Here is a 55,074-nt window from a genome sequence, read left to right on the forward strand (position 1 = left end):
CCACCTGCGCTGCGCCGCGGCTGCAGACGCCCGCCTCGGTGCCGACGCCAATCCGTTCCCACGAGGCGGCGAGGATGCGGTCCTGCGCCGCTTCGACCTCGGCGCCGCCGAGGACGCCGTCGCCGTCCCGGTCGAAGGAGCCCAGCTCCTCGGCGTGGAAGGCCACGGCGACGTCGACGTCGTTGCCGCGGGCCACCACCTCGACGAGGGAGGCGCCGCGGTTGTGCGCCGAGGCGAGCCCCGGCACTGCCAGCAGGATGAGCAGCGGTAGGAAGCGAAGCACGTGCGCAGGGTAGGCAGAAGCCTGCCCGTGCGCCAGTCCCGCTACTTCGCGGGGTGACCGCGCTGGATGTCGTGCTCCACCCCGCAAAACGGGCAATGGATCGTGCCGGTCCAGGAATCGCGCACCTTCACGTCCTCGCCGCAGCAGACGAGCGGGATCACGCGCATGTCGTCGGGCTCGGCGCGCACGCCGGCGCGGAACGGCGCGGGCGGCACCGGCAGGAAGGTCAGGTTGGGATTCTGGCCGATGGTGCGCTCGACGTGGCGGAGCTGCTCGAAGCGGATCTCCTCGCCGAGGGCCGCGGCCTTGCGGGAGAGGTAGAGCCGCTGCTCCTCGGTCCACCACGCGTCGGCATGGGCGGACGCGCTGCAGTACGGGCAGGTGCGGGAGACCGGGTGGGTCACGACCTCGTGCTCGTTCTCGTGGCGCAGCTCGTTGCCGAGCCGCCGCAGGAGCAGGACCGCGTCCTGCTCGCTCCAGCGCAGCTTGAACTGCCGGTGGCAGGTGCTGCACTCGCGGCGGAGGAAGCCGCGGCGATCGAGGGGAAGCTTGAGCTGCTCTTCGAAGTGGTCGATTGCGATCATCGCGCCTCTTGCTCCGACGGCTACGCGAGCCGGTCGCGCCGCATCACGCTGCTGGCCAGGGAGATCAAGCCGAAGAGGAGCGTGGCGTGCAGCCAGGAGACCAGGTGCTGTGCTGCAACCAGCCCCAGAATCCAGAGCGCGAACACCCAAGTGAAGGTTTCCACCTCGCCCTCCTCCGCCCGGCGAGCGACGACTCGCGCCGCCGCCCGCACAGCAAGTTAGGAAGCGAGCGCGGTGTCGACAACGCTGGGCGCGCAGCACGAACGAGAGGGAATCCAATTTCTCCGAATGAGAAGGCGGCTGCCCCCGACTTGCATCCGCGGCCCGCCCTGCAGGAGCGCTCCGTCCGCCTTCCGAGCGGGCTCTCGCCCCTTCGGCACGATCCCTGCCACGCAGCCTTGCCCGAACGAAAGGGAGGCGGCGATGGCGAGGGTTCTCTTCACGGTGGGAGCAACGGCGACGGCGGCGCTGCTGCTGAGCGCGGCAGCGCCCGTCCACGGATCGGAGACGGGCGACGTCGACGATCTGCGCGAGCAGGTGGCCCAGCTCTCCACGGCACTCGATTCCCTGCGGGAGGAGCTCTCGGAGCGCCCCAGCCGCGAGGAGCTCGCGGCGCTGCAGCAGCGCGTCGAGGCGATCGACGACGGCGCGTGGGAGGAGGCGGTGGAGCTCGGGATCGTGCGGCGCTTCGCCCAGGCGAAGACGGGGCTGACGCCGGAGGCGGAGCAGCGCGCTGCGGCGGCGGTGGTTCGCGAGGCCCGGGCCGCGGGCCTCGATCCGCTCCTGGTCGCAGCGGTGATCGAGGTGGAATCCACCTACCGGAACTACGCGGTCTCGCCGGTGGGTGCCGTGGGCCTGATGCAGGTGATGCCGGCGACCGGCGCCTGGTTCGGCGAGAAGCTCGGCAAGCCGCGCACCGGACGCGAGGAGCTCTTCGATCCGGAGCGGAACATCGAGCTCGGCGTGCACTACCTCGCCGATCTCAAGCGGCGCTTCGGTCGGATGGACATCGCCCTGCTCGCCTACAATGCGGGACCGGCCCGCGCCCAGACCATCAAGAAGGGCTCGCGGGAGGAGCTCGAGCGCTGGCTCGACAGCTACGCGCGGAAGGTCCTCGCCGCGCAGCGCCGCCTGCAACGGCAGCTCGCCCAGCGCTGACCGGAAGAAGTTACAGGGCGACGCATCGGGCGACCGGTAAATATGGGAGCCCGCTACCTCCGTAGGACCACCATGGAGGCGACCCCACAGGGTTTGGAACTGGCAGGTTTCTTGCTCGTCTGCCCTCCAGATCCGCAGGAGGGCGCGAATGAGCCAGGTGATTCCTCTCGGGCGCGGCACGTGGCCGGCCGTCTGTCCCCAGTGCAACAGCGAGATGGACCTGCTCGCTGCGCCGTGGTGCGGCTGCCTCGCCGGGCATCCGTCGAAGCTCTGCCCGACCTGCGATCTCTGCGCGTGCAGCCACCCGGACTACGGGAACCCGATCTGTTGGAGCGAGGCGCCGCCCCTGCTGCGGCGCTTCGGCTTCAGCCGGCTCTTCGACGTCTACGAGAGCGGCAGCGCGGCCCGGGAGCCCCGCACCAGCAGACGGGGGGCCTGACGCAGCGCGGGTGATCGATCTACGCCTCGTTCGCGGGGAACGCGCCGAGCGCCGCGCGAACGGCTGCAGGATCGAGCGGCAGCTCGAGCGAGCGGAAAGAATCGTCCGGCGCTTCGCCGAGGAAGAGGAGCGGCACCTCGCCGAGCCCCGCCTCGGACCGCAACGCCGCTGCGGCGCCGTCGATCCCCGCCTCGACGAAGATCGCCTCGGGCAGGAGCAGCGCCGCCTGCTGCAATCCCTCGCGCAGCGAACGCGCCACCACCAGCGCGCCCCTGCCCTCCACCGATCGCACGAGCTGGTCGCCGAGGTCGGGGTCGGCGCAGATGCCGAGGAGCCGCAGCCCCTCCCTGCCTTCGCGCCGCAGCGGCAGGGTGAAGACGAAGCGGGTGCCGCCGCCCTCGCGGGCAGCGGCCCAGATCGATCCGCCGTGCTGCTCGACGATCTCGCGGCAGATGGCCAGGCCGAGGCCGAGCCCCCGGCTCTCGCCGCTCTTGCGGTAGCGCTCGAAGACGAGCGGCAGCTCGTCTTCCGGGATGCCCGGCCCGCGATCGAGCACCTCGATGCGAACCTGATCCGCCGCGCCGGCGAGGCGCACGTCGATCTCCACCTCGGCGCCTTCGGGCGAGTGGGCGATGGCATTGGCGACGAGATTCTCGAGGACCTGGCGCAGGGCGCTGGCGTCGACCTCGGCGGTGACCGCCGCATCGCCCACCGCCCGGACGCGGATCCCCCGCTCGCCGACCGCGTCGTCCGCGAGGGCGCGGGCGATCGCAGCGAGATCCACGGGCTCGATCTCGCGGGTCACGGCGCGGTGCCGGCCCCGCTCGAGGATCTGCTGCACCAGCTGCAGCAGGCGCAGCCCCTGCCGCTCCACCGCCTGCACCGAGCGGAGCTGCGCCGCTGGCAGCTCGGCGCCGAGGAGCAGGCGCGCGTGGCCGAGCAGCGTGTTGAGCGGCGCGCGGAGATCGTGCGAGCACATCGCGAGGAGGTCATCCTTCAGGCGGTTGATCTCGCGCAGCTGCTCGTTCAGCCCGGCGAGCTCCTCGTAGCGCTGGTGGTAGGCGGCCTCGAGCTCGTCGCGCTTCTGCCGCACGCTGGTGTGGAGCTTCGCGTTGCGCACCGAGTTCGCCACCGCGGAGGCGGCGGCGCGGACGAAGGCCTTCTCGTGCTCGCCGAAGGCGCGGTTGCGCGCGAGGCGGAGGAAGAGCGCGCCGTAGGCGTCGCCCTGCGCCACCAGGGGCGCGACCACCAGCGACGAGACCGGCAGCGTGGAGACGAGCGGGCGCACGTTCTCCATCAGCGGATGGGTGTGGAGGTCGTCGATCACCACCGGCGCCAGCGATTGCACCGCCGCCCGGACCTCCGGGTAGCGATCGACCTCGATGCGGAGGCGGCGGAGGTGGGGCACGTCGTGCGAGGCCATCACCGTGGCGTAGTCGGCGTCGTCGAGGAGGATCGCCGAGCAGCGATCGGAGGGCACCACCTCGGCGATCCTGGCGACCACCACCCGCAGCAGCTCCTCGAGCTCGAGGTGGCTGGTGGCGGCCTCGGTGATCTGGAGCAGCGCCTCGAGCTCGCCGCGGCTGAGCTGCGAGCGACTCTGGCTGCCGTACCGATCGGTGGCGCAGCGAATCCGCGCGGCGAGCTCCGCGGCCCCCGCGCCTCGGGCGACCACCTCGTCGGCGCCGCGCTCGATCGCAGCGCCGAGCCACTCGGCCTGGAGATCGACGACGATCAGCGGCTGCTCGCCACCCAGGGCGGCGGCGACGCGATCGATAGAATCGAGCGACGCCTCGCTGCCACACGAGAGGAGGACGGGGCAGCCGGGAACGGCGGCGGGCGCCTCCCGGGTGGTGGAGACACGGAAGCCCATCCGCCGCAGGCTCGCTGCGAGCGAGCGCGACCGCGCCGTCTCGCTGGCGACGACCAGGATCTCGTCTCGTTCGGGCGATGGAGCTGGGTGCATCCGGGTGCCTCCGGTGCGGGCGAACACGTGGCCACCCTAGGGCCATCCCTTTCCTAGCACAAACGGGCGTTCATCAGACGATACATGAGCGATGCGTCGCCCGCCTGCTCCTTTGCCACCCAAACCGGATGCCGTATGCTCGGACCGCCCGGAACCACTCAACTTTTCGAAAATCGGACAAAACATGGCGATTCTTTGCATCGACGACGATCCGCAGTTCTGCGATGCCATCGCCGGCGTCCTCGCCGACGCAGGCTACCGGGCCGTTGCAGCCCGGACCGCTGGCGAGGGTCTGCAGCACGCCCGTGAAATCGATCTCGCCATCGTCGACCTGCACCTGCGCGGTCTCTCGGGTGACGAGTTGGTCCGCGCGATCCGGGAGGTGCGACCCATCCCCGTGATCCTCACCTCGGGCGTCCCGCCCGAGGACGGGAGGCTGATCGCCCGCCGCTGCGGTGCGCAGCACTTCCTCGCCAAGCCCTTCGACCTCGACGAGCTCCTCCGCGTGGTCGACACCCTCCTCGGCGAGGCGAAGGATGCAGCCCGCGAGGCAGCGTCGGGTGCGGCCCCGACGAAGCTCCGGGCCTGATCGATTCCTCCGCTGCCGCACCCTGAACCGCCCTGCGGGGCCGGTCGGATCCGCGGGCCGCTCCTACTTCTTCCGGCTTCTGGAGGCGCTGCGCTTGCGGGCGGGCTTCTCCTCGGGAGTCGCTTCCTTCTCCTTCCGCCGCGCCGATCGGGCGGCCTGCGCCGCGGCAGCGGCGCGGCGCTGGCCCTTCGCCGGCCGCTCCTCCGCCTCACCACCGCCCGGCCGCGCCTGCTCGAGGCTGCGCCGCAGGATCTCCGCCAGATCGATCACCTCTCCGGTGGCAGGTGCCGGCGCCGCAGCAGGCAGCGGCAGCCCCTCGAGCTTGCGATCGATCATCCGCTGCACCGCCTCCTGGTAGCGGTCCGCATATTTGTCCGGATCCCAGGGTGCGGTGAGCTGTTCGACCAGCATCAGCGCCAGATCGATCTGCTTCTCGGGTAGCTCGGTGGCGGCGCCGGCGGGAAGGTGGAGTTCCCCCTGGTCCCGCAGCTCGGTGGCGAAGCGCATCGTGTCGAGCGCGAGCGCCTCGCCGCGGGGGCGCACCGCCGCCAGGTATTCGCGCTCGCGGAAGACGACCCGCGCGATCCCCACCTTGCCACTGCGGACGAGGGCCTCGCGGAGCAGCGCGTAGGCCCGCTCCGCCCCCTTGGTGGGCTCGAGGAAGTAGGGCTTGTCGTAGAAGACCGGATCGATCTCCTCCTGATCGACGAATTGCACGATGTCGACGGTCCGCGCGAGACCGATGTCGATCGACTCGAGATCCTCGTCGGTGATCTCGACGTAGCGGCCCTTCGCGTACTCGTAGCCCTTGACGATCTCCTCCCAGGGGACCTCCTCGCCATCCACCTCGCAGACCCGCTTGTAGTGGATCCTTCCCTGGTCGGGGGCGTGGAGCATCTTGAAGCCCACCCGCTCGCTCCTGGCGGCGAGGTAGATGCTCACCGGGATGTTCACGAGACCGAAGCTGATCGATCCCTTCCAGATCGGCCGCATCGCCATGCCTGCACCCCTTCGGACGGGATCGGACCGCCCTCCTCCGGAAAATTAGGGCCGCCGTGCAGGAAGCACACGCGCCCCCTGGGGGCAGCGGGCGGCAGCGCCGGCTCCATGGCGGGCGGGGGCCCGTTCCACGCACGTCCCGTGCGGGCCCTGTGCAGCGACACGCCGCCGTCCCCCGTCGAAACGGGCAAAGCAGCGCCATGGCGCCTGGGCAACAGCCGAAGCCTCCCGAATTGCGGGGCTTTTTCCTTCGATCCCTCGGCACGGCACCTGCTTTGGGCGGGCCCGAGCCCATGGAGGATCGAATGGCAGACGAACAGCACGGCAGCGGTGGTTGGGGAAGGCTCTTCGGTCGAGCGCGCCGGCGGCGCAGGGCGGCGCGGGAGCGGGAGGAGCGCGAGGCGAGGATGCGTGCCGCCAGGCCCTCCGGGGAGCAGCGGGCCTACGAGACCCTCCACGAGCGGCGGGCGCTGCAGGAGGAGCGGGCGCTGGTCGAGGAGCGGGCCCGGCAGGAGGCTGCCCGGCGCTTCACCTACCGGGAGACGGGCGGCGGCTACGGCGGCTACGGCGGCAGGGCCGACCGCGGCACCTACCGCCCCGAGGAGGGGCGCTTCGGCGCGGGCTACTCCGAATACGGCGCCGCGCGGCCCTGGGAGCGCGGCGGCGAATGGCAGGCCGGCGAAGGCGCACGGGGGGGCGAGACCTGGCGCGGCGGCGAGTTCCGCGGCGGCAGGGAGCATTGGCGCGGCGCCGAGTTCCGCGGTGGCGGCGCGGAGACCTGGCGGCGGCGCGGGGAGCGTTCCCACCCGCGGGGCCTCGGCGCCACCGAGGGTGGCAGGCGGATGGAGCGTGGCGCGGGTGGCAGTGCGGGAAGCATCGAGCGTCCCTACCCCACCGACAAACCCCACGGTCTCGGTGCCTACGGCGAGGATCGGATCCCGGCGATGGAGGTCGGCACGCACCCGGGCCACCCGGGGGCCGACACGGTACAGGCCATCGGCGCCGGCATGGGCGGCCTCGGCGGCATGCTCCACGGTGGCGCCAGCGGTCGCGGCGGCAGGGATTTCGAGGCGGAGGAGCTCGAGGCGCGGCGGGTGGGTCCCGGCGCCTTCCGGCGCGAGGGCGGCGCCGGCGGTAGGCGCAGGGGCGCCGCACCCTCGCCCGATCGGTCGGCAGGGCCGCTCGAGGGGATGCATGGCAGGGGCTACGCCACCTGGCCCGGCGGCGACACGCCCTTCGAGCGTGGCAGGCCCCGGGACGCGGGGGCACGCAGCCCCGGCTACGTGGGCGAGCACCGCGGCACCAATTGGGAGGGCCGCACCGACGCGGAGCGGATGGGGACGTGGTTCGGCGGTGGTGGGGAACGGCGCGGCTGGACGGGCAGCGGCCCGGGCAGCGAGCGCACCTCCGATTGGTATGGCGGCAGCGCCGGCAGGGAGCAGACGTCCACCTGGTACGGCGGCGGCGTGCACGAGGCCCGCGAGGACCGTATCTCGCAGGACTTCGGCGGCCTCGGCGGCCCGGAACACGGCCGCTTCGGCAGGGAGGAGACCGCCGATCGCGGAGGCGGCAGGGGCTTCGGAGGGCCGCTGGGCCGGTGGCGGGAGCGGGATCGCGGGGAGCAGGGCCCGCTCTACGGCGGCCAGTACCGCGGCAGGGAAGACGAGTACCCGATGAGCGGCGAGGCCTATGCAGGACGGGGGCACGTCGGCAGCGAGGACTACCGGGATCTCACCCGCTACGGCGAGGGCGGCGCGGACCGCGGCAGCAGGGAGCGCTACGTCGAACGCCACGAAGAGGGGGAGCACTACCGCGGCCGGTAGCGCTCCCTAGCTTCGACGTTCCCAATCCAGCTTCACAGAGAGAGGCAGCAGACCATGGCGACCTACGAGCAGGGCAAGCGGGGCAACGGCCGCGGTGCCGAGCACGACAGGGAGGAAATGATGCGCGATCCGGAGACGATGGGGTGGCGCGGCAGCGGCCGGGACGTGCGTGAGGACCTCGACCGGCGTACGCACCGCGACGAGATCGATCGCCGCCACGACTGGCACGCCCGTGGCGAGGGCGGCATGCGCGAAGGCGGCTTCCGCGGCGGCGGCATGCGCGCCGGGATGCGGGAGGCAGGCTACCGGGAGGACCTGGACCACCGCACGATGCGGGACGAGATCGATCGCCGCCACGACTGGCACCCGCATCGCGAGGGACGGGGCGCCGGGTGGCTGGAGCGGGGCGGCACGCCCGGTGAGCGCTTCATGCGCGGCGAGGCCGGCGACGTGCCCTCCGGCGGCAGGCTCCAGGTCACCAACTACCGGCCCGAGCGCTCCTACGGTGGTGGCGCGCCCAGCGGCTACGGCAGCGCCCAGTACGGTTCGGACTACTACGGAAGCTCGGGCGGCTACGGTGGTTACGGCGGCAACGTGGGCTACGGCGGCTACGGTGGTGACGCCGGCGGCGCCTACGGGGGCTACGAGACCGGGCAGACGATGGGCCCGTCGTACAGCGGCGCCGGCGGCGGATACGGAGGATACGCAGGCGACGAATACAGCGGGAGCTACGGCGGCATGGGCCCGGGCCCCGACGGCCGTGGCCGTCCCGCCGCCAGCTTCGGCGGGCCCAGCGGCGCCGGCTCCCTCGCGGGCACGTTCGGCGAGACCGCCGGATGGGTCCCCGAGCGCCAGGGGATGCGCCCCAGCTCCTTCGCACTGCACAGCATGATGATGGAGGGCCGGGAGCCTCGCCGCGAGGAATGGATGGGCCCGGAGCAGCGCCGCGGTCGCTGGGAGCGCGAGGGCGCACTCGTCCGCGACGTGATGACCCGCAATCCGAAAACCGTCCATCCGGACAGCCCGATCCACGAAGCGGCCCGGCTCATGCGGGACGAGGACACGGGCTTCATCCCGGTGGTCGAGGATGGCAGGGTGATCGGCATGGTCACCGACCGCGACATCGCGCTCCGGATCGTCGCCGATCGAAAGGATCAGAATACCCAGGTGCGCCACGTGATGAGCTCCGACGTGCACGTCTGCACGCCGGACGATCGGCTCACCGACGCGGTACGGGTCATGGGCGAGGAGAACGTGCGCCGGCTGCCGGTGGTCGACCGGGACGATCACCTCAAGGGCGTGATCTCGATGAGCGACGTGGCCCGCGAGGCCGATCTCGACTACGCGCTCCAGGAGGCGCTCGAGCAGGTCGCCGCCCGCCGCTCGTTCTGGTCGCGCTGGTAGCAGCAGAGCTTCCGCTCGAGTGAAGGGGCCTTCCGGCGACGGAGGGCCCCTTCTTCGATCCGTCCTGCCCCTGCTCGAGGTCCGGTTGTAAGAAGTGCAGGGGTGGCTGCAAGCCCGCACCTTGCCCTCCGGCCACCGTGCCGGAGCGATTGTCCCTGCAGGGAGGAGCCGGCGTGCCCTTGCCGGCCTGCCGGCGGCGTCGCAGGTGCGCACGACCTTCCGAAAGATCAACGGGCCTCCGACGGCGCCCCCAGCGCCTCCCGGTAAGACTTACCGGCGCCAAGCCCTCGAAAACCCACCGCAGGGGCCTGCCCTGTATTTCTTACCGACCCTCTTGCCGACATGTATGCCAATGGACACTGCATGTAGGCATTTTTCTTGGGGTTTGCTCGGTTGGAAGAGTGGCACCCCATTCGCACAGGGACCCAGCACCGTGCCGCGGTCCCTCGGGACCCGTACCACCCGGAACTTGGAGGCTACCTGGCCATGCAGCTCTCGACCCTGCCGGCATCTTCGGGCTCGCTTGCGATGTACCTGTCGGAGATCAACCAGTACCCGCTTCTCACCCAGGAGGAGGAGCAGGAGCTCGCCCGCCGCTACCGGAAGAACGAGGACGAGGTCGCCGCCAGCAGGCTGGTGACGGCGAACCTCCGCTTCGTGGTGAAGGTCTCGTACGAGTACCGCTCCTACGGCATCAAGATGGCCGACCTCATCCAGGAGGGGAACATCGGCCTGATGAAGGCGGTGCAGAAGTTCGATCCCGACAAGGGGATCCGCCTCATCTCCTACGCCGTGTGGTGGATCCGCGCCTACATCCAGAACTACATCCTCAAGTCGTGGTCGCTGGTGAAGCTCGGCACCACCCAGGCCCAGCGGAAACTCTTCTTCTCCCTCGCCCGCACCAAGCGCGAGCTGGAGAAGCTAGGCGGTGCGGAGGAGTCCCAGGACGCCAGGCGCATCGCCAAGAAGCTCCGGGTGAAGCCGGGCGAGGTGGTGGAGATGACCCAGCGCATGGAGGGCCGCGACCTCTCCCTCGACGCGCCGATGGGTGACGACGGCGGCAACAGCCACGTCGACTTCGTCGCCGACGGTGGCGAGGGCCAGGACGCCCGCCTCGCCGACGCCGAGGAGCGGGAGATCGTCACCAGCCGCGTCGAGCAGGCGCTGATGCGACTGGATCCCCGCGAGCGCTTCATCATCGAGAAGCGCGTGATGAGCGACAAGCCGATGACCCTCAAGGAGCTCGGCCAGCACTTCGGCTTCTCCCGTGAGCGCGCCCGGCAGCTGGAGATCCGCGCCAAGGACAAGCTGAAGCACGAGCTGGTGGCCCTGATGGAGGACATCGAGCCGGAAGGCGTTGGGCCGATCGCCGCCTCGATGGGCTGAGCGACCGGGTCATCGCCCAGGGCGAAGAGGCGTGGGAGCTCCCGCGCCTCTTCGCGTTCCTGCCCTGCTCCTCGAAAAAAACGGCCGGTCCCCGTGGAGCGGCCGGCCGTCTTTCCTCGGGCGTGCAGCCCGCCGCAGCTACCGGCGGGGGAAGCAGGCGCGGCCAGCGTAGCGGGCGGCGCTCCCCAGCTCCTCCTCGATGCGGAGCAGCTGGTTGTACTTGGCCACGCGGTCCGAGCGGCTCGCCGAGCCGGTCTTGATCATCCCGCAGTCGAGGGCGACGGCGAGGTCGGCGATGGTGGTGTCCTCGGTCTCGCCGGAGCGGTGGCTCATCACCGCGGTGTAGCCGGCCTTCTGGGCCATGCGGACCGCCTCGATCGTCTCGCTCAGCGAGCCGATCTGGTTCACCTTCACCAGCAGCGAGTTGGCGATCCCCTGCTCGATCCCGCGGGAGAGGCGCTCCACGTTGGTGACGAAGAGGTCGTCGCCGACCAGCTGCACCCGGTCGCCGAGGCGCTCGGTGCCCATCTTCCAGCCCTCCCAGTCGTCTTCGGCGAAGCCGTCCTCGATCGAGGCGATGGGGTAGCGCTGGCAGAGCTCGTCGTACCAGCCGACGAGGCCGGCCCGGTCGAACTCCTTGCCCTCGCCTTTGAGGACGTAGGTGCCCTTCGCCTTGTCGAAGAACTCGCTGGAGGCGACGTCGAGGGCGAGCACGACCTGGTCGCCGAGGCTGTAGCCCGCCTGCGTCACCGCCTCCGCCACGACCGCGAGCGCCTCCTCGTTGGAGCCGAGGTCGGGGGCGTAGCCGCCCTCGTCGCCGACGCCGGTGGCGAGCTTGCGGCCCTTCAGCACCTTCTTGAGGGCGTGGAAGATCTCGGCGCCCCAGCGCAGGCCCTCCCGGAAGGAAGAGGCGCCCACCGGCATCACCATGAACTCCTGCACGTCGACGCGGGTGTCGGCGTGGGCGCCGCCGTTGAGGATGTTCATCAGCGGCACGGGCAGGGTCCGGGCCTGCGCGCCGCCGACCCAACGGTAGAGCGGCACACCGTGGGCGAGGGCGGCGGCGCGGGCTGCCGCCAGCGAGACGCCGAGGATGGCGTTGGCGCCCAGGTTGCTCTTGGTGGGGGTGCCGTCCAGGTCGATCATCCGCCGGTCGAGGGCGTACTGATCGTCGGCGTCCATACCCACCACTGCCGGGGCGAGCTTCTCGTTCACGTTCTCGACGGCCTTGAGCACGCCCTTGCCCAGATAGCGGGCCTTGTCGCCGTCCCGAAGTTCGAGGGCCTCGTGCTCGCCCGTGGAGGCACCGGAGGGAACGGCGGCGCGCCCCGTGTCGCCGGTGGAAACGGTCACCTCCACCTCGACGGTGGGATTGCCGCGGCTGTCGAGAATCTCGCGCGCGTGGACGTCGACGATATCGATCATGGACTGAGCTCCCTTCCTCGAAAAGGGCGGCAAGATAGAAGCGGTGAAGCGGCCAGGCAAGCGCTCCTGCGCCCCGCTGCCCACGGTTCGAGTGGCCTGCCGACACCTCGCGGCGCAGAAACGAGCGAACCCCCTCTCCTGGGTGGGAAAGGGGGTTCGGCAGATCGGAACGCTCCGGGACCCTTCGGTCAGACGGAGTAGTCGATGATGACCACGCCGCGCTCCGGCTTCTCCTCGCCGCTCGGACGGACCGGCTCCTCCGGCGCGATCGGGATCTCGATCCGGGGCCGCTCGTCGTCCCTGCGGCGCTCTTCGTCGCGTTCCCGGCGCTTGATCTCCTCGATGATGAAGGCATCGAGCATGGCGACCTCCTCGTCGAGCCGGCGCGGATCGTTCCGCCAACCCGCCCATCCATTTCTGCAAGCCCAAGGCCAGCCCGCAGCACGACCCGGACAACATCGGAACCTCCTCCGGGAAGTCCCTTCGCTGCCCCGACCCGCTCCCGCCTTCGGGGCCCGGGATCCGCAAGTCGCGGATCGCGGATTTCTCCAGCGAGGACGGCGCCCTTCTTCGATCTCCTAACAGTGGGCGACGCAATGTCAAGCAAGGCACGTTGAGCTTGCAGGCAGGCGGCCCTCGCCTCGTCCGGGACCGGGCGCGCTCCCAGCCCGCGCATATGCGTCCACAGCGTGGCGCCCCACCGCCGCACGAGGCGCCCTGCGCTCGCTTGCTCCCCCCGGGGGGCGCCTCCTATACTCGCGCCGCTTCAGGAGTGCCCCAACACCTGACCGAGGATCCCCATGAACCGCCGCATTCTCACCGCCGTGGGCGCCGCCGCCCTGCTGGCAGCCTGCAGCGACAACAAGCCCGCCGCCGAACCGGAGAAGGCCGCCCCCGCGCCGGCGCCGAAGGCCGCGGCCCCCGCCGCCCCGGCGAGCGACGCCTCGGTGGCCAGCGTGCCCGGCAAGAGCGACCCCGAGTGCGTCGGTCCGATCGACACGGCGGTCCCCGAGACCCGCACCATCGGCGATCGCACCGTCGAGGTGAACGGCTACCGGCTCACCGTCAAGAGCGCCGAGGATGCGGACGAGAAGGCGGTCGTCGGCGTCCTCGCCAACCTGAACGAGGCCTCCGGCGAGAACCTCTTCAACCTGGAGCGCTACCTCGGCTTCTTCCGCGAAAACGGCGCCGAGATGATCGTGGTCGCCGGCGACAGCGGCCAGGATCGCGCCAACATCGAGGCCGTGCTCCGCAAGGTCGCCGCCTCGGGACTCCCGGTCCTCGCCATCGCCGGCAACCGCGAGGCGCGCGCCGACTACGTCGACGCCGTCGCCGCGGTGCAGAAGGATCAGCCGAACCTGATCAACGGCAACCGGGTGCGCTACGTCGACTGGGACGACGCCGACTTCGTCACCCTCCCCGGCTACCACGATCCCCGTTACATCCACGCATCCGGCGCGGGCTGCCAGTACTCGAAGGAGGACGTCGGCGCCCTGAAGAAGCTCACCGCTGCGGCGAACGACGCGGTGGTCCTCGTGGCCCACGGCCAGCCACTCGGCACCGCTCCCACCGCCCTCGACGTGATCGCGCCGGACAAGAAGCACGTTGGCGATCCCAACCTGACCACGGTGCTCGAGACCGCCGGGATCCCCTTCGGGATCTTCCCGAACATCAAGGAGGCCGGCGGCATTGCCGTCGCCGACCTCGCCGGGGAGAAGGTACTTGCGGACGGCACCGCCAGTGAGAAGCTCTTCCTCAACCCCGGCGCAGCCGACAGCATCGAGTGGACGATGAACGACGGGACCACCTCGGTGGGCACCGCCGCCATCCTCGCCATCGAGGGGAAGCAGGCAACGCACCGGATCTACCGGGCGGCGAAGCTCTCCGATGCGGAGAAGGCACAGGCGGCCAAGCTCGCGCCGGCCCTCGAGCAGCCCGCGACCGCGCAGACGGAGTAAGGGTCCACCGCCGCCGGGGGGCCGAGAAGGTGGTGCAGACGTGAGTGGTGAGTCGTCGGTAGCGGACCGTCGCAAGCTGGGTGAATTGCTCGTCGCCGCCGGCGTTCTCGACGAGGGCAAGCTGCAGGCTGCCCTCGTCGAGCAGCAGCGCTGGGGCGAACCCCTGGGGCGCACGCTCGTCAACATGGGCGTGCTCTCGGAGGAGCTGCTGGTGCGGGCCCTCTCCCGGCAGCTGGGGATCCCCGCCTGCGACCCCGCGACGATGGAGCTCGACCGGAGCATGGCAGGCTACATCGGCCTGCACCTGGTCGAGCAATTCGGCGTGATGCCGGTGGCGGTCGAAGCGAGCCGCAAGGTCCTCTTCGTCGCCACCGCCGATCCCACCGACAAGCGTGCCCTCGCCGAGCTGGGCGATCACATCGGCTGGTCGATCCAGCCGGTGGTGGCAGCCTCCAGCCGGATCGAGAAGGCGATCCGCAAGCACTACTACGGCGAGCTCGGCGCCGCGGCAGAACCCGCTGCCCCGGTGCAGGCGGAGGAGCCGGGACGCGAGCAGCCGACGCCCCCCGCCCCGCCGACCGAAGCCCCGCCGCCTGCAGACTTCGCCGATCTTCGAGCCTCGATCGCGGAGCTGGAGCGCCTGGCTGGAGGGCAGCTCCGCGCACTCCGGGTGTTGGTGGAGATGCTCGTGGAGAAGGGCGTCGTCCGTCACGAGGACTACCTCGCCAGGGTGCGCGGCGAGGACAAGACGAGCTGACGGGTTCGTGGGTCCCGCCCCAGGGGACCCATTGCTTCCCTTGCGTCAGACGAGGAGGGATCCGCCGCCGCGGATGCCGCCCGCGCGCTGGCGCTCCAGATCGAGCCGGCCCAGGGTCTCGCGGATCGAGGGGTGGCGGTCCAGCAAGGCCGAGAACGCCTCCCGCGGCAGCCGCAGCACCATGCCGCGGCTCCGGGCCCTGCAGCTCGCGCTGGCCTGGCCGCCGTGCAGCAGCGACTGCTCGCCGAAGAGCTCCCCCTCGCGCAGAATCGCCAGGGGCTTCTCGGCACCGTCCTGCCTTCGCACCACGTCGAAGGTGCCGTGGAGCACCACGAAGAGCCCCTCGACCGGCACGCCCTCCTCCACCACCGTTTCGCCTGCCGCCACCTCCCGCGTCCGGAACTGGCGGATGAGCTCGGCCCCGGTGGCACGATCGAAGGGACGAAAGATCGGCGAGGTGGCGAGGACGTTGGCGAGGAGGCGCTGCCGGTAGAAGCGGCGCAGCGCGGTGGCGACGGAGGTGTGGTCGCGCACCAATTGGCGCAGATCGGCGCTGGTGAACTGGAGCACCTCGCTCTCGCGCAGCGCCACGACGCTCGCCGTGCGGGCCGAGGCGGTGAGCAGCGCCATCTCACCGAAAAAGGCGCCGTCCTCCAGCACCGCCAGCCGCACGTGCTGCGCGCCCATCTCGCGGACGACCTCGAGCGATCCGTCGACGACGACGTAGAAGGCGTCGCCGCGCTCACCCTGGCGAACGGCGATCTCCCCGGGGGCGAGGCGCTGGTGCCGCGAACGATCGATGAGCTTGCGAAAGGCCGCCGGGGCGAGATCCGCGAAGAGCGGGATCTCGGGCAGCGCCGGCGGAAGCGTCGCTTCCCGGTCGAGCTCCCGGGCGTCGACGATGTCGATCTGGAAGAGCATCTCGTCGAGCCGCTCAACGTCGGGTGGCGCGGGCGGCTGCGAGAAGCGCACCACCTGCACCGGCTGGCTCGGCGTGTAGGGGCCCGGCGTGGAGGCGGGCGCCCCGGCTGGCTTCGGCAGGGGCGTACCGCGTGCCGGCGTCGGCGGCGGTGGCGGCCTTCCCAGCCTGCGGGCGTGGAGCTCGGCGAGAAGTGCTTCCGCCTCTTCGTGGCCCGGCGCGATCTCGAGGACGAGCTTCAAGGCGGCGATGGCCCGCAGGAGCAGGCCATCGGCGGCGAAGCGCCGGCCCGCAGCCAGGAAGGCGAGGATCGACTCGGCATCCTTCCCGCGCTTGCGCTGCACCTCGCCCAGGCGGACCAGCAGCTGCGGGTCCCTGGGGTTTTCTTTGGCGAGGGCTACGTAGAGGGCGGCGGCGCGGGCGAATTTGCCTTTCGCCAGCGCAGCCGCCGCCTCGTCCTTCCGCTTGCGAGCGTTCATGCCTCTCCGGCAGCGACGTGGGGGGTCGCAAAGATCCAAATTCTACATCCCCACAAGGGGGAGGTAGCAACCCCCTTCTGCCGGATTGCTTCAGCGTCCGCGGCGCTGGCCGCCGCGCCCCCCCTCGCGAGAGGGCCCGCGGGCGGGTCCCCGGGGCCTGCCGCCGGACGAGCGGGGACCGCCGCCGGTCTGTGCGCCCCGAGCGCCGCGGGAGCCGCCGCCGGCGGCGCGGGCGCCACCCTGGGGACGACCGGCGCCGGGGCCGCGCTGCTTGCGCGGCGTTGCCGGTGCCTCGTACGAAGGCTCCTCGGCGAAGCCCTCCTCGTCGGCCCAGCGGGCGAAGCCCAGGCGCTCGCCACCAGCAGGCGTCTCGCCCCTGCTGCTGCGGGTGCCGGCCCCGCGATCGGCACCAAAGCCGCCACGGCCGCCGGCGCCGCGATCGGCAGCGAAGCCGCCACGGCCACTCGCGCCGCGCTCGCCACCGGCGCCACGGCCACTCGCGCCGCGCTCGGCACCGAAACCACCACGACCACCGGCACCGCGCTCGCCACCGGCACCACGGCCACCCGCACCGCGCTCGGCACCGAAGCCACCACGACCACCGGCACCGCGCTCGCCACCGGCGCCACGGCCACCCGCACCACGCTCGGCACCGAAGCCACCAGCGCCGCGCTCGGCGCCGAAGCCACTCCGGCCGCCGGTAACGTTGCGCCTGGGCGCCGTGCCGAGGATCGGGTTGCGAACCGCGCCCGCTCCTGCCCGGGGCCGCTTCCGCCGAATCCCACCAGGCGGCGGCGGTGCTTCCTTCTCCACCGCCTTGCGGAGCGCCTGCACCTCGAGGCGGCTCAGTGGCCGCACGTCGCCGGGCCGCAGCCCCGCGAAGCCGATCCCCGCGTAGTCGCTGCGGAAGAGCCGCACCACCGGGTGGCCCACCGCCTCGCAGAGCCGCTTCACCAGGTGGTGACGCCCCTCGGCGACCACCAGCCGGATCCACGTATTCTTCGGCGTGCGCTTCTCCCAGGTGGCCTCGATGGCCCGGGCCATGCCGTCCTCGAGGCGCACGCCCTCCCGCATCCGCTCCAGCACCGCGTCGGCAGGATCGCCCTTCACCTTGGCCAGGTAGGTGCGACGGACGCCCCAGCGCGGATGGGTGAGCTTGTGGGCCAGCTCGCCGTCGTTGGTGAGGAGGAGGACGCCCTCGGCGTCGTAGTCGAGGCGGCCCACCGGGTAGACCCGCTCGTTGACCCGGCGGAGGAGGTCGCCGACCGCCTGCCGGCCCTCGGGATCGGAGAGCGTGGTGACGACCCGCTCCGGCTTGTAGAGCACGTAGTAGGCGAGTTCCTCGGGCTCGGCGATGACCTGCTCGTCGACGCGGATCAGGTCGCGTCGCGGGTCGGCCCTGCTTCCCAGCTCGAGGACCTTCTTGCCGTTCACCTCGACCCGGCCGGCGAGGATGAGCTCCTCGGCAGCCCGCCGCGACGCGATACCGGAGCGGGAGAGGATTTTCTGCAGCCGTTCTTCGGCCATTTTCGGACTTCCTGTGCGGGCGCCTTCTCGGCGGCCGCGGTACGGGACCGGCCAGCCCTTGTCAGCTGGCGGCGCCCTCCGCCTCGGGAGGTGTTTCGGGCTCCTTCGGCGGGTTGATGGTCTGGGCGACGTCGCTCGCCTTCTGCTCGGCGTCGGCGAGGGCCTGCTCCAGCTCTGCCAGCGCCTGCTCGCTCTTGGCGACGCGCTCCTTCTCTGCCTCGAGGTAGGCCGGGTCGGTGAGCTCCGCCACGGTGCCGGCGATGCCCGCTGCCGCCTCGGGCCCCAGCTCCTCCTCGACGATCTGCACGCTCTCTTCGTTGAGCTCGTGGAACTCCCGCAGCGTCGGCAACGACGCGAGGTCCTTCAGCTGGAAGAACTCCAGGAACTCCCGGGACGTTCCGTAGAGCAGCGGACGGCCCACCTCGTCCTTCTTTCCGAGGATCTTGATCAGCTTCCAATCGAGGAGCGCCTTCACCACCGCGCCGCAATCGACGCCGCGGATGTCCTCGATCTCCGGCCGGGTCACCGGCTGGCGGTAGGCGATGATCGCCAGGGTCTCGAGAGCGGCGCGCGTGAGCCGGCGGGGCTTCACGTGGAGGAAGCGACGCACGAACTCCGCCGACTCCGGCGCGGTGCGGAGCTGCCAGGCTCCCGACACCTCGGAGAGCACGACGCCGGAGATCCCTTCGCGCAGCTCGCCGGCGAGGCGCTCCAGGGCGTCCTTGATCCGATGGGCCTCGAGGCCGCTCGCTGCGCGCATCTGCTCCACGGTGAGCGGCTTGTCGGAGACGAAGAGGAGCGAGTGGACCACGTGCCGCGCCTGGTCCTCGGTGAGCTTGCGGGCCTTGGCGGCGATCTTGTCGAACGAGCCCTGGAGATCCTCCTCGAGCTCGGCGATCTCGGCGGGGGTCTCCTCGTCCTCCCGCTCCTCCGCTGCCTGGGCGAGGGCCTCCTCCTCAGCGGTGGGGGCGTCCTCGGAGAGCTCGCGGGCCATCTCGGCCTGGAGCGCCGCGTCCTCCTCGGCACCGGCCTCGAAGGCAGCGACGTTGGCGTCCTCCACGGCGATCGGGTCGACCGCGGCAACGGCAACCTCCTCGACCTCGGCTTCCACCGCATCGAGGGCCTCGGCAGCAGCCTCGAGGGCGCCGTCCGCGTCGGCTTCGTCCGGCGCCTCGTGCGCCACCTCGTCGGCAGCGGCGACCTCGTCGGCGGCAGGCTCCTCCGCAGGCGCGTCTTCGGGCGCTTCCGCATGCACCGGGAGCGCATCCTCCGGCGCCGCCGCCTCGTCCAGCTCCGTCGCGAGCGCCTCCGCCTCGAGCGCCGCAGCCGCAGCGGCCTCGGCCGCCTCCTGGAGGAACGCTGCCGCGTCCTCGTCCACCGCGGCGGGGGTCCGCTCCTCCACGGCCTCCACCACCCGCCCACCCCGGCGGTTTTCGGCGTTGCGACGCGTCGTCTCGTTGCTCACGAATGCTCTCCCGGAAGGCACGAGGGTGTCGGCTTGCGAACGGGCCGCAAACTAGCAGAAGGGGCCGACACTGGGCACCCGATCAGCGGAAATCGTCCCGGATGTCGACGTCGTCGTCGCCGAGGCGCTCGGTCCGGCTGATCACGATGTCGCCGCCCCGCTCCTCCTGGAGGACCCGCACCAGCTTGAGCCGGGTCATCTCCAGCAGGCCGAGGAAGGTGGCGATCACGCGGTGGCGCTCGGTCATCCCCTCGAAGAGCTCGAAGAAGGTGACGTGATCCTTGCCCCGGAGCAGGTCGGCGATCCGGCTGATCGCGTCGGAGATCGAGACCCGCTCGAGCACCACCTGGTGCTGCTTCTCGGGCTTGAGGTTCTTGAGGACCTTGTCGAGCGCCTCGATCAGCTTGAAGACCGAGACCTCCTTGATCCCCAGCTCCCCCTCGGCGAAGGGCACCGCCTCCGCCCGCACCTGCCTGGTGAAGACGTCGCGCCCGAGGAGGTCCTGCCGGGCCAGGTCCTCCGCCGCGGCCTTGTACTTCTGGTACTCGAGGAGCCGCCGCACCAGCTCGGCGCGCGGATCGCCCTGCTCCTCCTCGCTCTCCTCCGGCGGGGTCTCGGGCCTGGGCAGCAGGAGTCGGCTCTTGATGTGGGCCAGCGTCGCCGCCATCACCAGAAACTCGCCGGCGATGTCGAGGTTGAGCTCCTTCATCCGCTCCAGGTACGCGAGGTACTCCTGGGTGACGAAGGCGATGGGGATGTCGAAGATGTCGAGCTTGTGCTCGCGGATGAGGTGGAGGAGGAGGTCCAGCGGACCTTCGAAGGTGGGCAGCGTGAGCGTGAAGGCCCGCGCCGCCACCACGAACTCGTGGGAGGGCTGCTCGCCGGCCTCGTCGACCTGCGCGGCCTTGCCGCGCCGACCCTTCACCACCTCGCCCACGGTCGTCCCCGCTCCTAGCCCGCGATCGCCGCGCTGAGGTGCATCAGCCACCCGCCCAGCCACATCATCGGCCTGTGGATCAGCCTTCCGCCGAAGAGGAAGACGCCGATGAGGAGCACCGGAGCGTACGGGAAGATCTTCTCGTAGGCCAGCGCCGTCCGCCGGGGGAGTAGGCCGAGGAGCACCTTGCTGCCGTCCAGGGGCGGGAGCGGGATCATGTTGAAGATCGCCAGCGCCAGGTTGAGCACCAGCATCGACTGGGCGAAGGCGTAGATCGCCTCGTTGGTCTGCCCGGCCCGCATGGCGAGGCCCATGCTGAGCGCCGCCCCCAGGGCGAGGAGCAGGTTGGAGACGGGCCCCGCCGCCGAGACGATCATCATCCCGGTCGACATCGTGACCTTGCGGGTGAAGCGGGTGGGCGTCACCGGCACCGGCTTGGCCCAGGCGAAGAAGACGCCCCCGGAGAAGATCACCTGCATCACCGGCAGCAGCACCGTACCGACCGGATCGATGTGGGGGATGGGGTTGAGCGTGAGCCGGCCCAGCCGCGCCGCCGTGTCGTCACCCAGGGCGTGGGCGGAGGCGGCGTGCGCCCACTCGTGCACCGTCAACGAGAGGAGCACGGGGATGAACCAGAGGACGAGGCTCTGCAGATCGGAGGCGTTCACCGGGAAGAGAACCGTTCTCGCGGCGGGAACCATCCCACCGCCGGAAAAGCGGGCTAGGTAGCAAGCGCCACGCAGGCAGTCAAACCGGCCTGGGTCAGGGCAGGAAGTCGAGCGGATCGTGGGGTTCGGTGCCCCGACGGACCTCGAAATGGCAATGGGGACCGGTCGCCCTGCCGGTGCGGCCCACCAGCGCCAGCGGCTGCCCCGCCTTCACCTCGGCGCCCTCCTGCACCAGGTTGCGCTGGTTGTGGGCGTAGATGGTGATCAGATCGCCCTGGTGGCGGAGGATCACGATGTTGCCGTAGCCGCGCTGGGTTCCGGCGAAGAGCACCACCCCGTCCGCCGCGGCGACGATCTTCGTCCCCTCGGGGGCGGCGATGTCGATGCCGTCGTGGCGGGTGGCGCCGCGGGGGCCGAAGCGGCTGTAGAGCACGCCCTGCACCGGCCAGCCGAGGATCGCGTTCTCCCGCTTGCCCCTGGCGGGTTCGCGGCGGGAGACGCTCGGCCGCACCTTCGGCCGGGACGTGGTGCGCCCCGGCGCCGCCGCGGCGCTCCCCTTGCGCTGCGGGATGACGAGTTCACGCCCCACTGCCAGCTGGGTGGGATCGGTGATCTCGTTGGCGTCTGCCACCTCGTCCGCCGAGAGGCCGTAGTGCAGAGCGATCCGGTAGAGGTTCTCCCCGCGCTGCACCACGTGGACGAGGCCGTCGCTGCCGTGGCCGCCGCCGCCCGTCGTCGACACCGGCGCCTTGCGCTCCGCCCCCGCGGAAGCGGATCCCGCACCGGCAGCGGTGGCGGCAGGCGCGGTGCCGGTATCCCGGGCCCAGGTCGCACGGGGCGGAACACAGCCGGTGATCGCCACCGCCGCGAGCGCGAGAAGGGAAAGCTGGCGCAGGCGGCCGTTCACCCTTCGGACCATGGATGCGGTGCTGTCGAGCGTCAAAGAAAGCGCTCCCGCCGCTTGTGGAAACCGCCTCCCCCTACCGCGTTCCGAAGGCCTCGGGCCAGCGGCTCGGATGTACAGGTGCCCCCCTTCACCACCCGAACGCCGCTGGTTCAGGTCGCCCGCTCGTCCGCGTCGAAGCCCGGCACGCTCCAGGCCCGCAGCTCGTCGAGGAGCTTGTACTCGGTGAGGTCGAGGTGGAGTGGCGTCACGCTGATCAGGCGCTCGCCGAAGACGGCGTTGCAGTCGGATCCCGGGATGTCGACGTGCTTCGATTCCGAGCCGCCGATCCAGTAGTACTTGCGGCCGCGGGGGTCGACGTTCTCCACCACCGCCGAGCCGTAGCTCCGCTTGCCCAGCTTGGTGAAGCGGTAGCCGCCTGCAGGATCCCGCGGCACGTTCACGTTGAGCAGCATGCCGCGGGGCAGCTTCCGCTCCGCCACCTCTGCGGCGAGCCCCGCTGCGAATTTCGCCGCGAAGGCGAAATCGAAGGTCTCCCTCGAGACCAGCGAAACGGCGATGGCCGGCACGCCGAGGAGCGCGCCCTCCATCGCCGCGGCGACGGTGCCCGAGTAGGTCACGTCGTCGGCGAGGTTGGCGCCGTAGTTGATCCCGGAGACCACCACGTCCGGCCGCCGGTCCTTGAGCAGATGGTGCAGGGCCAGGTAGACGCAATCGGTGGGGGTGCCGTCCACCGACCACCAATCGTCGGCCACCTCGTGGATCCGCAGGGGGCGGTGGAGGCTGATCGCGTGGCTGGCGGCGCTCTGCTCGCGGTCGGGCGCCACCACGCAGACCTCGCCGACCTCGGAGAGCGCCCGGGCCAGGGTGCGCAGGCCGTCGGACTGGATGCCGTCGTCGTTGGAGATGAGAAATCGCATCGGCGGCAAGGTAGGGCCTGCCCGCCGATCGGTCATGCCCTTTTCGCACGCCGGCCGCTCCGGGGGGCCGTGTTCGAACGATGAACGGCAGCGCCCTCTGCGGGAGGAGCGGCAGCGCTTCCCTGCCGGCCCGATCGTCCCTTTCCTCGTGGCGAGGCCGTCGTCGCCCGGGGGGGAAGGATGGAGCTGCTCACGCTGGGAGGAGTCCGGCGCACACCGGTGCGCTGCAGGAGGGTCGCCTCGAGCCCGCGCGATCCCGTATCGAGCTGGCTCGCGGGCTGCGGGCTGCATCCCGACGAGATCCCCGCGCCAGCGGTCGTCCTGGAGCGCGGCAGGCACTGCCTGCTGCCCCGGGAGCTCGAGCGCTTCGGATGCAGGCTGCTGCACACCCCTTCGCTCCCCACCTACAAGCGCTGGATCGGCGTCCCCGACCAGGCCTGCAGCAGCACGGCGCCGCAGCCGCCCGCCGGTCCCCCGGATGCCTCGGGTCCGGCGGCATTGCTCCAGGCGGCGCGGGCCTTCGTCTTCGGCGATTCGGTTGCCGCCTCAGCCTGGAAGCGGCCGATCGAGGAGCGGCTCGGGCCCTTTCCGCTCCTCGTGGTGCGGGCCTCCCGCCTCGAGATCGAGGCGGGCGCCACGCTCGTCGTCACCGGCACGCCAACGGCCCTCGCTGTCGACGAGGTGCTCCTCCACGCCGGCGGCCGGATCACGCTCCACGTCCCGGGGCACCTCGAGTTCGGCAGGCTCGTGAAGCAGGAGGCCGCCTGAAGATGGCCGCGCACAACGAACGTCGACGCTTCCTCCTCGGCGCAGCAGCGGCCCTCGGCGCCGCTGCCCTGCCCCGGCTCCCCACGCGCTCGGGAACGGCACCGCCCTCTGCTCCCGCGCCTGCTCCTGCTCCTGCTCCTGCCCCCGCGGGGGCGATGCCGGCGCGCGACCCCTCCAGCCCAGCGGCACCGCGTCCAAAACCCGCGCCCTGGCACGACGCGACGCCGATCGACACGGGAACCCGGCGGGTCGGCGCAGACGAGGCGATCCGCGTGGACGACGGCGCGGCGATCGACCGCCTCGAGCTGGCTGGCGGCGCGATCTTCCTCACCGGCGGCGCGGTCCGCATGGGCACGGTCGGCAGGACGTCCTGAGGGGAACGATCATGGCGGAGTGCACCGATCTCAATTGGCTGGGCGTGGACGGCAGCGACGGCGCCCATGGCGTCGCCGGCGCGGACGGAACGGCAGGGGCGGACGGCGCCCCGGGCTCGTGCAATTGGGCGTCGGGCTGCATCGCGAGCGGCACCGGCGGCGACGGAACGCCCGGCAGGCCCGGCGCGCCGGGCGGCATGGGCGGGGACGGCGAGGCCGCCCCCGACGCCACCTGCACCATCACCGAGCTGGTCGGCGAGGTGACCGTGCTCACCCGGGGCGGCTTCGGCGGCACCGGCGGCGACGGGGGCACCGGGGGGGACGGCGGCGCCGGCGGCAGGGGTGGAAACGGCGCGCGGCGGGGCCCCGACAGCGTGCCCGGCGCGCCCGGCGGAAGTGGCGGCCCGGGCGGCGACGGAGGAGACGGCGGCGCCGGCGGCGACGGAGGCCCCGGCGGCTTCATCGCGATCAGCTACGGCGGCACCGGCAGGATCCGGCCGCTCAACCCGACCTCCCGGGCGGGAACCGGCGGTGCCTTCGGCAGGCCCGGCGAGGGTGGAGCTGCTGGCCCCGGCGGCACGGAGGGTGGCGAACCGGGCCGCGAAGGCGCCGAGGGAACGCCGGGCGCGCAGGGGCAGGATGGACAGCCGGGCGCGCGGGGTGCTTTCGAGCTCACCCCGCTGCAGCAGGGATAGGAGGGGTGATGTGGTGGCGTGCCCTGTGGTCGGGACTGGTGGTGGTCGCTGGCGTCGCGGGCTGTTCGGAGGAGAAGGTGCAGGAGGAGGAGCCCTTCGTCCTCGAGGGCGCCTGGGTCACCTGGCACGACGAGCACGAGATCCGCGAGATCCGTGACGGCGCCGATCGGATCACGGCGGAGCTCTTCCGCCTCGAGATGATGGAGGACCTGCGCGGCGTGGCTCCCTGCGACCTCGACACCACTGGCCAGCTGCCCGAGGAGGTGCTCGCCTCCTTCGCCGGGACGTCCGAGGCCCTGGAGGCGGCGGCGGTGACGAGCTACCTCGCGTTCGATGAGCGGCAGGTGCTCATCACCACCCTCTACGACTTCACGCCCGTCCCCTTCGAGTGCGTGGTCGAGAAGAGCCGCCGCTACCTGCTCGAAGGGAAGGTCTTCACCCTCGACAGCGGCGAGACGCTGCTCTTCGAGAGCTCCGCCGCCGAGTCCTTCCGGCTCACCTACCTGGCGGACGGGGACACGGGACCCCTGCCGGAGCCGGAGAATCTCTTCGAGAGCTCCAGCGATTTCGACTGGATGTTCGTCCGCTGGATCGCCGACCGCAATCCGGAAGAGAGCTTCAGCATCCACCCGCTGAGCAAGCGGCTGCTCTTCGACACCATCCGGCAGGTCGCCACCACGGGAGACGAGGCCATTCCCTACCCGACCGTCTGCCGCACGAGCTGGACGGTTCCCGAGGCGCGGTTGCTCTGGCTCGACACCGGGGACCACAACGCCGGCACGCGGCTGCAGGGCGAAGTGATCCGCATGGATCTCGTGGAGGATCCGCGCAACGGCGAGGCCTGCAACGCCTGGCTCGCGACCTTCGAGGCGCAGCCGACCCTCGACTGGCGGGTCAGCGCCGGGGCCGATGGCACCCTGATCGTGAACGGGCACCTCTACCGCAGGGCTACCGGGCCGTGAGGGCGGGCGCCCTGCGCCGCCTGCTCGCCGCTTGCGGCGTGGAGGCGCCGGCGGAGGACTGGCTTCGCGAGACGCTCGGCACGGAGGAGCCGTCGCCGGGCTGCTCCACCCTGAACCACGATGGCGCGCCGGTGCAGGTCTGCTGCAGCGTCGGCGCCGGCGGCGAGCGGCGCCGCCTCGTCGTCGATCCGGGCTACGCTTGCGCGGATCGCTGGTCCCGCTACCACTTCGGCGCCGCCACCCTGCTCCGCCTCGCGCCCCCGTCGCTCCGGGATGCGCTCACGCAGCTGCTCGAGCGGGCAGGCCCCGCGGCGCCGGCTGAGCTGCGCCGCTCGCCGGGGGGGACGCTCTGGCTCGCCGGCCTGCCCGGGCAGGCGGGCATCGCCGCCTATCTCGATCTCGGCCGGGCGCAGGATCCCTGGTCGATCGCCGCGCGCTGGCTCGAGGAGGCCCTGCCCGATCCCGCTCCCGCGCAGGAGGCGATCGCCGCCCTGCGGCCGGTCGGCGTCCCTGCCAGCGTGGCCCTCGAGGGCAGCACGCCGGACGATCTACGGGCGAAGATCTACTGGCGGCTCGGGGCACCGGCGCTGCTGGGTCGTCTCGGGGGCGGGTGGTACGAGGACGCGATCTTCGCCCCCTTCCTCCGCGTGCTCCTCGGCGGCCGCGCCGTGCGGCTGCAGGGGCTGGTGCTCGGCCTGGGCTTCTCGGTGGCGACAGGCGCGCTGGCGGATCGGAAGATCGACGTCTGCTGCTGCCCGGCGTGCAGGCCGGGGGACGGGAAGGATCGACTGGCGGCCCTGGAGGAGGCGGTGGGCTTCGATCTGCTGCCGCTCGCCGAGCGGCTGGCCCGGCCCGGCGTCGAGCCGGCCTTCGTTGGCCTCGGCGCTTCCCGCGAGGGCGCCACGAGGCTCAACCTCTACCTCGCGCCAGCCCCGGGGCCGCGCTGGCGGAGCGATCCGGCCCCCGGAAAGTCGAAGGGCCCGAAGCTCGAAAGCTCCGGGCCCTTCGTTGGTCGGGGCGACTGGATTTGAACCAGCGACCACTTGCACCCCAAGCAAGTGCGCTACCAGGCTGCGCTACGCCCCGCCATCTACTGCACTGGGGTTCGAACGGCGGCGGTTGTAGGCGAGAGGCCCTCCCCGCGTCAAGGAAACAACGACGTGGCGCGCGGTTTTTGCCCGAGCGCTGCAGCCGCCAGGAACGGCAAAGGCCGGCCCGAAAGCCAGCCTCCGATCCCGTCGTTCCGCTTGCGCGCGCCTACTGCGCCCGCTCGACCTCGGCGCCGTCCTCGGACTCGCCGATCGTGCCGTTGAGGGCGTTCTTGAGGACCTGCGACGGCCGGAAGGTGAGCACCCGCCGCGCGGAGATCTCGATCTCCTCGCCGGTCTGGGGATTGCGCCCGACCCGCGAGTTCTTCTCGCGGACGATGAAGTTGCCGAAGCCCGAGACCTTGATCTTCTCGCCCCGCTCCAGCGTCTCTTTGACTGTGTCGAAGACGAGCTCCACGATCTCCGCCGACTCCTTCTTGGAGAAGCCGACCTTCTCGTAGACGCCCTCGATGATGTCCGCCTTGGTCATGGCTGCGAGCAACCCTCCGGAGCATGCCGGAATAAACAGCGATGCCGTCGTGTGAGGGCTGCGAGCGTGGCTTACCTGGCGGCTGGCTGTCAAGCGTGGGTGACGGCTTTCTCCAGCAGCAGCGCCCGTTTACGCGCCGCGCGGCCCTCGCCGAAACCCTTCTGCGAGGCCCCTGCACGGCGTTCAGGGGCCCGGCTGCCCGCCTGCGCCGCCCGGCGCCACCGGGCTCCCTTCCGGCTCGGAGAAGAGCCGGTCGAAGGCCTCCCAGGTCTCCCGCTCCTCGGGAGTCTCTCGCGCCGGGGCGAGGAAGACGTAGAGCCCGGTGAAGGTCCCGCCGAGGAGGATCCCCACCACCGCAAAGGCCACCGCCCACGACGAGGAGCGCGGCCGCGCGTGGTGGCGCAACCCCCAGATCCCCATCCCCAGCGCGGCGAGGGAGAGGAGCAGGCCGAGCCCCGGCACCCAGGCGAGGAGCACCGCGAGCAGCGCTACCGCGAGGGTGAAGCCGTGCCGCCAGTGGGGCCTCGCCTCCGCCCCGATCGCCGGATCCGTCTGCGCCATGGCGGGCAAGCTAAGCCGCCCGCCCGCCGTCGGCACGTATCAGCCTCGGAGCTCGGCGCCGACCTCGCGGGCCAGGGCCTGCACCAGCGCCCCGTGAACCCGGGTGATCTCCTCGTCGGTGAGGGTGCGCTCCGGCGCCCGGTAGCGGATGGCGAAGGCGAGGTTCTTGCGGCCTTCGCCGAGCTGCGGCCCCTGGTAGACGTCGAAGAGCTCCACGCCCTCGACCAGCCCCTCGCCTGCGGGGCCGCGGAGCACCGCCTCGATCCGCGCCGCGGAGACCTCCACCGGCACCACGACTGCCAGGTCCCGGAGCACCGCCGGGAAGCGGGGCACGCCGGTGAACCGGGGCAGCAGGTGGGCCGCCTCGACCAGCGCGTCGAATTCGAGCTCGAAGACGAAGACGCCGCGGGGCAGATCGAAGGACTCGGCCACCACCGGGTGGAGCTCGCCGAGCTGCCCCACCGCCCGCTCGCCCGCCATCACCACGCAGGCCGAGCGCGGGTGGAGCCACGTCGCGTCGCCAGCCTCCCAGCGCACGCCGACGACGCCCAGCGAGGCGAGCATCGTCTCGAGGATCCCCTTGGCATCGAAGAAATCGACGGGCTGCGCGCCTTCCGCCCAATTGGCGGGGCGGCGGTTCCCGGCGAGGAGGCCCGCCACGCGCACCGGCTCCCGAACCGGCGCGTCGCGGGTGCCCTCGGGAAGGAAGGCGGGCCCGATCTCGTAGAGGCGCAGATCCTCCACCTGCCGGTTCCGGTTGAAGGCGGCGTTGCGCAGCAGCCCGGCGACGAGTCCGGTCCGCATCACGCTCTGGGTCTCGGTGAGCGGGTTGCGCAGCGGCAGCGCGGCAGGCGCCTTGCCCCCGGGCACCAGCGCCGCGAGGTCCTTCGGATCGACGAAGGCGTAGTTGAGCACCTCGTCGAGGCCGGCCCCCGCGAAGATCTCCCGTAGCGCTGCCTGGACCCGCTGCGCCTTCGTCGGCTGCGCTGCCTCCGCCGCGGCGGAGGGCAGCGCCGTCGGTACCGTGGCGTAGCCGCGGATCCGGGCGACCTCCTCGATCAGATCGGCCTCGCGGCCCACGTCGGTGCGGAAGGTCGGGACGGCGAAGCGCGCGCCCTGCCCGTCCTCGGCGACCAGCCCGAAGCCGAGGTCGAGGAGGATCCGGCGCGATTCCTCCGCGGGAACCTCGACGCCGAGGAGCTCGCCCACCCGCTTCCACCGCAGCGCCACCTGCGCCGGCTCCCGACTGCCCGGGAACTCGTCGACGACGCCGGGCCGCACCTCGCCGCCGGCGAGCTGCTGGATCAACGCCGCCGCCCGATCGATGGCGAAGCGGACCGCCTCGATGTCGGCCCCGCGCTCGAAGCGATGCGAGGACTCGGTGTGGAGGCCGTGCCGCTTGGAGGAGCGGCGCACGCCCGTGGGCTGGAACCACGCGCTCTCGATCAGCACCCGCGTGGTGCCCTCGCCCACTTCGGCGTCGGCGCCGCCCATCACGCCGGCGAGGACCAGGGCCCGCTCGCCGTCGGCGATGACCAGATCCTCGGGGACGAGCGTGCGCTCCTTCTCGTCGAGGGTGACCAGCTTCTCGCCGGCCTCGGCGGTGCGAACCACGATCCTCCCGCCGCGGACCTTGTCGAGGTCGAAGGCATGGAGGGGATGGCCCGTCTCGAGGAGCACGTAGTTGGTGACGTCGATCACGTTGCCGAGGGCGCGCACGCCGCACGCGGTGAGCCGCTGCTGCATCCACTGCGGCGAGGCGCCGAAGCGCACGCCCTCCACCACGCGGGCGGCGTATCGGCCGCAGCGGGCGGGATCGCGGATCTCCACCGCAACGAGATCGCTGGCGGGGGTTCCGCTCTCCTGCGGCGCCGCAGCGGGCATCCGCAGCTTCGTGCCGGTGAGGGCCACCAGCTCCCTGGCGACGCCCAGGTGCGAGAGCCAGTCGGGGCGGTTGGGCGTGGCGTTCAGGGTGAGCACGACGTCGTCGAGGCCGAGGTGCTCGGTGATCGCCTGCCCCACCGGCGCGTTCTCCTCGAGGAGCAGGAGACCGGCGCTCTCCTCGGAGACGCCCAGCTCCTTCGCGGAGCAGAGCATGCCGGCGGACTCGACCCCGCGGAGCTTGCGCCGCTCGATCCGCATCCCGTTGGGAAGCTCCGCGCCGAGGAGCGCGGTGGGCACCTTGGCGCCGACACCGTAGTTGGCCGCGCCGCAGACGATGGAGAGGAGCTCGCCCTGCCCCGCGTCCACCTTGCAGAGGTTGAGCTTGTCGGAGCCTTCCACCGGCTCCTTGGAGACCACCTGCCCGACCACGACGTGGCCGAGGCCCTCGCCACGGCGCTCGATCGCCTCGACCTCGAGGCCTGCGTGGGTGAGGAGCTCCGCCAGCCGGTCCACCGGCGGCATCTGCTCCACGAGATCGGACAGCCATTTGTAGGAAATCTGCATGTTCGCTCCGCGCGCCGCTCGAAGGCGCAGCGTGGGCTTTCGGATCAGAACTGGGCGAGGAAACGGGCGTCGTTCTCGAAGAGCAGGCGCAAATCGTCGATGCCGTAGCGCAGCATCGCGATCCGCTCGACACCGAGGCCGAAGGCGAAGCCGCTGAATTCGTCGGGATCGTAACCGGCGCTCTCGAAGACGTTGGGATGGACCATGCCGGCGCCGAGCACCTCGAGCCAGCCGGTGCCCTTGCAGACCCGGCACATCTGGCCCTCGGCGCCCTTGCCCGCGGCCTCGCCAGCAGGCGGCACGCCGATCGATTCGGTGGGCCGCAGCGGATCCGGCGCCGGGACCGCGAGCTTCATCCGCTCCGCCCGCTGCGCAGGCGCGCGGCCGGTGCCGCCGCAGATCACGCAGGAGATGTCCACCTCGGCGGAAGGCTCGGTGAAGGGGAAGTAGCTCGGCCGGAAGCGCGTCTTCATGTCGCCGCCGAAGAAGCCCTTCACGAAGGCGTCGAGGGTCCCCTTGAGCTCCGCGAAGGTGACGCCGCGATCGACGTAGAGGCACTCGATCTGGTGGAACATCGGCGAGTGGGTCTGGTCGCTGTCGCAGCGGTAGACGCGCCCCGGGGCGATCACCCGCACCGGCGGCTGCTTGCCGAGCATGGTCCGGACCTGCACCGGCGAGGTATGGGTGCGCAGCAGCACCTCGCCAGGCGGCACCGTCCCCGGCGGCAGCACCGAGTCGTCCACGAAGAAGGTGTCCTGCATGTCGCGCGCAGGGTGGTCCTTCGGGAAGTTGAGCGCCTCGAAGTTGTAGTAGTCGAGCTCGACCTCGGGACCGCTCGCCACCGAGAAGCCCATCCGCGTGAAGACCGCGATCATGTCCTCGAGGGTCTGCGAGAGCGGGTGGCGCCTGCCGCGCCGCACCGCGCGCCCGGGGAGGGTCACGTCGATGCGCGGGCCCGCGAGCTCCGCCTCGAGCTTCGCCCTGCCGAGGGCGTCCTTGCGTGCGGTGAGGGCGCCCTCCACCGCAGCGACCGCGTCGTTCACGGCCTCGCCGAAGGGCTTCTTCAGCTGCGGCGGGAGCTTGCCGATGCTCTTGCGCAGCGCGGAAACGCTGCCGCTCTTGCCCAGGTACTCGACCCGCGCCGCTTCCAGCGCCTTCTCGTCCTCGGCCCGCTCGATGGCGGCGAGGGCGGCGTCGCGCGCCGCAGCGATCTCGGAGAGCTGTTCGCTCGTAAGTTCCATGGTGCCCTGCACTACCGCTTCCGCTTGGGCGGACGCCAGCGGAAAGCTGCACGGCCCTGCACGACGCAGGGCCCGTTTGAACCGCAACCTTCAGGCCCGAAAGACGAAAGGCGGCCCCCGGTCTCCCGGAAGCCGCCTTCGAGTCCCTTCATGAAAGAAGGATGCGCTCGATTACGCCCGGGCAGCCGCGACGACGGCGGCAAAACCCTTGGGGTCGAAGAGCGCGATGTCGGCGAGGACCTTGCGGTCGAGGCCGCTGCCCGCCTTCGCCAGGCCGGCGATCAGGCGCGAGTAGCTCAGGCCGTTCTGCCGAGCAGCCGCGTTGATACGGACGATCCAGAGGCGGCGGAAGTCCCGCTTCTTCTGCCGGCGATCCCGGGTCGCGTAGTCGAGTGCGCGCTCGACCGACTCGTTCGCGCGCTTGTAGGTATTCTTCCGCCGACCGCGGAAGCCCTTCGCAAGCTTGAGAACCCGATTGCGGCGACGACGCGCCTTGAAGCCTCTTTTGACTCGCATGACTCACTCCTGGTGCCAACCGGCACCGAGCCGCGACGGCGTGGCCCGCAGGCCTCCGGCACGGGGAACCCGCTCACCAGAGCAGGTCCGCTTGTTTACCCCACCCGCCAGCTCAGATGTTCGAGCCGTAGGGGAAGAGCTCCTTGATGACCTTCTTCGCGTCCTGCGACACGAGGGTCGAGGTGCCGCGGTTCTGGCGCTTCTGCGTGGGCGACTTGTTGGTGAAGTTGTGCCGGGCGTTCGCCTGGCGGTACTTCACGGTGCCCTTCGAGTTGACGCGGAACCGCTTCTTGGCGCCGCTGTTCGTCTTCAGCTTCGGCATGTCTTCCTCTGACTGGCTTTACGCCTTGGGCGCGGGAGCCTCTTCGGCCTCCGCGGGAGCGGCTGCGGGCGCGCGCTCCTCGGGCGCCTTCTGGCCGCCCTTGTCCTTCTTCTCGGCAACGTCCGCCTGCCGGGCCTTCTCACGGAGCTGCGCGAGGTACTTCGGATTCGGCGCGAGGATCATGAACATCTGCCGGCCTTCCTGGCGCGGCGCCTGCTCGATGATCCCGACCTCCTTCACGTCGTTGGCGACTTCCTGGAGGATCTTCTGGCCGATCTCCTTGTGGGTGATCTCACGGCCGCGGAACATGATGGTCACGCGAGCCTTGTTCCCCTCTTCGAGGAAGCGCCGTACGTTCTTCACCTTGAAGTCGTAGTCGTGCTCGTCGGTCTTCGGCCGGAGTTTGACCTCCTTCAGCTGTACGACGACCTGCTTCTTCTTGGCCTCGCCGGCCTTCTTCTTGGTCTCGTACTTGAACTTGCCGTAGTCCATGATCTTGCAGACCGGCGGGCGGGCCATCGGCGAGATCTCGACCAGATCGAGCCCTTCTTCACCAGCTCTGGCGAGCGCCGCCTCGAGGGCCACGACCCCGAGCTGCGAGCCGTCCGAGCCGATCAAGCGAACTTCACGGGCGCGAATGCGCCGATTCGTACGTGCGTCCCGAATGGGAGATACCTCCTGAGGTTGCGGGGGTGCGACACCCCCGCAGGGAAATCAAAGAAGCGCGCAGGATATTCAAGGAAGCCGGTCTGTCAACCGGGACCGGCTTTCCCGCCCCTGCTTAGTTGAGGAAGGGAACCTTCCCCTCCTCGACCAGGCGGTCGATCGCCGCCTGGAGATCCATGAACTTGAGGTCCTCGCCGCCATAGCGCCGCGGAGAGACCCCCTTCTTCTCCACCTCCTGATCACCGATCACGAAGGTGTAGGGGATCTTCTCGAGCTGGGCGTCGCGGATCTTGGCGCCGAGCTTCTCGTTGCGCTGATCGAGCTCCACCCGCAGGCCCGCAGCGAGCATGCGCTCGTGTGCGGCCTTCGCCCAGTCGAGCTGCCGATCGCTGACGGTGATGATCCGGCCCTGCACCGGCGCGAGCCAGGTGGGAAAGGCGCCGGCGAAGTGCTCGATCAGGATGGCGACGAAGCGCTCGAAGGAGCCGAAGATCGCCCGGTGGATGATCACCGGCCGGTGCTCGGCGTTGTCCTCGCCCACGTAGGTGAGGTCGAAGCGCTCGGGCGCTGCGTAGTCGAGCTGGATGGTGCCCAGCTGCCAGCGGCGGCCGATCGAGTCGGAGACGTCGAAGTCGATCTTCGGGCCGTAGAAGGCGCCGTCGCCGGGCTTGTCCTCGTAGGGCAGGCCCGTGGCCTCGAGGGCCGCCTTGAGCGAGGCTTCCGCCCGATCCCACATCGCGTCGTCGCCGAGGCGCTGCTCCGGGCGCGTGGCGAATTTGGCCACGAACTGCAGGCCGAACGCCTCGTAGACCTTGCCGATCATCGCGGCCAGATCCTTCACCTCGGCGGCGATCTGGCTCTCGGCGAGGTAGATGTGCGCGTCGTCCTGCGCGAACTGGCGCACGCGGGTCAGGCCACCGAGGGCGCCGGAGGCCTCGTTGCGGTGGAGCACGTCCTGCGTGTGGAAGCGAAGGGGCAGCTCGCGGTACGAGTGCTTCTTCGTCGCGTAGTAGAGGTGGTGCGACGGGCAGTTCATCGGCTTCATGGAGAAATCGTGCTCGCCGGTCTCGTTGTCGAGGACCAGGAACATGTTCTCCTTGTACTTGCCCCAGTGGCCGGAGATCTCCCAGAGGCCCTTGTTGAACATCAGGGGCGTCTTGATCTCCTGGTAGCCGTGCCGCCTCGTGAGCGTGCGCATCGCGTTGCCGAGCAGGTGGTAGAGCGTGGTGCCCTTGTCCGTCCAGAAGGCGGCGCCCGGTGCGAAGGGGTGGAAGAGGAAGAGGTCGAGTTCGCGGCCCAGCTTGCGGTGGTCGCGCTTCTTCGCCTCCTCGAGGCGGTGCAGGTACTCGTCGAGCTCCTTCTTGTTCCGCCACGAGGTGCCGTAGATGCGCTGCAGCTGCGGCTTGCTCGAGTCGCCGCGCCAGTAGGCGCCCGCCACGCTGAGGAGCTTGATCGCCGGGGCCTTCCCGGTCGTGGGCAGGTGCGGGCCGCGGCAGAGATCGACCCAGCCTGCGTGCTTGTAGAGGCCGACCGTGGTCTCGCCCTTCGCGGCGAGGTCCCGGATGATCTCCACCTTGAACTGCTCGCCCATCTTCTCGAAGAGCGCGATCGCCTCGTCGATGGGGACGTCGACGCGCTCGAAGAGGGAATCCTCCGCCACGATCTTCGCGATCTCCTCCTCGAACTTCTGGAGGTCGTCGGGGGTGAAGCCGCGGGGGAAGTAGAAGTCGTAGTAGAAGCCGTCCTCGATCACCGGGCCGATGGTGACCTGCGCCTCGGGATAGACCCGCTGCACCGCCGACGCCACGATGTGGGCGGACGAGTGCCGGATCACGTCGAGTCCCGCGTCGGTCTTCGCGGTGATCACCTCGAGCTTCGCGTCGCTCCGGATCGGGCGGGAGAGGTCGACCTCGGCGCCGTCGAGCTTCGCTGCGAGGGCGGCCTTGGCGAGGCCCGGGCCGATCTGCTCGCGGACGAAGTCGGCCACGGTGGTGCCGGCGGTCACCGTCTTGACCGATCCATCGGGCAACGTGACCTGAACCATTCCGTCCATGGCGACCTCCGCGGGCGGCTGACCGGCCCGGCAAACGGGCCCGCTGGATGCAGAGCCCGAAAACACCACGCGGGGTCACCGTAACGAACGATGACCCCGCGTGTTTTTCTTCGATTTGGTAGGCCCGGCTGGACTCGAACCAGTGACCCCCACCGTGTCAAGGTGGTGCTCTACCAACTGAGCTACGGGCCTGCAACGCGAGGAGGTTTCTACGGAAACCCCCGTCTGGGATCAAGGGGAAAAATCACCGGCCGCTGCTTTTTCTTCCCCGGGCACGGGCGCCGCCGCGACGTACCAATCGCTCGCCCGATACCGCGCCACGAGCACGCGCAAGACGACCTTGAGGAGCGCCGCGAGCGGCACCGCGAGCAGCAGCCCGGCGAAGCCGAGGAGCTCGCCGAAAGCGAGGACCGCGAGCATCACCACCACCGCCGGCAGGCCCACCTTCTCGCCCACCACCCGCGGGGTGATTACGCTGCCTTCCAGCGCCTGCCCCACCGCGAAGGTCGCGGCGGCACCTGCTGCCACCCAGAGCGAGCCCTCGTGCCAGTCGACGAGGACCGCCACCGCTGCGAGGACGGCGCCGATCGCCACGCCGGCGAAGGGGACCAACGAGGCGATGCCGGCGACGAGGCCGATGACGAGGCCGAGCTTCACGCCGGCGAGGGTGAGCCCCGCTGCGTAGATCGCCCCGAGGATCGCCGCGACCGTGGCCTGTCCCCGGACGAACGCGGCGAGGACCTCGTCGATCTCGCGGAAGCGGCCGACGATCTGCGCGCGGTGCCTGGGCGGCAGGAGCGCGGTGGCCCTGCCCTTCATCTCGTCGAAGTCCCGCAGAAAGTAGAAGAGGAAGAGCGGCACCAGCGCGAGGCCGAGGATCTGGGAGACGGCGGTGGCGGTGCCGCCGGCAGCCTGGAGGAGCAGGCGTCCCGCAGCGGGGCCGATCTTCGCCGCCACCGCGGAGGCCCGCCCGGAGAATTCGGTGGCCAGCTGGTGCCAATCGGCTGGAAGCGGCTCGCCGAGGAGCTCCTCTGCCAGCGGCAGCGCCCGACCGGCGAGGGCCTGGAGATAGCCGGGCAGCCTGGTGGCCTGATCGATCAGCGCGGGAACGAGGAAGGCCAGCGCCGCGCCGATCGCCACGCCGAGGACGCCGCCGAGGGCGACGATGGCGAGGGTCCGGGACCAGCCGCGGGCCTCGAAGAGGTCGACGAGCGGATCGAGGGCCCAGGCGAGACCGAGCGAGAGCAGCACCGGCAGCGCCACGCCGGGCACGAAGCGGAGGAGGAGGAAGGCGAGGCAGGTGAGGCCGAGCACCGCCGCTGCCCAGGCGAGATCGACGCGGACCTCCTGCGGGAGGAGCCTCGCCGAGAGGCGCAGCGGCGCGACGGCCGCCGGGATCGCCCGGGCCTCGTTGGTCGCCGGCGCCGCCTCGTGCTGCTGCGCCCTTCCCCGCTTCGCCTTCCGCCGCTGCTGCATCGTGTCCTCGCTCAAGGGGTGTCCAGCCTCCGGCCCCGCAGAACCGACCACCAGAGCATGCCGTATTGTACCGTCGCCACCAGCAGGCATTCTGCCGCCACCGCCCCCACCGCCGCGAGATAGGGCACGACAGCGGCGCCGTAATCGGGCGAGCGGGAGAAGAGCGCCAGGGTCACCGTCGCCATCAGGAGGAAGGTGGCGTATTTCGAGATCCGGGTGGGCGCTGCACGAACGCTGCGATGGCTCGCCTTGGAGGTTATGCCGACGGCGGCGACCACGGCGTCGCGCAGCAGCGAGACCCCGAGGAACCAGACCGGCAGAACCGCGCTCCAGACGAGCAGCACGAGGGCGGTGAGGCCGAGGAGCTTGTCGGCGATCGGATCGAGGATCGCCCCCAGGGCCGTCCTCTGGTCGAGCGCCCTGGCGAGGAAGCCGTCGATCCCGTCGGAGATCGCCGCAGCCACGAAGACCACCAGCGCCGCAAGCGGCTCGCCCCGCAGGTGCAGCCACGCGAAGACCGGCACCAGGAGCAAGCGCACGAGGCTGATCGCGTTGGGCAGGTTCACCTTGGCACCGCTGGCGAGAGGGGAGAGGAGCCTAGCAGACGACGCGCAACGTGTTAGCTTCGCCCGCGATGACCACCTGGATCGCGGGCGACATCCACGGCTGCGCCGCGGAATTGCGCGACCTGCTCGACACCATCGGATTCGCGCGGGACGACCGCCTCCTCCTCTGCGGCGACCTCTTCGACAAGGGCCCCGATCCCGTCGGCGTCCTCCGCCTCGTACAGGAGACCGGCGCGCTGGCCGCGCTGGGCAACCACGACGTCGCCGTCCGGGAGCACGGCGGCGCCCAGCTCCGCGGCGCGCCGCCGCCGACGAAGCGGCCGGACTATCTCGTCGCGTGTCTGGAGCAGCTTGCAGCGGCCGGCGCCCTCGAGGAGGCGGTGGCGCTCTGCAGATCCCTGCCCCTCTGGCTGGAGGGCGCGGGCTACGTGGTGGTCCACGCCGGCCTCCATCCCACCGGCGGCAGGGCCGCCACCGACGAACGGCTCGCCACCCTGGTGCGGGAGTTCCCGCCGCGTGCGCCGCAGGCCCGGAAGTGGTGGGAGCAGTGGCAGGGAGAGGAGATCGTTGTCTTCGGCCACGACGCGCGGCAGGGCCTCGTCGATCGCCGCGAGGCGGGAAGGATCCGGGCCATCGGGCTCGACACCGGCTGCGTCTACGGCGGCAGGCTCACGGCGTGGTCGCCGGAGCTGGACCGCTTCGTGCAGGTCCCGGCGCGGCGGGTGTGGCACGCGGGCCGCGCTTGAGGCGGCCCCGGGCGAGCCTCAGGCATTGCCGGCGGTCCGCGAGACGTAGACCTCGATCATCCGGCGGTAGCGGTCGGCCATCGCGGTGAACTTGACCGCCGTTCCTTCCACCGGGCCGGTGGCCGCCTCGCGGGTCTCGTCGCGGACGACCTCGCCGGCAGCCCAGATCACCTCGGAGCTCCCGGGGAGCTGGAACTCGAGGCCGACCTGCTGCTGCCCCGCCGCAGGCTCGAGGACCTTCGAGATCCAGATGCCGTCCGGCGAGATGTCGCGGGCCCGGGCCAGGTGCCGGGCCTCGTCGACGATCTTGTTGAGATAGATATCGCAAGGGGCCCGCTGGGACTTCCGCTGGTTGGCCATGATCGCCTCCGCGCCGGCATGTGGGCAGCCGGCCTACACGAACGATCATCGGACCGATGCGGGAGCCGGTCGAGTTTGCCGCCTGTGGGAAAGTCGGCGGCTATTTCTCGCCGGCGTATCCCTCCTCGCCGGGAAGCGGCGGCCCCGCCTCGCGGCCCCGCTGCGGATCCTTGACGCCGGTGGAGCCGACCCGGGCCAGCGCCCGCCCCAGCTCCTCCGGCGTCCGCGCCGCCCGTGGCAGCGAGCGGCGCAGCATCGCCTCCTCGTCGCGCCGCAGGGCGAGATCGTGGTCGTGCCTGGCAGGCTGGCGCTGCGCCAGCTTCACCGGGCGCCTGGCGCCGGGCTGCAGACCCCGCTCCAGGTCGTAGGGCGAGCCGGTCTCCGGCGGGAGCTTCTCCCCCTTCGATTCGCGGACCGACCGCGGGACCGGTAGGGAGCCGACGTCCTCCGCCGTGGCCCTGGCGCCCTCGAGGTCGGGCCGCTCGGCCCCCATGTCCGTGCCGAGCGGGCTGCGCGCCGTGCCCGCGATGCTGCCTCCCACGGGGCCCGGGCCCTGGAGCTTCTCTGCCATCGCACCCTCCGAGGTTTCGGGTCGTTGGAATGAACGTAGGCACGTCCCCGGCGCGGGGCGTGGCGCAATCAACAATTCAGGATTTCATCCGTGAAAAAGCGAGCGGCCGTCGCGGGTTTGTGCCGACAAGGGCCCGGGGGACGACGATTCCACCGCCGGATTCCCTTGACGACCGGGGGCCTGCTTCACAAGATGAGGCCCATTCTCAGGCGGTTTTCGACGTCGGGGCTGCCTTCGCAGCCGACGCCGGGTCCCGTCGGTACCGAGTTCACAAAAACATTCTCTGGCGAGGTTGTCGTGTCCATCGACCATACCGCTGCGGCGCTCCATGCAGCTTTGCGTGCGTTCGGCGAGACGCTCGGCCGCGCGCTCTCCGAGGGGATCACCCAGGGCCTGCAGGAAGGGCTCTCCGAGTCGCTCGACATCGAGCAGCTGGTCGACCGCGTCCCGGCCCGTACGGCACAGGGCGTGGCCAGCGGCCTGACCGGCGGAGCCGCAGCGCGCCGTGGGGGCAGGCCCCGTGGCGAGGCCCGGCCCTGCCGCGTCGGCGGCTGCGCCGATCCGGCCCGTTCCCGTGGCCTCTGCTCCCGGCACTACCAGCAGGAGCTCCGCCGCGAGAAGGCGGCGCAGCCCGAGGAGCCCGTGCGCCGCGAGCCCGCCGCTGCCAACGTCGAGGCCCGGCCGCCGATCGTTCGCAAGCGCCCCGAGCCCGGCGAGCAGGTGGAGCCCCAGCCTGCGCCCGCGCCGGTGGTGCAGGCCGCTCCCGCGACGGCCCACGAGCCGGCGAACGCCTTCCTCGAGGCGAGGCGCGAGGAGATCCGCAGCCCCACCGACGCAGCGAAGCGGATCTTCGGCTGACGCTGCCGGATGTCCGAACCGAAAGGGCCGGTGCCTTCGATGGCGCCGGCTCTTCTCCGTTCAGCGCTCGGGGTGATGCGAGAGGCCGATCCGGTTCCCCTCGGGGTCCCGCACGTAGAAGGTGAAGGCGGTCTCCGCCACCTTCGGATGGCCTGCTGCAGCGAGCCGCTCCTCCCAGGCCGCCCGCTCCGAACGCTCGATGCGCAGCGCGAAGAGGAAGAACCCCGGCGCCTGGTCGCGGAACGGCCGCTCCTCCACCGGGCCGCCGCATCGTTCGAGAGCGAGGAAGCCCTCCCCCGCCCCGACCCAGATCGCCCGCTCCGCTCCCGCCTCGTCCCGGTGGCGCGCGATCACCGGCAGGCCGAGGATCCCGGCGTAGAAGCGCTCCGCCGCTGCGAGATCGCGGCATTGGACGGCGAGGTGGTGGAAGGCGAGCATCCAGGCCCTTGTAGCACGGGGCTCGTGGCGGGCGGCGGCTGCGGGCGCTGCCGCCGATGCGGAATCTTCCTCCCATGGCACGGACTTCCTGGCTGAAGTGGGCCCCCGTGGCCCTGGGGGCGGGGCTTCTCCTCCGCCGCCGTGGCGGCGGAGAATTCGACGGCAGCACGGTGCTGATTACGGGCGGTTCGCGGGGGCTGGGGCTCCTGCTGGCCCGGGAGTTCGCGAGGCGCGGCGCCCGCCTCGTGATCTGCGCGCGGGACGCGAACGAGCTCGAGACCGCGCGGCGCGAGCTCGAGGAGACCTTCGGCGCCGAGGTCCTCGCCAGGCGCTGCGACGTCACCGACCGCGATCAGGTCGAGGCGCTGGTGGAGCAGGCGAACCTTCGCTTCGGCGGCGTCGACGTGCTCGTGAACAACGCCGGCATCATCCAGGTCGGCCCCTTCTCGACCATGAGCGAGCGGGATTTCCGTGACGCCCTCGAGGCCAACCTCTGGGGGATGATCCATTGCAGCCGGGCGGTGCTCCCCTCGATGCGCCAGCGCAGGAGCGGCAGGATCCTCGACGTCACCTCGATCGGCGGCGTCGTCGCCGTGCCCCACCTCCTGCCCTACTCGGTGGCGAAATTCGCCGCGGTGGGCTTCTCCAGCGGCCTCGCTGCCGAGGTGGAGGTGGAGGGGATCCGGGTCACCACCGTGGTCCCGGGGCTGATGCGCACCGGCTCCTTCCTCAACGCGCTCTTCAAGGGCCGGCGGGAGGAGGAGATGCAGTGGTTCTCGCTGGGCGCCTCGCTTCCCCTCGTCTCCCTCGACGCGGAGCGGGCGGCCCGGAAGATGGTCGATGCCAGCGCCAGGGGCGACCGCTGGATCACGGTGGGCGTGCCGGCGAAGGTGGCGCGCCTCGCTGCAGTCCTCACCCCGGGGCTGGTGGCGGCGGCGAGCGCGCGGGTCGCCAGGCTGCTCCCGCGGGCCCCCGGGATCCCCACGAGCCAGCGGCCGGAACCGGGCTGGCGGCACCGGACCGGCGCCGCCCGATCCTTCGCCACGCGCCTCGGAGACCGGGCTGCCCGGAACAACAACGAGGTCCCCCGGGCTTACCACTAGGGGGACGCGTCGAACAGCCGCAGCTTGCGAGGGTGCGGGGCGCGGAATATAAGGCCCCGCCCCGCCCGTCTTGGAGGGGACAATTTCTTTTCCCCTCCTTCGAGGTAGCGCTTGAATCGCGAGCAGCTTCGCAACATCGCCATCGTCGCCCACGTCGACCATGGCAAGACCACGCTGGTCGACCACATGCTCAGGCAGGCCGGCACCTTCCGCGCCAACGAGCACGTGGCCGAGCGCGTGATGGACTCCAACGATCTGGAGCGCGAGAAAGGCATCACCATTCTCGCGAAGAACACGGCCGTCACCTACGAGGGCGTGAAGATCAACATCCTCGACACCCCGGGCCACGCCGACTTCGGCGGCGAGGTGGAGCGCGCGCTCCGCATGGTCGACGGCGTGATCCTGCTGGTGGACGCAGCCGAAGGGCCGCTGCCGCAGACCCGCTTCGTGATGAGCAAGGCGCTCGCCCTCGGCCTGCCGGCGATGGTGGTGATCAACAAGATCGACCGCCAGGACGCACGCCCGCAGGAGGTGTTGGACGAGGTCTACTCGCTCCTCATCGACCTCGGCGGCGACGAGAAGCTCCTCGAGCTCCCGGTGATCTACGCCGTCGGCCGCGAGGGCAAGGCGTCGCTCTCCCTCGACGTCCCCGGCGAGACGCTGAAGCCGCTCTTCGACGCGATCCTCGAGCACGTGCCCGCGCCGAAGGTGAACGCCGAGGCGCCCTTCCAGATGCTCGTCAACAACCTCGACTACGACGACTTCGTCGGTCGCCTCATCGTCGGCCGCATCTACGCCGGCAAGGTTCGTCTCAACGAGCAGATCGCGGTGATGCGCGAGGGCGGCAAGGTCGAGCAGGGCCGCGTGGTCAAGCTCTACGGCTTCCACGGCCTCAAGCGCGTCGAGATCGAGCAGGCCGAGGCAGGCGAGGTGATCATGCTCGCCGGCATCGAGGACATCTCCATCGGCGACACCCTCGCCTCGCTGGAGAAGCCCGCGGCCCTCGAGCGCCTCCACGTCGACGAGCCGACCATGATGATGGTCTTCCGCGTCAACGACGGTCCCTTCGCAGGCAAGGAAGGCAAGTACGTCACCTCGCGCAACCTGCGCGACCGCCTCTACCGCGAGGCGTACCGGAACCCGGCGATCAAGGTCCGCGACACCGACAAGCCGGAGGCCTTCGAGGTGATCGGCCGCGGCGAGCTCCAGCTCGCGGTGATCATCGAGACCATGCGCCGCGAGGGCTACGAGCTCACCGCCTCGAACCCCGTCCCCCTCACCAAGGTCGAGGACGAGCAGGTCTTCGAGCCGATGGAGATGCTCTACTGCGACGTCCCCGACACCTCGGTCGGCGCCGTCACCGAGCGCCTCGGCACCCGCAAGGGCCGGATGATGGACATGCAGCCGATGGGCTCGGGCCGCACCCGCGTGAAGTTCCGCATCCCCGCCCGCGGCCTCATCGGCTTCCGCAACGAGTTCCTCACCGTGACCCGCGGCGAAGGCATCATGTCGAGCGAGTCGGACGGCTGGGAGCCGTGGCAGGGCGCGATCCCGAAGCGCCAGAGCGGCTCGATCGTCTCCGATCGCGACGGCGAGACCGTGGCCTACTCGCTCTTCTCGCTGCAGGAGCGCGGCACCCTCTTCTTCGGTCCCGGCGTGCCCGTCTACGGCGGCATGGTGGTCGGCGAGAACGCCCACCCGCACGATCTCGAGGTGAACGTCACCCGCGAGAAGAAGCTCACCAACATCCGCGCTTCCGGCCGCGACGAGAACGTGATGCTCACGCCGCCCCGCGAGATGGGCCTCGAGAAGGCCCTCGAGTGGATCGCCGAAGACGAGCTCGTCGAGGTGACCCCGAAGAGCATCCGAATCCGCAAGCGGGAGCTCGATCCGCATGCGCGCTCGCGCGCGGAGCGCGATCGCAAGCGCGGCACCGCGTAAGGCAGACGCTCTTCGAGCACGAGACGGCCTCCCGGTTCTTCCCGGGGGGCCGTTCGTGTTCCTGCGCTTTCAGCGCTGGGCGGCGTCGACGAGGCGCGAGCCGAGGGCGACGAGACCCACCAGGCAGAGCGCTTCGGCAGCTGCCACCAGCACGGCGGCTGCGCCGTGGATCGGCCGCAGGCCACCTGCCACCAGCGTCGAGACGATGGCGAAGGAGACGACGGCGAGGAGGGCCGAGAGCCCCGCCGCCCACGCGGCGGCCCGGCCCCAGCTCCAGCTCCGCAGCCGGGCGAGGAGGAGCACCGGCGCGGTGGCGAAGAGCACCGCCGGGATCGTCGCCGCGAAGACGGCGAAGAGGAGCTGCAGGCTCATCTAGAAGTCCGCGATCCGGCCGACGAAGTCGGGCCTGTCGACGAAGGGGTTGCGGTTCTGCTGCAGCAGCTCGATGCCATCGTTGCGCGCGCGCTCCCGGGCGCCCGGCGGATCCTCGTCGTGCCAGCGCCGCAGCACCGCCTCCTCGGCCTGGCCGATGGAGAGGCGGTACCGAACCGAGAAGTAGAAATGGGCCCGGGCGATCTCGCCGCGGTACGCGGGACGCACCTCGAAGATGGTGCCGCCCCCCGCGAGCGAGGGGCCCACCTCCGAGCCGCCGCCGGTCCAGCTGCAGCTCGACCGGGCGCAGTCGGTCTCCCCGAACTCCAGCGAGCCGCGCCTGCTGTTGGCGTCCATGTCGGTGGGGAAGAGGTGGTGGAGATCGCTGCGCGCCGGCACCGTGTCCGCCCCCTCCGACTGCGGCCAGCTGTGCTCGGTGTTCATGTCGCCAGGGGTGCGGGTGCCGTCCGGCCGCGTCTTCCTGCCGGTGTAGATGCACTCGATCTGGCCATCGACCACGTCGAGGGAGCCGAAGATCTCGTCCCGGGCGCCGTCGTAGGAGAGGGCGCGGTGGCCCGCCACGCGATCGTGGAGCCCCTCCACCAGCGCCGCCCCGCGCAGCGCCTCCACCTCGGCCCAGGGATCCGCCGGGCAGCGCCAGGCGGTGGTGCAGCCGGTGGCGGGATCGACCACCTCCGTGGGCGCCTCGCATCCCGGCGGATCGACGGGCGGGCAGCCTTCGCAGCCCCACGCGGTGGTGCAGCCCGTCGCAGGATCGACCTGCGCCACCGGCGATCCGCCCGGGCAGCTCGGCACCGGCGGCTCCTCGCAGCGCACGCACCGCCAGCTCGTGGCGCAGCCGGTGGCCTCGTCGCTGGTCGCCTCGAGGCTGCCGTCGTCGCAGGCCGGCACCTCCACCTTCGGGCAGGCGCCGCAGACCAGGATCGGACAGCCGTTGGTGAGGTCGATGGTCTCGGCCACCCGCTCCGCCGGGCAGTCCGCCGGCGGCACGGGCGTGGCACAGCCTCCGCCGCCGCCCCCGCAGCCTTCCGCGCAGCCGGCATCCGGCGGGTCCTCGCCCGGTGCACAGGCGACGACGAGGAGGGCGAGGAGAAGCAGCGGGAGCGTGCGCACGGCGCCTTCGTAGCACCGTCCGCCCCCAGAGCCAATCGGGGGAAGGCCGGTCGGCCGCCCGCGGTTCCAGCGCTCCAGCCTCGATCGTTCGCCCCCGCTCCCGGGCTTTTCGCTTAGGCTGCCGATCGATTGCCGAAAGCAAAGCGAGGTTCCCCATGAAGCGCCTGATCACCTGGACCCTGGCCGCAGCAGCGGCGCTGGCGGTCCTCTTCGTCGGCGCCAGCGCGCTGGCCTTCTGGCTCCTCGACGTCGACGCCCTCGTCCGGGCGCAGGTGGCGAAATACGAGCCCGAGGTCGAGAAGCAGCTCGGCCGCGACGTGGAGCTGGGCGCGATCTCCACCCGCTTCTTCCCCACCCTCGGCGCGCGGATCGACGGCATCACGATCGCCGCTGCGCCGGGGGCGACCGACGACGCGCCGCTGCTGCAGGTGGCGTCCGCCGGCTTCGACCTCGACCTTTTCGGCGCCCTCCTCTCGGGCGGCAGCGAGGTGGCCCTGGACGCGATCTACCTCGACGGCGTCGAGATCGAGCTGGTCCGCAGGGCGGACGGCAGCCTCTCCATCGAAGACATCCTCGCCCGCCATCCGGCGGAGCCCGCCGCGGAGAAGAAGCGCGACGAGGGGATCGATCCCGGCCTGCTCGCGCTGCTCCAGCGGCTCTCGATCGACGAGGTCCGCCTCGGCGGCGCCACCATCCGCCTCGTCGACCGTGCGGCCCCGGGCGGCGCGCCGGTGGAGTCGACGGTCCGCGACCTCGACCTGCGCCTGCGCGACGTGGCGCTCGGCGGCCCCCTCACCGTGGAGCTGCAGGCTGCGGCCTTCGCCGAGAAGCGCAACGTCGACCTCGCCGCCACCGTGGAGATCCCCGCGGACCTCCGCTTCGAGGGGATCCCGGCGATGCGCGGCATCCGCGCCAGGGTCGACGGCCTCGACCTCGCCCCTGCCCGCCCCTACCTGCCGATCCCGCTGCAGGCCGGCGTGCTGGAGGCCGACTTCGCCGTCCCCGAGCTGCAGGCGGCGCGGCCCCTCGAGCTGGCGGGCTTCGTCGCCGTGAAGGGGCTCCACATCGACGGCGGCGTGCCCACGGACGTGCGCCTCGCAGCGGAGCTCGACGCCGACCTGCGCACCCTCTCGGCCCGCGTCGAGCAGATCCGCCTGCAGCTGGGCAGCGTCGACGTCACCGCCTCCGGTGCGGTCCACGATCTCGGCGCCGCGCCGCGATTCGAGAACTTCCTCGTCCGCAGCAGCACCCTCGATCCCCAGGTGCTCCTCGGCGCCCTGCCGATGCTCCGGGCCTCGCTGCCAGAAGGCGCCACCTTCGAAGGTGCTGCGACCCTCGATCTGCGGGCCAGCGGCACCGCTGCCCAGCAGAGCCTCAACCTCACCTTCGACGCGGGGCAGGTCGACGTCCTGCTCCCCGGCACCTTCGCCAAGCCGAAGGGGACGCCCTTCGCCCTGCGGGTCGAGGGGGACTTCACCCCGTCCAGCGCGGCGCTCCGCAAGGCGAACCTGCGCCTCGACGAGCTCGACCTGGACCTCACCGGCAAGGTCCGCGACTTCGCCGCCCCCACCTACGACTTCGACCTGGCGGCGAAGCCCTTCTCCGTGGACCGGCTGGTGCGCCTGCTCCCGCAGGCTGCGGAGCAGCTCGCGGCGCAGCAGACGAAGGCTGCGGGCAGGGGTTCGCTCTCGGGCCACCTCGAGGGCGCGCCGGGCAAGCTCGCCGCGAACTTCGATTTCGGACTCCAGGACGTCGATCTGCAGCTCCCCGACACCACCGTGCGGGGCGCGGTGCGGGCGCGGGTCTACGCCAACGGCGACCCGGCGGGCTCGATCAAGGGCGGGCTCCTCCTCGACGCAGGCGAGTCGGTGATCCGGATCCCCGGCACCCTGCAGAAGGCGGCAGCGACCCCGCTCGTCGTCGACCTCGCCGCAGCGCGAAAGGGCGAGACCCTCTCCTTCGAGAAATTCGACGTGCGCCTCGCCGAGCTGCAGATGCGCGCCACCGGCGCCCTCGGCCCTGGCGGCGCCGCCCTCGACGTGGTGCTGCTCCCCCTCGACCTGGAGAAGTTCGCCCGCACCGTCCCGGCGATCCCGATCGAGCGCGTCCGCGGCGGCATGGTGGAGGCAGCGGTGCAGGTGAAGGGCAACCCCGCCGACATCTCCACGCTCTCGGTCGATCTGCAGCGCTTCGCCCTCGCGATCGGCAGGAGCGATCTGCAGGCGACCGCCACGGTCCGCAACCTGGCCGCACCCGCCGTCACCGCCCAGCTCCAGTCGCGCTTTCTCGATCTCGACGAGTTCTTCCCGCCGGAGGAGCCCGCCGACGAGGGTGGCGAGGTGGCGGTCCGCGAGGACGATCCCTCCCTCCGATCGATCGCTCTCACCGCGTCCTTCGCCGTCGACAAGGCCCGGGTCCAGCAGCGCGACCTCGAGAACCTGCGGGGCAACATCGTCCTCGAGGACGGCGTGCTCCGGATCGAGAAGGCGAGCTTCGGACTCTACGGCGGCACCGTGCGCGCCACCGGCACCGAGGCGGAGATCTGGCGGGGGCAGATCCCCTTCAAGGCCCGCCTCGTCGCCGAGAACGTCGATGTGGCCCGCCTCCTCGCCGGCGAGTTCGAGAGCGAGGGCGTCCTTGGTGGCAAGGGGGACCTCGACCTGCAGCTCGACGGCGTCGGCTTCGATCGCGAGGCGCTGGAAGAGCACCTCACCGGCGGCTGGAACCTCCAGCTCGCCCAGGGCCGGATCTCGGCGGCGGCGATCACCTCGTCGGTCCTCGGCGGCCTCGCCGAGGTCCCCGGCGTCGGCCAGCAGCAGCTCGCTTCCGAGGGAGAGATCCGGAACCTCCTCGCCTCCTTCGCGGTGGAGAAGGGCCGGATGAACCTGACGAAGCCGGTGAAGCTGCAGCTCGACGGCAACCGGGTGGAGCTCGGCGGCGCGGTGGGGATCGGCGGCGACCTCTTCCTCGACGGCACCTACTTCGTCTCGCCGCAGCTGGTGGCGAAGGTCACCGGCAACCGCTGCACCCTCGAGAAGGAGGCGGCGGTGCCGCTCCGGATCACCGGCCCCGCGAAGAAGCCGGCGGTCCAGCCGGATGCGAAGGCCCTCGGCCTCGTCGTCGCGAAGGGCTGCCTCGCCGGCAAGGCGCAGCAGGCGGTGGAGAAGCTCGCGGGTCCTGCCGCGAGCGAGGCGGTCGGGAAGGCGCAGGAGGCGGCGGCGCGGGCCCGGGAGGAGGCCGACGCTGCGAAGGCGAAGGCCGAGGCCGAGGCGCGGCGCCGCAAGCAGGAGGCGGAGGATCGCGCCAGGCAGAAGGCCCGGCAGGAAGCCGAGAAGCTGAAGAACCGCTTCGGCTTCTGATCCGGCGCCGCAACGCCCCGGGGAACGCCCCGGGGCGGGCTGGATCCACTCCCCGGATGGAAGGGGTATGCTCCGGCCATGACCGGGCCCTCCGACAAGGACGCGCGCAACCGCCGGAGCGAGGTGGGCAAGCGCTTCGCGTCCCGCTACGACGAGCTCGGCCCCGAGGAGCTCGCCGCCGGCGCGGAGTGGTCGATCGACGAGCCGCAGAGCGCGCTCTTCCTCGGCACCTACTCGGAGGCGGGGATCCGCCGGGTCGCGGAGATCTACGGGCTCATCGAGCTGGTGAAGGTCCACGGGATCGAGACGATCGACGTGGAGATCGACACCCGCGATCCCTTCCTCCACGTGCTCAAGCTCAAGGAGGAGGACGGCGCCGTCTTCTTCGAGCTCCGCGCCCGCACCGCCCTCGGCCGTGACCTGGGCCTGCCCGGCAAGCTCGCGGATCTGCCCTTCTACGTGGTCGAGTGGCTCTCGATCGAGAACCCCCACGGCGCCTTCTCCCGGGCCCGGCCCCCGCTGCCGGGCCAGCGCCACCCGGGTCTCGGCATCGGCCCGGAGGTCGAGGAGATCCTCGTCCTCGGCGCCCGCCGGCAGGGAAGCGCGGCGCTGGTCTCGTGGCCGCAGTGGTACCACAACGCCTTCCTCTACCATCCCCGGTGGATGTTCGTGGATCCGCGCGAGGAGGGGCGCTTCGCCGCCCTGCGCCGCGACCTCGCCGGCTACAGCCTGCCGCGGGTCGCCTGGGCGGTGCACCTGGGCTGCGTGCGCGACGCACAGGGCCGGGCCTTCGAGTGGCAGCCGGGGCCGCTCGTCCTCCCCCGCACCCGCGAGGCCTTCCGCTACTTCGAGACGCCGATCTACCGGGCCACCCGCTTCGCCACCAAGGCGCGCAGCGGCTTCGAGCTCGACGAGGCGGCGCTGGATCGGGCGCTGGCCGAACGCGACCTCGATCTGCCCTGACCACCGGAAGGCCTGCAGCAGGGCAGGCGCGCTTGCGGCTGGCGGCTCCGGTGCGCAGCCTCGGGATGGAGCCGATGCAGCGCCCGCCCCGCACCAGCCGCCGCCCCGTGCGGCGCCAGACGAGACGAACGCGCCCGGGACGAGGCCGCGGCGCCTCCCGTGCGCTCGGCACCGCGCAGCTCTCCCTGCGCTCCTTCAAGCAGGCGACCATCGTCGCGGTGGCGATGACGGGGCTCGTCCTCGCGCTGCTCGGCGAGGAGGCGGTGGCGCAGCCGGAGGCCGCGGCCCCCGCCGCCGAGCAGACGGCGGCAGGTGGCGCAGGTGGAGCCGCTGGCGGCGCCCCGATCTTCGAGGCGGTGGAGCCGCAGGCCGCCGAGGCGCGCGAGGTGGCCCGGGCCACCGGCGAGCAGGCCCGCGGGGTGGCCGCCGGCCTCGCGGAGCGCTTCGTCCGCGGGCTGCCCCGGCTGCTGGTGGCGCTGGCGGCGCTCATCGCCGCGTGGATCGTCTTCCGCCTCACCCGGTTGGTGCTCCGCCGCGTGGTGCCGGGCTGGGCCCGGGCCACCGCCCTCACCGCGGTGGTCGGCTTCGCGGTGTGGGTCCTCGCCGGTGGCATCGCGGTCAGCGTCATCGCCGGCGACATCCGCGGGCTGCTCGGCTCGGTGGGCCTCGTGGGCCTCGCCCTCTCCTGGGCGTTGCAGACGCCGATCGAGAGCTTCACGGGTTGGTTGCTCAACTCGTTCCGCGGCTACTACCGGGTCGGCGATCGGATCGCGGTGGGCGAGACCTACGGCGACGTCTTCCGGATCGACGTGCTCACCACCACGATCTGGGAGATCGGCGGGCGGGAGCGGCCGGGGCCCGTGCAGGCCGAGCAGCCCACCGGCAGGCTGATCACCATTCCCAACCACGAGATCCTCACTGGATCGGTGGTGAACTACACCCGGGATTTTCCCTGGGTCTGGGACGAGATCGCGGTGACGGTCGCCAACGAGTCGGACCTGCCCTTCGCCGCCGAGGTGGCGCGGCAGGCGGTGGCGGCGGAGATCGGCGAGGCGATGGCGGAGCCGGCGCGGCGGTACGCCGACGTGCTGCGGCAGCAGGGGCTCGAGATCCCCATCGCCACCGAGCCGGAGGTCTTCCTCACGCCGGTGGAGTCGTGGACGGAGATCGCGGTGCGCTACCTCGTGCCGGCCCGGGGGCGGCGGGTCTGGAAGTCCCGGCTCACCCTGGCGGTCCTCGGCGCCTACCGCCGGCCGGACTACGCCGATCGGATCTTCCCCGGCTACCCGCGCGAGCAGCAGCAGCGGGTGGACGCGGCGGGTAAGCCGATCGACTAAGGGCGCGTTTCCGCCGCCGCCTGCACGAAGACGCCGAGGCGCGCCAGGGCGAGGAGCGCAGTCGCCCCGGCGGTGGCGAGTTCCACGAAGGCGCGCAGGGCGAAGCCTGCGGCGCCCGGGGGCGAGAGCGCAGCGGGGATGCCGAAGGCCAGTCCCGCCAGCGCGCCGGCCACCGCCACCAGGTAGACCGCGCCGAGGAGCACCGCGGGCTTGCGGAGCACCAGGGCAAAGCCCTCGTAGATTCCGGCAAGCGGCCCGCCGCCGAAGGCGCCGACCCGCACCAGCGCCGCCTCCGCCGCGAGGCGGAAGAGGAGCGATCCGCCGAGGGTGATGCTCCCCACCAGCGCGAGGCCCACCGACGCCAGCAGCGCGCCGGCGCCGCTCGCCTGGCGGGAGGCGAGCCAGGTCTGCGCCGCCACCGCGAGGAGCGGCACCACCGCCGCTGCCCAGACGCAGGCGGCGAGCAGCAACAGGGCGCCGGTCTGCAGAAGCGCGGCGAGGCGTGGCCCGAAGGTCGCTGCCTGCGGTGACGGGGCTGGCGCCGTGCCGAGGCGGGCGGCCAGGGCGGGCAGCCCGAGGGCGAGGCCGGCGAGCTCCACCAGCGCCCCGGCGAGGAGCGCGCTGGCGCCGAGGCCGAAGGCGGGGAGGAGCACGGCGGGATCGGCGATCACGTGCACCGCGGCGGCGAAGGGATCCCCCAGCCGCGCGAGGGCGGCGCGGAAACCGCCGACGAGGACGACCAGCGGCGCCGACCAGCCCGCAGCCCGGAGGAGGCGGGCCGCCCCGAGCAGGAGCCAGGGGAGCCGGAGGTGGCGGGCCTGTGCGAGCGCCGCGCCGACGAGGCGCAGGGCGCGCTGCCGGGGCGGCCGCACGAGGCGCGCCTGCACCGGCGGCGGCGCCACCAGGCGGGCGGAGACGGCCTCGTGCTCCCCTGGGGTCAAGGCCTACTCCTTCTTGCCGTACTGCTCGATCTCGTCGCTCTGCGAGATGGAGTAGCGCACCAGCTCGCGGAGGATGCGGTTGCGCTTCACGTTGCCGAGGATCCCCTTGAGGTCCTCGTAGACCGTCGGGTCGTTGATCAGCGCGCCGAGGGAGCCGTCGCCTTCCTTGATCTTCGCCACCACGAGCCGCATGTCGCGGGCCGCGGCCGCGAGCTCCTCGCCCATGTTCGGCTGGCCATCCTCGCCGCCGTAGACGAGCTGGTGGAGCAGGCCCGCCTTCTCGGTGCGCACGGCGGTGGCGAGGGCGCCGATCTCGTTGGCGACGTTGGAGAGGTCCTGCACCGCCGCCTTGCCTGCCGGGTCGTAGAGCATCGCGCCGACGAGGCCGTTGCCGCTCTGCACCTGGGCGAGGATCCGATCGACCCGACCCACGGCTGCGTCGGTGCGGGCGGCGATCGCCGCGGCGTCGCCGACCATCCGCTTCACCTCGGCGCCGGTCTTCGCGTCGTAGATCAGCGTGTGGAGCGCGCCCTTGCCGCTCTTCACCTGCTCGACCACGTCGCGGCTGGAGGAGATGAGGCCGACGAGGTCGTCCTTCACCTCCGGGGTGTTGTAGGCGGCGATGATCTCCTTGAGGTCGTTGGTCATCGTCACCGCGTTGTCGAGGACCGCCCCGCCCTTCTTGAGCATCTCGGTGTAGTCGGCCGCCGGCGCCGCGAGGAGCTCGCCGCCCTCGGCCACCACCTGCTGCGTCGCCGAGCCCAGGGTGATGTCGATCACCTTGTCGCCGAGGAGGCCGCGGGACCCGACCGACGCCTGGCTGTCGCCGCGGATCCGGTCCCCGTATTTGGCGAGGACGCGGAAGCGCACCTGCACGCGCTTGTCGTTCGGATCGTCGTAGAAGGTGATCGCGGTGACCTGGCCCACCTCGACGCCTGCGAGGCGCACGGGCGAGCCCGCCTTCAGCCCCTCGATCGAGGTGAAGGAGGCGGTGTACTCGGTGTAGCGGCTGAAGACGCCGCGCTCGGCGCCGAGCAGGAAGACTGCAGCGGCGAAGAGCACGAGCCCCACCATCACGAAGAGGCCGACGCGGGCGGTGACGCGCTTCTCGGTTTCCATCAATCTTCTCCGCCCACCATGCCGCGGACGAAATTGCGCACCTCGGGCAGATCCGAGTGCCGCATCTCCTCGACGGTGCCCCTGGCGAGGATCCGGTGGTTGTAGAGCATCGCCATGCGATGCGAGACCATGTAGGCGGAGTCCATGTCGTGGGTCACCACGATCGAGGTCACGTGGAGCTGCTCGTTGAGCTTCACGATCAGCTCGTTGATCCGCCGGGTGTTGATCGGGTCGAGGCCGGTGGTGGGCTCGTCGTAGAGCACCACCTCGGGATCCACGGCGATGGCGCGGGCGAGGCCCACGCGCTTCTTCATGCCGCCGGAGAGGTCCGCCGGGCGCATCTTCTCGATGCCGGGCAGGCCCACCATCTCGAGCTTCTCCGCCACCCGGTCGGCGACCTCCGCCGGCGGGCATTTCGGGAAGTGCTCGAGGATCGGGTAGGCCACGTTCTCGCCGACCGAGAGGGAGTCGAAGAGCGCGGCGCCCTGGAAGAGCATCGCGATCTTGCGGCGCACCGGGATGAAGCCGTCCTCGGAGAGGCCGGTGAGCTCACGTCCGTCGAAGGTGATCGTGCCGGCGTCGGGACGGAGCAGGCCGATCAGGCATTTGAGCAGCACGCTCTTGCCGGTGCCGGATCCGCCGATGACGGTGAGGGTCTCGCCGCGGCGCACGTCCAGGTCGAGCCCCTCGTAGATCTTCTTGGGACCGAAGGCCTTGAAGAGCCCGTCGAAGCGGATCAGCTCCTCGCCGGGCTGCGCCAGGAGGTCGTGGGCGGAGAGCGGCGGCAGCTGCGGTCTGGTGGACGGTGCGTTCACAGGGCGAGGAGGAGTTTGGTGACGAGGAAGTCGGAGACGAGCACGCCGATGCCGGAGATGGCGACGGTCTCGGTGGTGGAGCGGCCGACGCCCTCGGTGCCGCCGGTGGTGGTGAAGCCCTTGTAACAACCGACGATGGCGATCAGCAGCCCGAAGATCATCGCCTTGAAGATCCCGGAGGTGAAGTCGTTCAGGAAGACCGCGTCCATCGCCTGCCGGTAGAACTCGACGTAGGAGATGCCGTAGATCGACTTCGACATCACCGCGCCGGCGACGAGCGCCACCACGTCGGCGAAGACGGTGATGAGCGGCAGGCAGATCATCGCTGCCAGCACCCGCGGGACCACCAGCTTCTTCACCGGATCGGCGCCGAGGGCGCGGATGGCGTCGATCTGCTCGGTGACCTGCATCGAGCCGAGCTCCGCGGCGATGCCCGAGCCGACCCGGCCCCCCACGGTGAGGGCGGTGAGCACGGGCCCGAGCTCGCGGAGCACCGAGAGCGCGAGCACGCGGCCGATGGCGTAGGCGATGCCGAACTTCGCCATGAAGAAGCCGAACTGCACCGCGAGCACCATCCCCGCGAAGAGCGCGGTGAGGGTGCCGATCGAGGTGGAGCGGACGCCGATGTGCTCGATCTGCTGGAGCAGCGCGCGCCACTCCCAGGGCCTGCGCAGGCCGCTGGTGAAGACCTTGAACAGAAGCTGGGAGGCGCCGCCCAGCTGCAGCGCCGCTGCGTGCACCGCCGGCAGCAGCGCTGCGAGGCGCGACGGGCGCGACGGGGCGACGGAGGCTTCCGGGGTCACGGCTGCCTCGCGTCCGCGTCGGTGGAGAAGCCCTGCACCAGCGCCCGGTAGTCTGCCGCGCGGACGCCGAAGGTCCCTGGCGGCGCGGTGTAGATCAGGTCGTAGACGCAGCCGCCCTTCTTGAGGAGCGTGAGCTCCATCTCCACCGGCACACCGTCGAGTCTCGCGTTGGCCCTGGTGCGCAGGGCCCCGCGGCCGGCGATCTCCATCTGCTCGCGCTCGAGGATCTCGCGCTCCTCGAAGCCGAGGAGCAGGTGGTCGGTGAGGACCTTGAGGCTGGGATCGCCGTGGCCATCGCAGAGGGCGTTGACGGCGATCACCCTGCCGGCGCCGTCGGTCCAGGCGAGATCGTTGTCGCTGAAGGCGACGCGCTCCCACGAGTCGGGGAGCGCGCCCAGGCGGTAGCTCGCCTCCGCGTCACGGAAGGTGCCGTCCCGGAGGGTACCGCCGCCTCCGCACGCAGTGGCGGTGAGCGCCAGGGTGAGGACTGCCAGTCGTCGCGCCATCTTGAGCCTGCCGGTTTCGAACGGGGGCGGAACATATACGCCGCTCCGTCGAGCCGGCAACAAAGGATCCCGCATTGCCGGGCCCAACCCCGGGCAGCGGCAGGCAATTCCGGCGGCGGGCCTTGCCCACGGGGCACGGGCTGGTGCCCCCCATCCGGGCGAGCGGCCGCCTCTTCCTTCCCTTGACTCTGCTCGTCCGTTCACCCAAACTTCTGTTCATAGTACGGAGGGGTCATGGAAGAGCTCACCGAACGACAGCTCGCCATCCTGGGGTACATCGCCCAGCACATCCAGCAGCAGCGCTTTCCACCGACGATTCGCGAGATCGGCACGGCGATGGGGATCCGCTCGACCAACGGGGTGAACGATCATCTCAAGGCGTTGGAGCGCAAGGGGTTCCTCGCCCGCGGCGAGATGAAGAGCCGGGCGCTGGTGCCGACCCCGAAGGCCTGGGATGCACTCGGCACCGACGTGCCGCTCGCCGAGAACGTCTCCACCGCCCTGCCCCGGAAGGCCGCGGCGAACGACGATCTGCTCGAGGTGCCCCTGCTCGGCAAGGTGGCGGCCGGTGCGCCGATCCTCGCGGAGGAGAACCTCGACAGCACCGTGCGGATCGATCCCAATCTCCTCGGTCGTGGCGGGGCCAGGGGATCGGTCTTCGCGCTGCGGGTGAGCGGCGACTCGATGATCGGCGACGGGATCTACGACGGCGACATCCTCTTCGTGAAGAAACAGGAGACCGCCCGGACCAACGAGATCGTGGTGGCGATGATCGAGGGGGAGGCGACGGTGAAGCGCTACTTCCCCGAGGGGGACCGGATCCGGCTGCAGCCCTCCAACCCGCGGCTCCAGCCGATCTACGTACGCAAGGCGGACGCGCGGGCGATCCAGA

At 71.3% G+C, this 55,074-nt stretch carries 55 protein-coding genes and 2 tRNA genes (2 of these 57 only partly in view); 21 read left to right on the top strand and 36 right to left on the bottom strand.

Going from position 1 to position 55,074, the window contains the following annotated elements:
- The 3 genes in view from ACESMR_RS17820 to ACESMR_RS17830 are tightly spaced (at most 41 nt apart) and all read right to left on the bottom strand, a layout consistent with a single transcriptional unit that may run on beyond the window.
- Window positions 1–283, bottom strand: partial view of a HupE/UreJ family protein gene (locus ACESMR_RS17820; protein ID WP_373048461.1) — the 5' end (the start) only. It extends 752 nt beyond the left edge of the window; only the first 283 of its 1,035 coding nucleotides appear in the window; its start codon is at window positions 281–283; the stop codon falls past the left edge of the window.
- A 41-nt stretch (window positions 284–324) separates the two neighbouring features.
- A complete protein-coding gene (locus ACESMR_RS17825) occupies window positions 325–867 on the bottom strand; it encodes a hypothetical protein (protein WP_373048462.1) in 543 nt (180 codons plus the stop codon).
- A 20-nt stretch (window positions 868–887) separates the two neighbouring features.
- Complete coding sequence (locus ACESMR_RS17830) at window positions 888–1,031, bottom strand: hypothetical protein (RefSeq protein ID WP_373048463.1); 144 nt, start codon at window positions 1,029–1,031, stop codon at window positions 888–890.
- Between the two features lie 259 nt (window positions 1,032–1,290).
- Here ACESMR_RS17830 and ACESMR_RS17835 point away from each other — a divergent pair, with 259 nt between their 5' ends.
- Together ACESMR_RS17835 and ACESMR_RS17840 are read left to right on the top strand one after the other, a co-directional pair.
- Window positions 1,291–2,025 (top strand): lytic transglycosylase domain-containing protein, encoded by a 735-nt coding sequence (locus ACESMR_RS17835; RefSeq protein WP_373048464.1) that lies wholly within the window; start codon window positions 1,291–1,293, stop codon window positions 2,023–2,025.
- Between the two features lie 148 nt (window positions 2,026–2,173).
- A complete protein-coding gene (locus ACESMR_RS17840; RefSeq protein WP_373048465.1) occupies window positions 2,174–2,464 on the top strand; it encodes a hypothetical protein in 291 nt (96 codons plus the stop codon).
- A gap of 19 nt (window positions 2,465–2,483) precedes the next feature.
- Here ACESMR_RS17840 and ACESMR_RS17845 read toward each other — a convergent pair whose 3' ends face one another.
- Window positions 2,484–4,430, bottom strand: a complete 1,947-nt coding sequence (locus ACESMR_RS17845) for a sensor histidine kinase (protein WP_373048466.1) — start codon at window positions 4,428–4,430, stop codon at window positions 2,484–2,486.
- A 184-nt stretch (window positions 4,431–4,614) separates the two neighbouring features.
- On the opposite strand from ACESMR_RS17845, the gene ACESMR_RS17850 reads away from it, so the two are divergent.
- Entirely contained in the window at window positions 4,615–5,019 is a 405-nt protein-coding gene (locus ACESMR_RS17850) for a response regulator (protein WP_373048467.1), read from the top strand.
- Between the two features lie 63 nt (window positions 5,020–5,082).
- On the opposite strand, the gene ACESMR_RS17855 is transcribed toward ACESMR_RS17850, so the two are convergent.
- Complete coding sequence (locus tag ACESMR_RS17855) at window positions 5,083–6,018, bottom strand: Ku protein (protein ID WP_373048468.1); 936 nt, start codon at window positions 6,016–6,018, stop codon at window positions 5,083–5,085.
- 305 nt (window positions 6,019–6,323) lie between these two features.
- On the opposite strand from ACESMR_RS17855, the gene ACESMR_RS17860 reads away from it, so the two are divergent.
- The 3 genes from ACESMR_RS17860 (at window position 6,324) to rpoH (ending at window position 10,631) form a co-directional block, all read left to right on the top strand.
- Window positions 6,324–7,841, top strand: a complete 1,518-nt coding sequence (locus ACESMR_RS17860; RefSeq protein WP_373048469.1) for a hypothetical protein — start codon at window positions 6,324–6,326, stop codon at window positions 7,839–7,841.
- Between the two features lie 54 nt (window positions 7,842–7,895).
- Entirely contained in the window at window positions 7,896–9,245 is a 1,350-nt protein-coding gene (locus ACESMR_RS17865; protein WP_373048470.1) for a CBS domain-containing protein, read from the top strand.
- Between the two features lie 486 nt (window positions 9,246–9,731).
- A complete protein-coding gene (rpoH, locus tag ACESMR_RS17870; RefSeq protein ID WP_373048471.1) occupies window positions 9,732–10,631 on the top strand; it encodes an RNA polymerase sigma factor RpoH in 900 nt (299 codons plus the stop codon).
- A gap of 138 nt (window positions 10,632–10,769) precedes the next feature.
- Here rpoH and eno read toward each other — a convergent pair whose 3' ends face one another.
- Entirely contained in the window at window positions 10,770–12,056 is a 1,287-nt protein-coding gene (gene eno / locus ACESMR_RS17875; RefSeq protein WP_373048472.1) for a phosphopyruvate hydratase, read from the bottom strand.
- A 188-nt stretch (window positions 12,057–12,244) separates the two neighbouring features.
- Window positions 12,245–12,418, bottom strand: a complete 174-nt coding sequence (locus ACESMR_RS17880) for a hypothetical protein (protein ID WP_373048473.1) — start codon at window positions 12,416–12,418, stop codon at window positions 12,245–12,247.
- A 438-nt stretch (window positions 12,419–12,856) separates the two neighbouring features.
- On the opposite strand from ACESMR_RS17880, the gene ACESMR_RS17885 reads away from it, so the two are divergent.
- Window positions 12,857–14,014 carry a hypothetical protein gene (locus ACESMR_RS17885; protein ID WP_373048474.1) on the top strand — a complete coding sequence of 386 codons (1,158 nt, stop codon included), beginning with the start codon at window positions 12,857–12,859 and terminating at the stop codon, window positions 14,012–14,014.
- Between the two features lie 40 nt (window positions 14,015–14,054).
- A complete protein-coding gene (locus ACESMR_RS17890) occupies window positions 14,055–14,771 on the top strand; it encodes a hypothetical protein (RefSeq protein WP_373048475.1) in 717 nt (238 codons plus the stop codon).
- Window positions 14,772–14,816: 45 nt separating this feature from the next.
- Here the strand turns inward: ACESMR_RS17890 and ACESMR_RS17895 are convergent, their stop codons facing one another.
- The 7 genes from ACESMR_RS17895 to surE form a co-directional block, all read right to left on the bottom strand.
- Window positions 14,817–16,169, bottom strand: a complete 1,353-nt coding sequence (locus ACESMR_RS17895) for a cyclic nucleotide-binding domain-containing protein (protein ID WP_373048476.1) — start codon at window positions 16,167–16,169, stop codon at window positions 14,817–14,819.
- A gap of 90 nt (window positions 16,170–16,259) precedes the next feature.
- On the bottom strand, window positions 16,260–17,696 hold the full coding sequence (locus ACESMR_RS17900) for a pseudouridine synthase (RefSeq protein WP_373048477.1): 1,437 nt from the start codon (window positions 17,694–17,696) through the stop codon (window positions 16,260–16,262).
- A 61-nt stretch (window positions 17,697–17,757) separates the two neighbouring features.
- The gene (gene scpB, locus ACESMR_RS17905) at window positions 17,758–19,161 is read right to left on the bottom strand and encodes an SMC-Scp complex subunit ScpB (RefSeq protein WP_373048478.1); all 1,404 of its coding nucleotides are present in this window, start codon (window positions 19,159–19,161) and stop codon (window positions 17,758–17,760) included.
- Between the two features lie 82 nt (window positions 19,162–19,243).
- A complete protein-coding gene (locus ACESMR_RS17910) occupies window positions 19,244–20,098 on the bottom strand; it encodes a segregation and condensation protein A (protein ID WP_373048479.1) in 855 nt (284 codons plus the stop codon).
- 14 nt (window positions 20,099–20,112) lie between these two features.
- Entirely contained in the window at window positions 20,113–20,766 is a 654-nt protein-coding gene (locus ACESMR_RS17915; protein WP_373048480.1) for a site-2 protease family protein, read from the bottom strand.
- 94 nt (window positions 20,767–20,860) lie between these two features.
- Window positions 20,861–21,685, bottom strand: a complete 825-nt coding sequence (locus tag ACESMR_RS17920) for a M23 family metallopeptidase (protein ID WP_373048481.1) — start codon at window positions 21,683–21,685, stop codon at window positions 20,861–20,863.
- Between the two features lie 137 nt (window positions 21,686–21,822).
- Entirely contained in the window at window positions 21,823–22,590 is a 768-nt protein-coding gene (gene surE, locus ACESMR_RS17925; RefSeq protein ID WP_373048482.1) for a 5'/3'-nucleotidase SurE, read from the bottom strand.
- Window positions 22,591–22,809: 219 nt separating this feature from the next.
- Here surE and ACESMR_RS17930 point away from each other — a divergent pair, with 219 nt between their 5' ends.
- Genes ACESMR_RS17930 through ACESMR_RS17950 form a run of 5 tightly spaced genes read left to right on the top strand, consistent with a single transcriptional unit; the run spans window position 22,810 to window position 26,420 of the window.
- Complete coding sequence (locus ACESMR_RS17930) at window positions 22,810–23,358, top strand: hypothetical protein (RefSeq protein WP_373048483.1); 549 nt, start codon at window positions 22,810–22,812, stop codon at window positions 23,356–23,358.
- Window positions 23,359–23,360: 2 nt separating this feature from the next.
- Complete coding sequence (locus tag ACESMR_RS17935; RefSeq protein ID WP_373048484.1) at window positions 23,361–23,732, top strand: hypothetical protein; 372 nt, start codon at window positions 23,361–23,363, stop codon at window positions 23,730–23,732.
- An 11-nt stretch (window positions 23,733–23,743) separates the two neighbouring features.
- Window positions 23,744–24,427 (top strand): hypothetical protein, encoded by a 684-nt coding sequence (locus ACESMR_RS17940; RefSeq protein WP_373048485.1) that lies wholly within the window; start codon window positions 23,744–23,746, stop codon window positions 24,425–24,427.
- An 8-nt stretch (window positions 24,428–24,435) separates the two neighbouring features.
- Window positions 24,436–25,389, top strand: coding sequence for a hypothetical protein (locus ACESMR_RS17945; RefSeq protein ID WP_373048486.1), 954 nt, complete (start codon window positions 24,436–24,438; stop codon window positions 25,387–25,389).
- Complete coding sequence (locus ACESMR_RS17950; RefSeq protein WP_373048487.1) at window positions 25,386–26,420, top strand: hypothetical protein; 1,035 nt, start codon at window positions 25,386–25,388, stop codon at window positions 26,418–26,420. The genes ACESMR_RS17945 and ACESMR_RS17950 overlap by 4 nt, the downstream gene beginning before the upstream one ends.
- Here ACESMR_RS17950 and ACESMR_RS17955 read toward each other — a convergent pair.
- The 12 genes from ACESMR_RS17955 to ACESMR_RS18010 all read right to left on the bottom strand — a co-directional run bounded on the left by ACESMR_RS17955 (window position 26,399) and on the right by ACESMR_RS18010 (window position 36,816).
- Window positions 26,399–26,475 (bottom strand) — tRNA-Pro (locus ACESMR_RS17955). The genes ACESMR_RS17950 and ACESMR_RS17955 overlap by 22 nt on opposite strands.
- A gap of 171 nt (window positions 26,476–26,646) precedes the next feature.
- The gene (locus ACESMR_RS17960) at window positions 26,647–26,967 is read right to left on the bottom strand and encodes an integration host factor subunit alpha (protein ID WP_373048488.1); all 321 of its coding nucleotides are present in this window, start codon (window positions 26,965–26,967) and stop codon (window positions 26,647–26,649) included.
- Window positions 26,968–27,150: 183 nt separating this feature from the next.
- Entirely contained in the window at window positions 27,151–27,528 is a 378-nt protein-coding gene (locus tag ACESMR_RS17965; RefSeq protein WP_373048489.1) for a hypothetical protein, read from the bottom strand.
- A 39-nt stretch (window positions 27,529–27,567) separates the two neighbouring features.
- Window positions 27,568–29,976, bottom strand: coding sequence for a phenylalanine--tRNA ligase subunit beta (gene pheT, locus ACESMR_RS17970; protein ID WP_373048490.1), 2,409 nt, complete (start codon window positions 29,974–29,976; stop codon window positions 27,568–27,570).
- A gap of 44 nt (window positions 29,977–30,020) precedes the next feature.
- Window positions 30,021–31,217, bottom strand: coding sequence for a phenylalanine--tRNA ligase subunit alpha (locus tag ACESMR_RS17975; protein ID WP_373048491.1), 1,197 nt, complete (start codon window positions 31,215–31,217; stop codon window positions 30,021–30,023).
- Between the two features lie 171 nt (window positions 31,218–31,388).
- Window positions 31,389–31,733, bottom strand: coding sequence for a 50S ribosomal protein L20 (gene rplT / locus ACESMR_RS17980; RefSeq protein WP_373048492.1), 345 nt, complete (start codon window positions 31,731–31,733; stop codon window positions 31,389–31,391).
- Window positions 31,734–31,845: 112 nt separating this feature from the next.
- Window positions 31,846–32,055 (bottom strand): 50S ribosomal protein L35, encoded by a 210-nt coding sequence (gene rpmI / locus ACESMR_RS17985; protein ID WP_373048493.1) that lies wholly within the window; start codon window positions 32,053–32,055, stop codon window positions 31,846–31,848.
- A gap of 18 nt (window positions 32,056–32,073) precedes the next feature.
- Window positions 32,074–32,721 (bottom strand): translation initiation factor IF-3, encoded by a 648-nt coding sequence (gene infC, locus ACESMR_RS17990; protein ID WP_373048524.1) that lies wholly within the window; start codon window positions 32,719–32,721, stop codon window positions 32,074–32,076.
- A gap of 115 nt (window positions 32,722–32,836) precedes the next feature.
- Window positions 32,837–34,774 carry a threonine--tRNA ligase gene (gene thrS, locus ACESMR_RS17995; protein ID WP_373048494.1) on the bottom strand — a complete coding sequence of 646 codons (1,938 nt, stop codon included), beginning with the start codon at window positions 34,772–34,774 and terminating at the stop codon, window positions 32,837–32,839.
- 116 nt (window positions 34,775–34,890) lie between these two features.
- A tRNA-Val gene (locus tag ACESMR_RS18000) sits at window positions 34,891–34,966 on the bottom strand.
- A 39-nt stretch (window positions 34,967–35,005) separates the two neighbouring features.
- Complete coding sequence (locus tag ACESMR_RS18005; RefSeq protein WP_373048495.1) at window positions 35,006–36,265, bottom strand: AI-2E family transporter; 1,260 nt, start codon at window positions 36,263–36,265, stop codon at window positions 35,006–35,008.
- Window positions 36,262–36,816, bottom strand: a complete 555-nt coding sequence (locus tag ACESMR_RS18010; RefSeq protein ID WP_373048496.1) for a CDP-alcohol phosphatidyltransferase family protein — start codon at window positions 36,814–36,816, stop codon at window positions 36,262–36,264. Before ACESMR_RS18010 ends, ACESMR_RS18005 begins: the two co-directional genes overlap by 4 nt.
- Before the next feature lie 68 nt (window positions 36,817–36,884).
- Between ACESMR_RS18010 and ACESMR_RS18015 the strand changes: the two genes are divergently transcribed.
- Complete coding sequence (locus tag ACESMR_RS18015) at window positions 36,885–37,562, top strand: metallophosphoesterase (protein ID WP_373048497.1); 678 nt, start codon at window positions 36,885–36,887, stop codon at window positions 37,560–37,562.
- A gap of 18 nt (window positions 37,563–37,580) precedes the next feature.
- Here the strand turns inward: ACESMR_RS18015 and ACESMR_RS18020 are convergent, their stop codons facing one another.
- Complete coding sequence (locus tag ACESMR_RS18020) at window positions 37,581–37,922, bottom strand: PilZ domain-containing protein (RefSeq protein ID WP_373048498.1); 342 nt, start codon at window positions 37,920–37,922, stop codon at window positions 37,581–37,583.
- Between the two features lie 100 nt (window positions 37,923–38,022).
- A complete protein-coding gene (locus ACESMR_RS18025) occupies window positions 38,023–38,493 on the bottom strand; it encodes a hypothetical protein (protein ID WP_373048499.1) in 471 nt (156 codons plus the stop codon).
- Window positions 38,494–38,790: 297 nt separating this feature from the next.
- Here ACESMR_RS18025 and ACESMR_RS18030 point away from each other — a divergent pair, with 297 nt between their 5' ends.
- Entirely contained in the window at window positions 38,791–39,351 is a 561-nt protein-coding gene (locus ACESMR_RS18030) for a hypothetical protein (protein WP_373048500.1), read from the top strand.
- A gap of 60 nt (window positions 39,352–39,411) precedes the next feature.
- On the opposite strand, the gene ACESMR_RS18035 is transcribed toward ACESMR_RS18030, so the two are convergent.
- Window positions 39,412–39,789: a VOC family protein gene (locus ACESMR_RS18035; RefSeq protein WP_373048501.1), complete on the bottom strand. Its 378-nt coding sequence runs from the start codon at window positions 39,787–39,789 to the stop codon at window positions 39,412–39,414.
- 74 nt (window positions 39,790–39,863) lie between these two features.
- Between ACESMR_RS18035 and ACESMR_RS18040 the strand changes: the two genes are divergently transcribed.
- Window positions 39,864–40,892, top strand: coding sequence for an SDR family NAD(P)-dependent oxidoreductase (locus ACESMR_RS18040; protein WP_373048502.1), 1,029 nt, complete (start codon window positions 39,864–39,866; stop codon window positions 40,890–40,892).
- Between the two features lie 111 nt (window positions 40,893–41,003).
- Complete coding sequence (gene typA / locus ACESMR_RS18045) at window positions 41,004–42,833, top strand: translational GTPase TypA (protein ID WP_373048503.1); 1,830 nt, start codon at window positions 41,004–41,006, stop codon at window positions 42,831–42,833.
- Between the two features lie 69 nt (window positions 42,834–42,902).
- On the opposite strand, the gene ACESMR_RS18050 is transcribed toward typA, so the two are convergent.
- A complete protein-coding gene (locus tag ACESMR_RS18050) occupies window positions 42,903–43,205 on the bottom strand; it encodes a hypothetical protein (protein ID WP_373048504.1) in 303 nt (100 codons plus the stop codon).
- Window positions 43,206–44,339 (bottom strand): endonuclease I family protein, encoded by a 1,134-nt coding sequence (locus ACESMR_RS18055; protein ID WP_373048505.1) that lies wholly within the window; start codon window positions 44,337–44,339, stop codon window positions 43,206–43,208.
- Between the two features lie 155 nt (window positions 44,340–44,494).
- Here ACESMR_RS18055 and ACESMR_RS18060 point away from each other — a divergent pair, with 155 nt between their 5' ends.
- From ACESMR_RS18060 to ACESMR_RS18070, 3 genes are all read left to right on the top strand, one after another.
- Window positions 44,495–47,698 carry an AsmA family protein gene (locus tag ACESMR_RS18060; protein WP_373048506.1) on the top strand — a complete coding sequence of 1,068 codons (3,204 nt, stop codon included), beginning with the start codon at window positions 44,495–44,497 and terminating at the stop codon, window positions 47,696–47,698.
- A 78-nt stretch (window positions 47,699–47,776) separates the two neighbouring features.
- A complete protein-coding gene (locus ACESMR_RS18065; RefSeq protein ID WP_373048507.1) occupies window positions 47,777–48,661 on the top strand; it encodes a hypothetical protein in 885 nt (294 codons plus the stop codon).
- A 74-nt stretch (window positions 48,662–48,735) separates the two neighbouring features.
- On the top strand, window positions 48,736–49,998 hold the full coding sequence (locus tag ACESMR_RS18070) for a mechanosensitive ion channel family protein (RefSeq protein WP_373048508.1): 1,263 nt from the start codon (window positions 48,736–48,738) through the stop codon (window positions 49,996–49,998).
- Here the strand turns inward: ACESMR_RS18070 and ACESMR_RS18075 are convergent.
- Genes ACESMR_RS18075 through ACESMR_RS18095 form a run of 5 tightly spaced genes read right to left on the bottom strand, consistent with a single transcriptional unit; the run spans window position 49,995 to window position 54,182 of the window.
- Window positions 49,995–50,939 (bottom strand): hypothetical protein, encoded by a 945-nt coding sequence (locus tag ACESMR_RS18075; protein WP_373048509.1) that lies wholly within the window; start codon window positions 50,937–50,939, stop codon window positions 49,995–49,997. The genes ACESMR_RS18070 and ACESMR_RS18075 overlap by 4 nt on opposite strands.
- 3 nt (window positions 50,940–50,942) lie before the next feature.
- Window positions 50,943–52,058 (bottom strand): MlaD family protein, encoded by a 1,116-nt coding sequence (locus tag ACESMR_RS18080; RefSeq protein ID WP_373048510.1) that lies wholly within the window; start codon window positions 52,056–52,058, stop codon window positions 50,943–50,945.
- Window positions 52,058–52,873, bottom strand: coding sequence for an ABC transporter ATP-binding protein (locus ACESMR_RS18085; protein WP_373048511.1), 816 nt, complete (start codon window positions 52,871–52,873; stop codon window positions 52,058–52,060). The genes ACESMR_RS18080 and ACESMR_RS18085 overlap by 1 nt, the downstream gene beginning before the upstream one ends.
- Window positions 52,870–53,676: an MlaE family ABC transporter permease gene (locus ACESMR_RS18090; RefSeq protein ID WP_373048512.1), complete on the bottom strand. Its 807-nt coding sequence runs from the start codon at window positions 53,674–53,676 to the stop codon at window positions 52,870–52,872. The genes ACESMR_RS18085 and ACESMR_RS18090 overlap by 4 nt, the downstream gene beginning before the upstream one ends.
- Window positions 53,673–54,182 carry a hypothetical protein gene (locus ACESMR_RS18095; RefSeq protein ID WP_373048513.1) on the bottom strand — a complete coding sequence of 170 codons (510 nt, stop codon included), beginning with the start codon at window positions 54,180–54,182 and terminating at the stop codon, window positions 53,673–53,675. The genes ACESMR_RS18090 and ACESMR_RS18095 overlap by 4 nt, the downstream gene beginning before the upstream one ends.
- 234 nt (window positions 54,183–54,416) lie before the next feature.
- On the opposite strand from ACESMR_RS18095, the gene lexA reads away from it, so the two are divergent.
- A protein-coding gene (gene lexA / locus ACESMR_RS18100) for a transcriptional repressor LexA (RefSeq protein ID WP_373048514.1) crosses the window boundary here: on the top strand, window positions 54,417–55,074 show its 5' portion. The gene runs 41 nt beyond the window's last position; only the first 658 of its 699 coding nucleotides appear in the window; its start codon is at window positions 54,417–54,419; the stop codon falls past the right edge of the window.

Source organism: Vulgatibacter sp. (genome assembly GCF_041687135.1).
GTDB lineage: Bacteria > Myxococcota > Myxococcia > Myxococcales > Vulgatibacteraceae > JAWLCN01.

Bases quoted from the DNA above. Each gene is read 5' to 3' on its own strand.
- ACESMR_RS18015 (WP_373048497.1), top strand. From the start codon at position 36,885: ATGACCACCTGGATCGCGGGCGACATCCACGGCTGCGCCGCGGAATTG.
- ACESMR_RS17975 (WP_373048491.1), bottom strand. From the start codon at position 31,217: ATGGAACTTACGAGCGAACAGCTCTCCGAGATCGCTGCGGCGCGCGAC.
- ACESMR_RS17940 (WP_373048485.1), top strand. From the start codon at position 23,744: ATGGCGGAGTGCACCGATCTCAATTGGCTGGGCGTGGACGGCAGCGAC.
- ACESMR_RS18025 (WP_373048499.1), bottom strand. From the start codon at position 38,493: ATGGCAGAGAAGCTCCAGGGCCCGGGCCCCGTGGGAGGCAGCATCGCG.
- ACESMR_RS18035 (WP_373048501.1), bottom strand. From the start codon at position 39,789: ATGCTCGCCTTCCACCACCTCGCCGTCCAATGCCGCGATCTCGCAGCG.
- ACESMR_RS17965 (WP_373048489.1), bottom strand. From the start codon at position 27,528: ATGGCGCAGACGGATCCGGCGATCGGGGCGGAGGCGAGGCCCCACTGG.
- ACESMR_RS17855 (WP_373048468.1), bottom strand. From the start codon at position 6,018: ATGGCGATGCGGCCGATCTGGAAGGGATCGATCAGCTTCGGTCTCGTG.
- ACESMR_RS17960 (WP_373048488.1), bottom strand. From the start codon at position 26,967: ATGACCAAGGCGGACATCATCGAGGGCGTCTACGAGAAGGTCGGCTTC.
- ACESMR_RS18070 (WP_373048508.1), top strand. From the start codon at position 48,736: ATGCAGCGCCCGCCCCGCACCAGCCGCCGCCCCGTGCGGCGCCAGACG.
- ACESMR_RS18040 (WP_373048502.1), top strand. From the start codon at position 39,864: ATGGCACGGACTTCCTGGCTGAAGTGGGCCCCCGTGGCCCTGGGGGCG.
- ACESMR_RS17840 (WP_373048465.1), top strand. From the start codon at position 2,174: ATGAGCCAGGTGATTCCTCTCGGGCGCGGCACGTGGCCGGCCGTCTGT.
- ACESMR_RS17895 (WP_373048476.1), bottom strand. From the start codon at position 16,169: ATGAACGCTCGCAAGCGGAAGGACGAGGCGGCGGCTGCGCTGGCGAAA.
- ACESMR_RS17935 (WP_373048484.1), top strand. From the start codon at position 23,361: ATGGCCGCGCACAACGAACGTCGACGCTTCCTCCTCGGCGCAGCAGCG.
- ACESMR_RS17900 (WP_373048477.1), bottom strand. From the start codon at position 17,696: ATGGCCGAAGAACGGCTGCAGAAAATCCTCTCCCGCTCCGGTATCGCG.
- ACESMR_RS17920 (WP_373048481.1), bottom strand. From the start codon at position 21,685: ATGGTCCGAAGGGTGAACGGCCGCCTGCGCCAGCTTTCCCTTCTCGCG.
- rpmI (WP_373048493.1), bottom strand. From the start codon at position 32,055: ATGCCGAAGCTGAAGACGAACAGCGGCGCCAAGAAGCGGTTCCGCGTC.
- ACESMR_RS18095 (WP_373048513.1), bottom strand. From the start codon at position 54,182: ATGGCGCGACGACTGGCAGTCCTCACCCTGGCGCTCACCGCCACTGCG.
- ACESMR_RS18050 (WP_373048504.1), bottom strand. From the start codon at position 43,205: ATGAGCCTGCAGCTCCTCTTCGCCGTCTTCGCGGCGACGATCCCGGCG.
- surE (WP_373048482.1), bottom strand. From the start codon at position 22,590: ATGCGATTTCTCATCTCCAACGACGACGGCATCCAGTCCGACGGCCTG.
- ACESMR_RS17865 (WP_373048470.1), top strand. From the start codon at position 7,896: ATGGCGACCTACGAGCAGGGCAAGCGGGGCAACGGCCGCGGTGCCGAG.
- ACESMR_RS17880 (WP_373048473.1), bottom strand. From the start codon at position 12,418: ATGCTCGATGCCTTCATCATCGAGGAGATCAAGCGCCGGGAACGCGAC.
- ACESMR_RS18060 (WP_373048506.1), top strand. From the start codon at position 44,495: ATGAAGCGCCTGATCACCTGGACCCTGGCCGCAGCAGCGGCGCTGGCG.
- thrS (WP_373048494.1), bottom strand. From the start codon at position 34,774: ATGGACGGAATGGTTCAGGTCACGTTGCCCGATGGATCGGTCAAGACG.
- ACESMR_RS18020 (WP_373048498.1), bottom strand. From the start codon at position 37,922: ATGGCCAACCAGCGGAAGTCCCAGCGGGCCCCTTGCGATATCTATCTC.
- rplT (WP_373048492.1), bottom strand. From the start codon at position 31,733: ATGCGAGTCAAAAGAGGCTTCAAGGCGCGTCGTCGCCGCAATCGGGTT.
- ACESMR_RS17835 (WP_373048464.1), top strand. From the start codon at position 1,291: ATGGCGAGGGTTCTCTTCACGGTGGGAGCAACGGCGACGGCGGCGCTG.
- rpoH (WP_373048471.1), top strand. From the start codon at position 9,732: ATGCAGCTCTCGACCCTGCCGGCATCTTCGGGCTCGCTTGCGATGTAC.
- eno (WP_373048472.1), bottom strand. From the start codon at position 12,056: ATGATCGATATCGTCGACGTCCACGCGCGCGAGATTCTCGACAGCCGC.
- ACESMR_RS17885 (WP_373048474.1), top strand. From the start codon at position 12,857: ATGAACCGCCGCATTCTCACCGCCGTGGGCGCCGCCGCCCTGCTGGCA.
- ACESMR_RS17850 (WP_373048467.1), top strand. From the start codon at position 4,615: ATGGCGATTCTTTGCATCGACGACGATCCGCAGTTCTGCGATGCCATC.
- ACESMR_RS17825 (WP_373048462.1), bottom strand. From the start codon at position 867: ATGATCGCAATCGACCACTTCGAAGAGCAGCTCAAGCTTCCCCTCGAT.
- ACESMR_RS18080 (WP_373048510.1), bottom strand. From the start codon at position 52,058: ATGGAAACCGAGAAGCGCGTCACCGCCCGCGTCGGCCTCTTCGTGATG.
- ACESMR_RS17860 (WP_373048469.1), top strand. From the start codon at position 6,324: ATGGCAGACGAACAGCACGGCAGCGGTGGTTGGGGAAGGCTCTTCGGT.
- ACESMR_RS18065 (WP_373048507.1), top strand. From the start codon at position 47,777: ATGACCGGGCCCTCCGACAAGGACGCGCGCAACCGCCGGAGCGAGGTG.
- ACESMR_RS17945 (WP_373048486.1), top strand. From the start codon at position 24,436: ATGTGGTGGCGTGCCCTGTGGTCGGGACTGGTGGTGGTCGCTGGCGTC.
- pheT (WP_373048490.1), bottom strand. From the start codon at position 29,976: ATGCAGATTTCCTACAAATGGCTGTCCGATCTCGTGGAGCAGATGCCG.
- ACESMR_RS17845 (WP_373048466.1), bottom strand. From the start codon at position 4,430: ATGCACCCAGCTCCATCGCCCGAACGAGACGAGATCCTGGTCGTCGCC.